Source organism: Pelotomaculum propionicicum (genome assembly GCF_004369225.1).
In the GTDB taxonomy this organism is placed as follows: domain Bacteria; phylum Bacillota; class Desulfotomaculia; order Desulfotomaculales; family Pelotomaculaceae; genus Pelotomaculum_B; species Pelotomaculum_B propionicicum.
Genome location: NZ_QFFZ01000007.1, coordinates 1 through 57,671 on the forward strand (window position 1 = coordinate 1; position 57,671 = coordinate 57,671).

Annotated in this window: 50 protein-coding genes (1 of these 50 running past the window's edge); 21 read left to right on the forward strand and 29 right to left on the reverse strand. The window is 49.6% G+C overall.

All coding sequences use genetic code 11. From position 1 onward, the window contains the following. The first annotated feature begins 190 nt into the window (after positions 1-190). On the forward strand, positions 191-502 hold the full coding sequence (locus Pmgp_RS04750; protein ID WP_134212832.1) for a hypothetical protein: 312 nt from the start codon (positions 191-193) through the stop codon (positions 500-502). Between the two features lie 398 nt (positions 503-900). Further along, positions 901-2,172, forward strand: coding sequence for an L-lactate MFS transporter (locus Pmgp_RS04755; protein ID WP_134212833.1), 1,272 nt, complete (start codon positions 901-903; stop codon positions 2,170-2,172). 85 nt (positions 2,173-2,257) lie between these two features. Here the strand turns inward: Pmgp_RS04755 and Pmgp_RS04760 are convergent, their stop codons facing one another. The 3 genes from Pmgp_RS04760 to Pmgp_RS04770 form a co-directional block, all read right to left on the reverse strand. Continuing rightward, positions 2,258-2,596: a hypothetical protein gene (locus Pmgp_RS04760; RefSeq protein WP_134212834.1), complete on the reverse strand. Its 339-nt coding sequence runs from the start codon at positions 2,594-2,596 to the stop codon at positions 2,258-2,260. 174 nt (positions 2,597-2,770) lie between these two features. After that, a complete protein-coding gene (locus Pmgp_RS04765; RefSeq protein ID WP_134212835.1) occupies positions 2,771-3,577 on the reverse strand; it encodes a CoA-transferase subunit beta in 807 nt (268 codons plus the stop codon). A gap of 13 nt (positions 3,578-3,590) precedes the next feature. Continuing rightward, the gene (locus Pmgp_RS04770) at positions 3,591-4,604 is read right to left on the reverse strand and encodes a CoA transferase subunit A (protein WP_134212836.1); all 1,014 of its coding nucleotides are present in this window, start codon (positions 4,602-4,604) and stop codon (positions 3,591-3,593) included. Positions 4,605-5,301: 697 nt separating this feature from the next. Between Pmgp_RS04770 and Pmgp_RS04775 the strand changes: the two genes are divergently transcribed. Together Pmgp_RS04775 and Pmgp_RS04780 are read left to right on the forward strand one after the other, a co-directional pair. Further along, entirely contained in the window at positions 5,302-6,363 is a 1,062-nt protein-coding gene (locus Pmgp_RS04775; RefSeq protein WP_134212837.1) for a CoA transferase subunit A, read from the forward strand. A gap of 44 nt (positions 6,364-6,407) precedes the next feature. Beyond that, positions 6,408-7,193, forward strand: coding sequence for a CoA-transferase subunit beta (locus Pmgp_RS04780; protein WP_134212838.1), 786 nt, complete (start codon positions 6,408-6,410; stop codon positions 7,191-7,193). A 174-nt stretch (positions 7,194-7,367) separates the two neighbouring features. Here the strand turns inward: Pmgp_RS04780 and Pmgp_RS04785 are convergent, their stop codons facing one another. Both Pmgp_RS04785 and Pmgp_RS04790 read right to left on the reverse strand, forming a co-directional pair. Then, the gene (locus tag Pmgp_RS04785; RefSeq protein WP_134212839.1) at positions 7,368-8,039 is read right to left on the reverse strand and encodes a response regulator; all 672 of its coding nucleotides are present in this window, start codon (positions 8,037-8,039) and stop codon (positions 7,368-7,370) included. Further along, positions 8,029-9,333, reverse strand: coding sequence for a sensor histidine kinase (locus Pmgp_RS04790; protein WP_134212840.1), 1,305 nt, complete (start codon positions 9,331-9,333; stop codon positions 8,029-8,031). Before Pmgp_RS04790 ends, Pmgp_RS04785 begins: the two co-directional genes overlap by 11 nt. A gap of 192 nt (positions 9,334-9,525) precedes the next feature. Here Pmgp_RS04790 and Pmgp_RS04795 point away from each other — a divergent pair, with 192 nt between their 5' ends. Beyond that, positions 9,526-10,044: a gamma carbonic anhydrase family protein gene (locus Pmgp_RS04795; RefSeq protein ID WP_134212841.1), complete on the forward strand. Its 519-nt coding sequence runs from the start codon at positions 9,526-9,528 to the stop codon at positions 10,042-10,044. Positions 10,045-10,049: 5 nt separating this feature from the next. Here the strand turns inward: Pmgp_RS04795 and Pmgp_RS04800 are convergent, their stop codons facing one another. Together Pmgp_RS04800 and Pmgp_RS04805 are read right to left on the reverse strand one after the other, a co-directional pair. Continuing rightward, a complete protein-coding gene (locus tag Pmgp_RS04800) occupies positions 10,050-11,048 on the reverse strand; it encodes an inorganic phosphate transporter (RefSeq protein ID WP_134212842.1) in 999 nt (332 codons plus the stop codon). A 10-nt stretch (positions 11,049-11,058) separates the two neighbouring features. Continuing rightward, a complete protein-coding gene (locus tag Pmgp_RS04805; RefSeq protein ID WP_134212843.1) occupies positions 11,059-11,673 on the reverse strand; it encodes a DUF47 domain-containing protein in 615 nt (204 codons plus the stop codon). Between the two features lie 172 nt (positions 11,674-11,845). Between Pmgp_RS04805 and Pmgp_RS04810 the strand changes: the two genes are divergently transcribed. Next, positions 11,846-12,691 (forward strand): SDH family Clp fold serine proteinase, encoded by an 846-nt coding sequence (locus Pmgp_RS04810; RefSeq protein WP_134212844.1) that lies wholly within the window; start codon positions 11,846-11,848, stop codon positions 12,689-12,691. 67 nt (positions 12,692-12,758) lie between these two features. Beyond that, on the forward strand, positions 12,759-13,808 hold the full coding sequence (locus tag Pmgp_RS04815) for a histone deacetylase family protein (protein ID WP_243119731.1): 1,050 nt from the start codon (positions 12,759-12,761) through the stop codon (positions 13,806-13,808). Between the two features lie 96 nt (positions 13,809-13,904). Here the strand turns inward: Pmgp_RS04815 and Pmgp_RS04820 are convergent, their stop codons facing one another. The 8 genes from Pmgp_RS04820 to Pmgp_RS04855 form a co-directional block, all read right to left on the reverse strand. Further along, positions 13,905-14,090 carry a small, acid-soluble spore protein, alpha/beta type gene (locus Pmgp_RS04820; protein WP_134212846.1) on the reverse strand — a complete coding sequence of 62 codons (186 nt, stop codon included), beginning with the start codon at positions 14,088-14,090 and terminating at the stop codon, positions 13,905-13,907. Positions 14,091-14,189: 99 nt separating this feature from the next. Then, positions 14,190-15,344, reverse strand: coding sequence for an efflux RND transporter periplasmic adaptor subunit (locus tag Pmgp_RS04825; protein WP_134212847.1), 1,155 nt, complete (start codon positions 15,342-15,344; stop codon positions 14,190-14,192). A gap of 13 nt (positions 15,345-15,357) precedes the next feature. Then, positions 15,358-17,745: an FtsX-like permease family protein gene (locus Pmgp_RS04830; RefSeq protein WP_134212848.1), complete on the reverse strand. Its 2,388-nt coding sequence runs from the start codon at positions 17,743-17,745 to the stop codon at positions 15,358-15,360. Further along, positions 17,745-18,455 (reverse strand): ABC transporter ATP-binding protein, encoded by a 711-nt coding sequence (locus Pmgp_RS04835; RefSeq protein ID WP_134212849.1) that lies wholly within the window; start codon positions 18,453-18,455, stop codon positions 17,745-17,747. Before Pmgp_RS04835 ends, Pmgp_RS04830 begins: the two co-directional genes overlap by 1 nt. A 97-nt stretch (positions 18,456-18,552) precedes the next feature. Further along, complete coding sequence (locus Pmgp_RS04840; protein ID WP_134212850.1) at positions 18,553-19,446, reverse strand: YitT family protein; 894 nt, start codon at positions 19,444-19,446, stop codon at positions 18,553-18,555. Between the two features lie 337 nt (positions 19,447-19,783). Further along, positions 19,784-21,775: a glycoside hydrolase family 15 protein gene (locus tag Pmgp_RS04845; RefSeq protein WP_243119736.1), complete on the reverse strand. Its 1,992-nt coding sequence runs from the start codon at positions 21,773-21,775 to the stop codon at positions 19,784-19,786. 186 nt (positions 21,776-21,961) lie between these two features. Then, a complete protein-coding gene (locus Pmgp_RS04850; RefSeq protein ID WP_134212852.1) occupies positions 21,962-22,750 on the reverse strand; it encodes an inositol monophosphatase family protein in 789 nt (262 codons plus the stop codon). 102 nt (positions 22,751-22,852) lie between these two features. Then, positions 22,853-23,884 carry a hypothetical protein gene (locus Pmgp_RS04855; RefSeq protein ID WP_134212853.1) on the reverse strand — a complete coding sequence of 344 codons (1,032 nt, stop codon included), beginning with the start codon at positions 23,882-23,884 and terminating at the stop codon, positions 22,853-22,855. A 125-nt stretch (positions 23,885-24,009) separates the two neighbouring features. On the opposite strand from Pmgp_RS04855, the gene Pmgp_RS04860 reads away from it, so the two are divergent. Continuing rightward, positions 24,010-25,398, forward strand: coding sequence for an ATP-binding protein (locus tag Pmgp_RS04860; protein ID WP_134212854.1), 1,389 nt, complete (start codon positions 24,010-24,012; stop codon positions 25,396-25,398). Positions 25,399-25,743: 345 nt separating this feature from the next. Here Pmgp_RS04860 and Pmgp_RS04865 read toward each other — a convergent pair whose 3' ends face one another. Continuing rightward, the gene (locus Pmgp_RS04865; RefSeq protein ID WP_134212939.1) at positions 25,744-27,117 is read right to left on the reverse strand and encodes a phosphomannomutase/phosphoglucomutase; all 1,374 of its coding nucleotides are present in this window, start codon (positions 27,115-27,117) and stop codon (positions 25,744-25,746) included. A gap of 36 nt (positions 27,118-27,153) precedes the next feature. Further along, complete coding sequence (locus Pmgp_RS04870) at positions 27,154-28,227, reverse strand: mannose-1-phosphate guanylyltransferase (RefSeq protein ID WP_134212855.1); 1,074 nt, start codon at positions 28,225-28,227, stop codon at positions 27,154-27,156. 187 nt (positions 28,228-28,414) lie between these two features. Here Pmgp_RS04870 and Pmgp_RS04875 point away from each other — a divergent pair, with 187 nt between their 5' ends. Together Pmgp_RS04875 and Pmgp_RS04880 are read left to right on the forward strand one after the other, a co-directional pair. Next, positions 28,415-28,723, forward strand: a complete 309-nt coding sequence (locus Pmgp_RS04875; RefSeq protein ID WP_134212856.1) for a hypothetical protein — start codon at positions 28,415-28,417, stop codon at positions 28,721-28,723. A gap of 100 nt (positions 28,724-28,823) precedes the next feature. Then, positions 28,824-29,381, forward strand: a complete 558-nt coding sequence (locus Pmgp_RS04880; RefSeq protein ID WP_134212857.1) for a spore coat protein — start codon at positions 28,824-28,826, stop codon at positions 29,379-29,381. A 123-nt stretch (positions 29,382-29,504) separates the two neighbouring features. Here Pmgp_RS04880 and Pmgp_RS04885 read toward each other — a convergent pair whose 3' ends face one another. From Pmgp_RS04885 to Pmgp_RS04900, 4 genes are read right to left on the reverse strand one after another with little or no spacing between them, the layout of a single operon-like run. After that, a complete protein-coding gene (locus Pmgp_RS04885; protein ID WP_134212858.1) occupies positions 29,505-29,774 on the reverse strand; it encodes a hypothetical protein in 270 nt (89 codons plus the stop codon). After that, positions 29,764-30,063, reverse strand: coding sequence for a hypothetical protein (locus Pmgp_RS04890; protein WP_134212859.1), 300 nt, complete (start codon positions 30,061-30,063; stop codon positions 29,764-29,766). The genes Pmgp_RS04885 and Pmgp_RS04890 overlap by 11 nt, the downstream gene beginning before the upstream one ends. A 17-nt stretch (positions 30,064-30,080) precedes the next feature. Next, positions 30,081-30,275, reverse strand: a complete 195-nt coding sequence (locus tag Pmgp_RS04895) for a hypothetical protein (protein WP_134212860.1) — start codon at positions 30,273-30,275, stop codon at positions 30,081-30,083. A gap of 5 nt (positions 30,276-30,280) precedes the next feature. Then, positions 30,281-32,623, reverse strand: a complete 2,343-nt coding sequence (locus Pmgp_RS04900; protein WP_134212861.1) for a dynamin family protein — start codon at positions 32,621-32,623, stop codon at positions 30,281-30,283. A gap of 359 nt (positions 32,624-32,982) precedes the next feature. Between Pmgp_RS04900 and Pmgp_RS04905 the strand changes: the two genes are divergently transcribed. Then, positions 32,983-33,585, forward strand: a complete 603-nt coding sequence (locus Pmgp_RS04905) for a bactofilin family protein (protein ID WP_134212862.1) — start codon at positions 32,983-32,985, stop codon at positions 33,583-33,585. Here Pmgp_RS04905 and Pmgp_RS04910 read toward each other — a convergent pair. Further along, the gene (locus Pmgp_RS04910) at positions 33,533-34,471 is read right to left on the reverse strand and encodes a LysR family transcriptional regulator (protein WP_192902788.1); all 939 of its coding nucleotides are present in this window, start codon (positions 34,469-34,471) and stop codon (positions 33,533-33,535) included. The two genes, Pmgp_RS04905 and Pmgp_RS04910, sit on opposite strands and share 53 nt — an antisense overlap. A 549-nt stretch (positions 34,472-35,020) precedes the next feature. Here Pmgp_RS04910 and Pmgp_RS04915 point away from each other — a divergent pair. The 6 genes from Pmgp_RS04915 to Pmgp_RS04940 all read left to right on the forward strand — a co-directional run bounded on the left by Pmgp_RS04915 (position 35,021) and on the right by Pmgp_RS04940 (position 42,757). Then, positions 35,021-37,027, forward strand: coding sequence for an alkaline phosphatase family protein (locus Pmgp_RS04915; RefSeq protein ID WP_134212864.1), 2,007 nt, complete (start codon positions 35,021-35,023; stop codon positions 37,025-37,027). A 206-nt stretch (positions 37,028-37,233) separates the two neighbouring features. Further along, a complete protein-coding gene (locus Pmgp_RS04920; RefSeq protein ID WP_134212865.1) occupies positions 37,234-38,586 on the forward strand; it encodes an MFS transporter in 1,353 nt (450 codons plus the stop codon). 269 nt (positions 38,587-38,855) lie between these two features. Further along, on the forward strand, positions 38,856-39,176 hold the full coding sequence (locus tag Pmgp_RS04925; RefSeq protein WP_134212866.1) for a thioredoxin family protein: 321 nt from the start codon (positions 38,856-38,858) through the stop codon (positions 39,174-39,176). 30 nt (positions 39,177-39,206) lie between these two features. Beyond that, a complete protein-coding gene (gene trxB, locus Pmgp_RS04930; RefSeq protein ID WP_134212867.1) occupies positions 39,207-40,409 on the forward strand; it encodes a thioredoxin-disulfide reductase in 1,203 nt (400 codons plus the stop codon). Between the two features lie 524 nt (positions 40,410-40,933). After that, positions 40,934-41,779 (forward strand): helix-turn-helix domain-containing protein, encoded by an 846-nt coding sequence (locus Pmgp_RS04935; RefSeq protein ID WP_134212868.1) that lies wholly within the window; start codon positions 40,934-40,936, stop codon positions 41,777-41,779. Positions 41,780-41,782: 3 nt separating this feature from the next. Then, entirely contained in the window at positions 41,783-42,757 is a 975-nt protein-coding gene (locus Pmgp_RS04940) for an SIR2 family protein (RefSeq protein WP_134212869.1), read from the forward strand. A gap of 82 nt (positions 42,758-42,839) precedes the next feature. On the opposite strand, the gene Pmgp_RS04945 is transcribed toward Pmgp_RS04940, so the two are convergent. From Pmgp_RS04945 to Pmgp_RS04955, 3 genes are all read right to left on the reverse strand, one after another. Next, positions 42,840-43,904: a hypothetical protein gene (locus Pmgp_RS04945; protein WP_134212870.1), complete on the reverse strand. Its 1,065-nt coding sequence runs from the start codon at positions 43,902-43,904 to the stop codon at positions 42,840-42,842. A 248-nt stretch (positions 43,905-44,152) separates the two neighbouring features. Further along, on the reverse strand, positions 44,153-47,803 hold the full coding sequence (locus Pmgp_RS20660) for a DEAD/DEAH box helicase (RefSeq protein WP_134212871.1): 3,651 nt from the start codon (positions 47,801-47,803) through the stop codon (positions 44,153-44,155). Positions 47,804-48,401: 598 nt separating this feature from the next. Beyond that, on the reverse strand, positions 48,402-48,893 hold the full coding sequence (locus tag Pmgp_RS04955; RefSeq protein ID WP_134212872.1) for a cell wall hydrolase: 492 nt from the start codon (positions 48,891-48,893) through the stop codon (positions 48,402-48,404). A 150-nt stretch (positions 48,894-49,043) separates the two neighbouring features. Here Pmgp_RS04955 and Pmgp_RS04960 point away from each other — a divergent pair, with 150 nt between their 5' ends. After that, positions 49,044-50,621 (forward strand): NAD(P)/FAD-dependent oxidoreductase, encoded by a 1,578-nt coding sequence (locus Pmgp_RS04960; protein ID WP_427910013.1) that lies wholly within the window; start codon positions 49,044-49,046, stop codon positions 50,619-50,621. 1 nt (position 50,622) lies between these two features. After that, positions 50,623-51,876, forward strand: a complete 1,254-nt coding sequence (locus tag Pmgp_RS04965; protein ID WP_134212874.1) for a BaiN/RdsA family NAD(P)/FAD-dependent oxidoreductase — start codon at positions 50,623-50,625, stop codon at positions 51,874-51,876. A 53-nt stretch (positions 51,877-51,929) separates the two neighbouring features. Here Pmgp_RS04965 and Pmgp_RS04970 read toward each other — a convergent pair whose 3' ends face one another. The 4 genes from Pmgp_RS04970 to Pmgp_RS04985 form a co-directional block, all read right to left on the reverse strand. Next, positions 51,930-53,075 (reverse strand): SpoIIE family protein phosphatase, encoded by a 1,146-nt coding sequence (locus tag Pmgp_RS04970; RefSeq protein ID WP_134212875.1) that lies wholly within the window; start codon positions 53,073-53,075, stop codon positions 51,930-51,932. A gap of 27 nt (positions 53,076-53,102) precedes the next feature. Next, a complete protein-coding gene (locus Pmgp_RS04975) occupies positions 53,103-54,827 on the reverse strand; it encodes a [Fe-Fe] hydrogenase large subunit C-terminal domain-containing protein (protein WP_134212876.1) in 1,725 nt (574 codons plus the stop codon). A gap of 26 nt (positions 54,828-54,853) precedes the next feature. After that, the gene (locus Pmgp_RS04980) at positions 54,854-55,108 is read right to left on the reverse strand and encodes a (2Fe-2S) ferredoxin domain-containing protein (protein ID WP_134212877.1); all 255 of its coding nucleotides are present in this window, start codon (positions 55,106-55,108) and stop codon (positions 54,854-54,856) included. 113 nt (positions 55,109-55,221) lie between these two features. Then, positions 55,222-55,998 (reverse strand): MBL fold metallo-hydrolase, encoded by a 777-nt coding sequence (locus Pmgp_RS04985; protein WP_192902789.1) that lies wholly within the window; start codon positions 55,996-55,998, stop codon positions 55,222-55,224. 186 nt (positions 55,999-56,184) lie between these two features. Here Pmgp_RS04985 and Pmgp_RS04990 point away from each other — a divergent pair, with 186 nt between their 5' ends. Together Pmgp_RS04990 and Pmgp_RS04995 are read left to right on the forward strand one after the other, a co-directional pair. Further along, entirely contained in the window at positions 56,185-57,096 is a 912-nt protein-coding gene (locus Pmgp_RS04990; RefSeq protein ID WP_192902790.1) for an N-acetylmuramoyl-L-alanine amidase, read from the forward strand. A 12-nt stretch (positions 57,097-57,108) separates the two neighbouring features. Further along, a protein-coding gene (locus tag Pmgp_RS04995) for a coenzyme F420-0:L-glutamate ligase (protein ID WP_134212940.1) crosses the window boundary here: on the forward strand, positions 57,109-57,671 show its 5' portion. 106 nt of this gene lie beyond the right edge of the window; only the first 563 of its 669 coding nucleotides appear in the window; the start codon lies at positions 57,109-57,111; the stop codon falls past the right edge of the window.

The following is a 57,671-nucleotide window of genomic DNA, read 5'->3' on the forward strand; positions in this document are numbered from 1 at the left end:
TACAGTATTCGCGCGCATGACCGGTACCGTTACCGTACTTGCTGTGGAATCTGGTACTTGATTTTATTGGCTTCGGTACCCGTAATTTAAGGGAACCGGTTCCCAAACTACCATCCATCATCCATATAGTTCCTTAACTGGAATTATGGCTGTTCGGTGGTCCTAAATCTATTATACGAGGTGATGAGAGATGAAAAGACCTGAATTCAACGTATTCAGAGAGATGTTTTTAGATTGCCTGTGCCGCGGGACCGAACTTGACCCGGCAGCCGCCGCTGAGAAGAAATGGGCGGATATGGGTGAACAGGCTGACAGGAGGAAAATACTGGAGTCTGTAAATAAGAGGCTGAAGAAGGAGTATGGTGTGGAATTCGATATAAACCATAGACTCCTGTCGGTTGACGGCCCTGTGGAAAGCGCTATTATCCAGACTTTTCACGAGCTCAGCACCATTAACATCATGGAAAGGATCAACGCTAAAATTAAAGCCAGGATGAATTAATTTAATGATTAAAAAGAACAAAAAGATAATTAAAAAAATTTTTTAAAAATATCGTCAATTTTTGCAGGAATTTTTAAACAAGTTGTTGTATAATATTAAGCAAGAGGCCGGTGAAAGACCTATTTGCCGGGTCGTATTAGAGTAACCGCCTCGTATAATGGTTTTTGGGGGTATAGTTAAACCGGCTGGACCGGTATTACCCGCTGGGACTAGTTGTTCCAACGGCGTGTGCTGTGTTCGGTGCGATTTTTCTATAAGTCCTGAAGACCGTTTTTATTTTTAGGCTGGAATGGAGGTGATGAGTAAAAATCCAGCAGGGAATCATTCTTATTTTATGTTCTTAGTACCAGTAAGTGTCATTATTTGGATATTCAATAAAAACGAAAGGACGTGAAATTATGCCTAGATGGGTTCCTCTTGTAGGCGGATTACTGGGCAGCACCACCTGCGGTTTACTGCTATATGCCTTCAGCGTTTTTATCAAGCCTCTCAGGGCACAGTTCGGCTGGACTGCTGCTGAAGTGCAGCTTGCTTACGCTATTGCCGTGTTAGTGTTCGGTCTGATGACCTTCCCGGCCGGCAAACTGAGCGACAGGTTCGGGCCCAGACCGGTTGTCGTCATCGGGGGCGCGATCGTTGGTATCGGTTTCTTCCTGACTTCAACCATTAAGACTCCATTTGAATTATACCTCTATTACGGCCTTATCGCTGGTTTTGGCGGCGGCCTGGTTTACCTGCCGCCGATTGCCACCGCGCCCAAATGGTGGCCCGACCGGAGGGCGCTGGCCACAGGCCTCGCGGTGGTAGGCCTCGGATTAGGTTCATTTATAATGGGCCCGCTGGCCACATCCATGATTAACGCCTTCGGCGGGGCTCTGCCTGTGTTCAGGTATGTCGGCATCGCGATGTTCTTCATGGCTATTATTGCCGGGCTTTGCTTGTCGAACCCCCCGGCTGGTTATAAGCCGGCCGGCTGGAACCCGCCCGCGCCCAAGGAAGGCGCGCCGAAGGTGGGCAGGGACTACACCTTCGGGGAGACAATCAGGACCGTCCAGTTCTGGCTGCTCTACTTCGCTTACTTCTGCGGCTCTTTTGCCGGACTGATGGTTATCGGAGTTATGGCCGCCCACGGCATTAATGAAATGAACAAAGAGGCGGCAGCCGCAGCAGGAGTGGCTGTAAGCGCGCTGCCCAAAGACGTGACGGCTAAGATCGCTATGCAGGCCGCTTATGCAACCAGCAGTCTTAACGCCGCCAACGCTCTTGTCAGGGTATTGATCGGAGCTATTGCCGATAAGACTGGCACAAGGATTTGCTTTATGGTAACCTTTATTCTTCAAGTGGTTGCTATGCTGGTCCTGTTCCCGGTCGGCAAAGCCCTGTTCCTCCTCTGTGTGGTCGCTATCATCATCGGCTGGAACTACGGCGCCATGTTCACCCTGTTCCCGGCCACCTGCCTGCAGTACTTCGGCCCGACGGCGCAGGGCTCCAACTACGGCCTGCTGTTCACCTCCTGGGGTATCGCCGGCTTTGTATCGAACCTGCTGGCCGGCAGAATGTTCGATATGTTTGGCACCTACATGATGTCGTTTACCATTGGCGCCGTATTTGTCGCGGCCGGTGTAATTGCGCTTATTATAACCAAACCGCCGCAAAGGCTGTCAGCCTAAATCTAACGGGCAAACTAAATAACTGTTTAAAAAAGAGCGTCCTGCTGTCGCAGGGCGCTCTTTTACGATAACTGATACTGTCCGGTTATTTGAATATCTTCCCGTAGCAATTGCCGCAGACATAAAAACCTACCGAACTGCGGCAGATGATCAACTCCTCGAATTCTTCGCCGGGACGCCACTGGTAGCATTCCGGGCAGCGCTCCAGTTCGCTGCCGGCCCACCGGCCCCCGCAGGAGAAACAAAGGAAATAGGCGTCCGCGGCTCCACCGTCTTCTTTTATCTTTACCAGCCCCTGGTTTTGACAATTTGGACACTCATAAACCGGTAATTCACAGCCGCATGAATCACAAACGGCTTTCTCATTGCCGCTTACCCGCATCTCCCAACGGCAGCCGGGACACACCAATTCAGTCCTTTGCACCGGACTAACCCCCATCCGCTTAACACTGCATGGATTTACCATGCTCTTAATTCAATAATACACAGGCCCGCCCTTACACGCAACCACCCCGTTGAATTGTTTTTACGGCAAAGAAAACGCGCCTTTTGCCAAGGCGCGGGTGAGTAGGGGGTATATAATTTTTTATCTCTTTTTTTATTCCTTGATTTTCTTTCTGACGAAATACCCTTTAGGATCGATGACTTCCCGGATCAGGCGGATCTCTTCGACTGTGGGCGGTTCAAAAGCGTATACATCATCCGGGATGATCAGTTCAAAACCTGTTGCTTCCTGCACGCTTTTGACAGTCTCGCCGGGGAGAGTGGCAATGAGTTTCATCCGTTTGGTCTCATCGTCAAAGCCCATAATAGCCTTGGTGGTAATGACCCTGTATGGCCCCTGTCCGGCCATGCCGGCGCGCCAGCGGGCGTTGGGGGAACCATCCAGGTAGCCGGGGCTGGTGATGTAGTCAATTTTTTCATTAAAACGCCTGGGCTCGTGCACCATGATGATAATGGTGCGCTCGCAGGAGCAGGCCATGTCGCTGGCGCCGCCGCTGCCTGGCAGGCGGGTTTTGGGTTTTTGATAGCCATCCGGGAATGAACCCATCATAGTGGAGTTGAGGTTGCCATAGGGGTCGATTTCGGCGCCGCCGATGAATCCGAAGTCGCAGAAACCGCGCTGGGTCAGTTCAAAGGCAGAGTTAAGACCAAGCAGGTAGTTAGCCTTGTAGGTAGTTCTGGAACCGCCTACTGAAAGAGGCAGGCCGCGGGACAGTTCCGGCCCCACAGCGCCGGCTTCAAATACCGGGACAATACCGGGGCCGTGGGTCAGCTGGGCCAGGGTGATGGCCACCATGGGCAGGCCGGTGCCGGCAAACACCACTTTATTATCGATCAGGGTCCTCGACCCTGCCACCACGATCATCTCTTGGGGAGTAAAGTCTTCCGAATATTTTGCCACTATATTCCACCTCCTAACTTCCTAATACCGTGTAGGCCGCGTCAAGCCGGATACCGGGCTCAATCTTCTGGACATACTGGATTTGGCTGAGCGGAATCTTGTTGATAAACTCGGTTGTATTTTCCACACCGAAGATGTAGTTGTCATAGTATTCCTGGAGCGGAGCGCGGTCACCCTTGCGGAACTTCTCACAGGCGTTCCTGAACTCGGGGATGTGCTTTTCATCATAATAGTAAAGCCCGCCGCTGTTGCCCGGATAGGCGCCGAAAGGCACTTCAATAACCGCGTCAACAGCGAAGTAGGGTATGCTAATCCTGTTCGGGTAGCGGGTCATGTCGTCATGTTCGATCAGGCGGTCACAGGTAACAATGGTGTGCGCCGAGGCCATGGCTATTTCAGGGCAGGTAAAGAGCGGGCCCTGGATCCGGCAGTTGCCGTAGATGTCAGCTTCCTGCACGTGGACGAGCGCGACGTTCGGGTGAGAGGCCGGCAGAAGCATGATCGGCCTGTTGGTAAACGGGCAGTCCTGCACAACAGCCCGGTTGGTCTTCAACATGTCGCTGCCCATCGGGCTGCGGCAGGGGATGAAAGGCAGGCCCATGGAACCGGCTTTAAACCTGGCGGACATGTTGTAGTTGCTCCAGTCTTCCAATTCAATCAAGGAATTCTCGGTCAGATAGCGTAAAAGCGGGGAGATGCCGAAAGCTTCATGCGCCAGATAGGCAAGTTCCATCCTCTTAATGCTGTTTTTGGCGGGATCAAGGCACATGGCTCCAGCCAGGTATTCAGGGGCGAGACCGGCGGACTGGAAGGAAAGGGTTAAGTCTTTTCTTCCCTGCCTGATGATCTCATGCACAATGGCGATGGGCTGCCTGGCGTTAACAAACCCGGCTATGCCAAGGTTGTCTCCGTCTTTGACATACTTTTGGACCGCCTCTTTAAGGCTTATTCTTTTGTCTCTTTTTGATTTGTCCTTGTTTGCCAGGAATTGCCTGGCTTCATCGGGTGATAGGCCTGTCCAGTACATATTCACTCTCCTTTTCGGTTTCTAAAATCCAAATAAACACTTTTTGGATTCTATCCCGCCGACTAATCGGGATGCCGCCAAAACAAAAATATTCGTCCAAATGGTTATTAATTGTTGGCAAATAAAAAAATAAAAATCGTCTGTCCCACAGTCATTAGTTCATATAAATTATGGACCGGCATTTTTGTTAAGGCTTCTTGAAACCTTTCCTTTCCTGTAGTCTACACTCTCTTTAATTTTTATAAAAATTTAACCCCCTTAAAAATTAATTTTATTTGCATAATAAAGATGATTCTATTGGCTATAAGAACAGTGCTTATTGTACTAAAGGGCTAGTACTATCTAGTGTTTTTTTAGTGAAATTTTGTTGAAAAATTAAGAAAAGTCACAATTTTTCGGATTATTAGAGCGTTTAGTCCCTACTATAAAATAATTATATTAATCAAATAAAAATTATCATATTGTCTTAAAGGACAATGGCAGTATGTCTCATTGAACTAGGCCACCCGTCCATTGTTGGTGTATTTAAAAGCCTGTAAGATTAAAAAGAGCGCGATTCCCCGCTTTTACAATATATTAACCAGGCCCGGGTGTTAAAAATTTTTGCACTGGGGGGTGAAACCGGCTTAATAACGTATTCCCGTTGTTTAATTGATTGCTGTATTGAAATCAGACTTTTTAAGGAGGAGGTAAAAAAATGATAAACACAGTAAGTTCCAACATTAAGAACATCTCCACTCTGGAGTACAAGGAGAAAAAATTTGAATACTGGGGACCGACACCTGACGAGTCAAGGAAATTGATGGTGAACAAGTCCCACGCCCTGAAAGACAAGAGAATGTCTTTGAAGGAAGCTGTGGGCAAACACATCAGGGATGGTATTAACCTGGGTATCGGCGGCTTTGTCAACACCAGGGTCCCAGTTGCCATTATTCATGAAATAATAAGACACGGGGCCAGGGACCTGACCCTGTCCTTCCAGTCGAACTCAATATGTCCCGAATTACTGGCGGGAGCCATGATCCTGGATCCTGACCGTGTATCCATAAAGCGCGTCGAACTGGCCTGGTGGGGTTATGAGATTATCGGCATCGCTCCCATGGTACGCTACCTTGCTACCAACGGGATTATAGAAATGGATGACTACACGAACTATGGGATGTCAGTAAGATTTAAAGCAGCATCGATGGGAATTCCCTTTATACCGGTTAGAGACCACGGCGGTTCAGATATGGAGTTGGTGAACAGGGGTAAAATGATTGAGTGTCCGTTTACCGGCAAGAACGTCTACCTCCTTCCGGCCTGCCATCCTGATGTTGGTATTGTTCACACCACAGCCGCGGATATGTACGGCAACGCGAGAATATTCGGCGCCTACTGCACCTGTCCGGAAATTGCCATGGCTGCCAATGCTACGATCATGACTACAGAAAAAGTGATTCCCACTGAAAGCATTAGGTCTTATCCAAACCTGACCGAAATCCCCTTCCCGGTTGTTGACACGGTAACTGAAGTGCAATACGGCGCCCATCCAGGGGCAAGTTACGGATACTACTGGTTCGACATGGACCACATCAAGATGTTCAGAAGCATCTGTGAAGACTTCCGCAAAACCGGGAACAAGGACGCATTGAAGAAGTACTACGACGAGTATATCTTTGGCTGCGAGAACCATGATGATTTCCTCGAGAAGATTGGATACAAGACTCTTAAGAAATTAAAGGATATGGATGGCGGCCAGCCTATTATCCTGACCTAGCAGCAGCTTTAAATTAATAAATTATTATACGAGGAGGTAAAAAAATGTCTGAATATACGCCATTTGAGATGATAGCCTACACTGGCTCCAGAGTTCTTAAGGACGAGAGAATAGTGTTCGTGGGCACAGGCCTGCCGATTATTGCAGCGATGCATGCTCAGCTGACCCATGCCCCCAACCTCTATATGATTTATGAAGCCGGCTCGCTGGCCCCCATTCTGGAAATGGGCATGCCGCTGTCTGTCGGTGACACCAGGGCCGCCCGTAAAGCCTGCTACCTTAAAGGGCTTTGCGGAGCTTTTGAGCTGACCCAGAGAGGATGCGCGGACTACGCCTTCATCGGCGGCGCGCAGGTAGACATGTACGGCAATATCTGTTCAACCATTGAAGGCCACAATTATGACAAGCCTGGCATCAGGTTCCCGGGAAGCGGCGGCGCAGGAGCCATGGCGGCCAACTGTGAAAAGACCATCGCCATTATGGCGCTGGAAAAAAGAAGGTTTGTCAAGAAACTTGACTTTGTCACCAGCATAGGTTTTGGCGACGGGGCCCCCGACTACAGGGAAAAAGCAGGGGTGCTGGGTTCCGGACCTTACAGAGTAATCACCAACCAGGCGCTTTTTGGGTTTGACGAGGCAACCAAGCGAATGATGCTTTTGGAAGTAAAACCGGGCAGGACGCCGGCGGAGATCCAGGAACTGGTTGACTTTGAACTGATTATCCCGCCGGATGTCAAGGAAATGGCTGAACCTACTGATGAAGACCTGCGCTTGCTCAGGGATGTTATTGATGCTGAGGGATACTTCCTGAAGAGGGTTATCAAGAAATAAGTTTTTTACAAAATATAACATTTCAAATATGGAGGTGTTGTTTATTTAGAGTAAAACAGTCTTTCCAGGACTTTAGAAATTAAAAAGATAACTACCCCCTACTCACCTGGCGCCTTGGCAAAGGGCGCACTTTTTTTGTCGTGGGATATGGACCCAACTTCCCATTTCCCACGTCTAATTGGGTTCCATCATCTTTTCTTGAATGGCTAGCACGGCCGCCTGGGTGCGGTCATTGACATCCAGTTTGATTAAAATACTGCTGACATGAGCTTTTACGGTACGCAGGGTAATGTTCAGCTTGCTGGCTATTTCCTTATTGCTGTGCCCGTTGACAATCAGCTGCAGCACCTCTTTTTCACGAATGGTCAGCAGGGAAGGCTCCTTTTGCGCCTGGTGGTGAGGGGTCCCCTGAACCAGGTTTACCAGCAGCTCATTGGCAATAGCTGTGTCTACAAAATAACGGCCTTCAGCTACACTCTCAACAATTTCTATTAACTGCTCCGGCGGGCTGTCCTTAAGCACATAAGCTGAGCAGCCGTCGCGGATCGCCTGTACCACCTTATCGTGCTGGTTGCTCACAGTTAAAATGATAATCTGGATGCCCGGGTGTCTTGCTTTAATGATGCGGGCTGCCCTGATACCGTCGATTTTGGGCATGTTGACGTCCATCAAAACCATGGTTGGTTTATGTGCCGCTACCGCTTCCAGCGCTTCCTCGCCGTTGGTGGCTTCGCCTACCACGGAAATATCGTGCAGTTCAAAAAGCATCCTTAAGCTGCGGCGTACCAGAGGGTCATCGTCGACTAACAATAACCGGATTTCGCTGTTCAAAAATTCATTCATCATTTACAACACCTCGCCGAGCCTGATTATAAACAGGCAGGGTGACAATGAATTTGGTTCCCCAGCCCGGTTCGCTTTCAACTTTAATTGTACCGCGGTGTGCTTCAATGTTTTTTTTGGCAATGGCCAGCCCCAGCCCTGTACCAGTTTGTTTAGTGGTGAAAAAGGGCTCAAATATTTTTTGCTGAATCTCAAGGGAAATGCCGCTGCCCCAGTCTTCAACCACGGCAAAAACCTGGTCAAATGAGTGGTTAGTGGATACACGTACAGTTCCCCCGTCTTCAGTAGCTGCGATAGAGTTGGAAAGGAGGTTGCCGAAGATCTCCTTAAGTTTCTCACAGTCAGCCAATATGGCGGGGACAGGTTTGTTCAGGGAGGTTTCGATAATAACGCCCTTCCCGTATTGATTTCTGTATTCTGAAACCACATCTTTAAGAAGTTCGTTTAAATCAATCTCTTCAAAGCGGAGGTAGGTGTCACTGGAGAAATGAAGGAGGTCTTCCATGGTCCTGCTGACTCTGTCAACCGCTTCTTTGACAATTTTCAAATCTTCGTTGATGTCCATTTTCCAGGAAGATTTTTTTTCAACAGAATAAAGGGAAAGCCTAATGGAGGTAAGAGGGTTCTTAACTTCATGCGCGATAATGGCGGCAGCCCTGCCCAGGGCGGCCAGCCTTTCAGCCTGCTTTACCTTCTGTTCCAAAACGGTAATTATATGATCTTTTTCTTTAAGGTCCTTTTCGTAGGTCAAGGCGTTTTTGACCGCGATGCCAATCTGGTTGGCAACCAGCTCCAGCATGCGCAGGTCCCTGATACTGAAATCACCCCGGCTTTCCGGGCGGGTGACGTGGATGGTACCGATAAATTCCCCTTCCAAAATTATGGGTGCGCCAATACCGAACAGGATGCCTTCGCGCCGCATCGCTGACTGAAAATAGGGAAGCTTTTTAATATCCTCTACCGGGTGGATATCTGTGGACCGCCAGCCTTTTTTGGTGGCGAGCTGCTTTTTGAAAAGAAAGTGGCTTGAGATATTTTCAGCGAACTGTTTTAAAAGCCTGTCGCTGAATCCAATATTGGAGTGAATGGTCACCTTGCCGGTTGTTTCGTGGTAGAAAAAAATACCGCTTTTGGTATGTGGTATGAGCCTGGGCAAATAAGAGTGGACCGATTGAAGAATCTCGTCCAAATCCAGATGTGAATTGACAATGCTGCTTATATCCAGGAGCATCTCAAGCTCGTCCACGGACAGGTCCTTATTAAATTCCCCTTTGCCGCCGGTCCTCGCGACTGACATTAAAAGCCTCCCTCTCGTTAAAAAATGAATAAATACTATATTAAATATTATTATAGTATGTTCTGCCTAAATTAGCACTTCAGAATTTTTTCATAATTATAAAAACATAGCTTTTTTTAACAATGCTTGATCAAAAAAAAGTTTGGGAAGATAATGGTAGGTAATAAATATGGGAGCAGGGGGAGAACATACATGATTTACCTGTATGAGGGAGTTGAGCCTGTAATAGATCAAACAGCTTTTATAGCGCCGGGCGCCGTGGTAATTGGCAAAGTGCGGGTGGGCCCGCAGGCAAGCATCTGGTACAATACCGTCGTGCGCGGGGATTATGATCAAGTCAGCATAGGCGCCTGTACAAGTATTCAGGACGGGTCCATCCTGCATGAACATGCCGGGTTCCCTCTCTTTGTAGGTGAAAGGGTAACTGTTGGACACCGGGTTGTGCTGCATGGTTGTACCATTGAGGACGACGCTTACATAGGTATGGGTTCGATCATTTTAAACGGCGCGCGCATCGGCGCCGGCGCGGTAATAGGGGCTGGTTCCCTGGTGCTGCAGGGACAGGATATCCCCCCGGGCATGCTGGCTATGGGGGCGCCCGCAAAAGTGGTGAGGGCTATCAAAGAGGAGGAGCTGCCAAGATTCCGGGGAGCAGTGGGCAGGTACCTTAATCTGGCGGAAAAACACCGCGGCATTGTACGGTTAAGTTAATCATTTTAAAAAAAGACAGATACGAGCAAATAAGTCAGGCTGGCGAAGATGGCGGTTATGGGCAGCGTGATCAACCAGGCTACGACCATCTGCTGGGCGGTAGTCCAGCGGACTGAGGAAAGACGCTTGGCCGAACCTACTCCCATGATCGAGGATGAAATAACGTGGGTGGTGCTGACCGGCAGCTTAAACAGTGTGGCCATGATAATAATTAATGCTGACGAGAAGTCGGAGGCAAAGCCGCTGGCAGGCTCCAGCTTGATAATCCTGGTGCCGATAGTCTTGATGATCCTCCACCCGCCAACCGAAGTGCCGAGTGCCATGGCTAAAGCACACAGCGCCTTTACCCAGTCAGGAACATCAAGGGTCGTTTGAAACCCACCGGCCACCAGGGCAAAAGTGATTATGCCCATTGATTTTTGAGCGTCATTGGTGCCGTGGCTGAAGGCCTGCCAGGCGGCGGTAAAGATTTGCATGGTCCGGAAGTTGCGGTTCACTTTGCCCGGGTTGAAATTTCTAAAAATAGCCGCAATAAGGTTCATTATGATATAACCGACAGTAAACGCTACCAGGGGTGAAATGATCAAAGCTTCGAGGATAGTTAAGAAACCCGAGAAATTTACTGCGCGCAAACCTTCGGCAGCAATAACCGCACCGGCTAAAGAACCGATAAGAGCGTGGGAGGAACTGCTGGGAATCCCGAAATACCAGGTAATCAGATTCCAGGCAATAGCTGCGATCAGGGCTGCCGCTACTATGACCACACCGTGTTCCAGTTTGAGCGGGTCGGCAATTTTGCCTCCGATTGTTTTGGCCACACCGGTAAAGGCCAGGGCGCCGAGGAGGTTCATGAAAGCGGATAATAGAATCGCAATTCTGGGCGGCAGGGCTTTGGTAGAAATAGAAGTGGCGATTGTATTAGCCGTATCGTGGAAACCATTAATAAAATCAAATGAAAGGGCCAGTAAAACAATTACGGTTATGATGAACATTGATTCAACCATTTCTCTCCCCTTATGAGTTGCGCATAATGATGCCCTCCAGAATGTCAGCCACATCCTCGCAGGCATCTGATACCTCTTCCATCATATAATAGATTTCTTTTCTTTTGATAATTTCAATCGGGTCGGTGCAGGTTGAGAAAAGGGTTTTCAGGCTGTCCCTGAGCAGGTCGTCGGCCACATTTTCGAGGTCATTAATTTTATGGGTGTGCCGGGGCATTTCCTTTAATTTTTTTTCAACAAGGCAATTAATGGCGTAGGCTATCTCCTGAGTGCACATTTCAATATTTCTGGCAAAAAGCTTCATAAAATCGTCAACTTCGGTAACATTAAAAAGGTCAAAGCTCCAGGCGCAGGCCTCCAGCAGATCCAGGACATCATCAAGTTTTATGGTAAGCCCCAGGATGTCCTCCCTTTCCAGAGGTGTGATAAAAGTGTTGTTCAGGGCGCGTATAATTTCATGAGTGTATTGGTCGCCTATGGATTCTTTGCATTTAATTTGAATGGCAAACTGCTCGGCATCTTCCAGGTTGTTCATTTCCTCCCGGAAAATCTGGGAAGTTACCTTTATATTTTCTACCACCTGCAGAAAATACTCAAAAAAAGTGTCCCTTTTCCTTTGAAACATAATTTCACTCCCAAGCTGTTGGTCTAAGCATATTTCTCTCTGATATCATACCATAACCGGAAGTTGTTAATGTTAAAACCATGTTAAGATTTTTTTAATAATAATTTAATTGCTTTTTGGATCAATTTGCGATACAAAGAAGTCAATGAAAAAATAAAGAAAGGAGCGGCTTATGCAGATAAATTTTTCGGAAATTATTTGGATTGTTTTCTTGCTCATGGCCATATTGCCTGTTTTAAAACAGCAGCGCCTGGAAATTATGCGGCTCAGATTGATGCGAAAAATTGAGTTGAGCCGCAAGTCACGGCTGATCACTCTGATCCACCGGCAAGAACTGCTCAGCCTGCTGGGCATTCCGTTATCCAGATACATCAATATTGAGGATTCCGAGGCTGTTCTCCGCGCCATTAGGCTTACTCCTGATGACATGCCGATCGACCTTTTAATGCACACCCCCGGCGGTCTGGTCCTGGCTTCGGAGCAAATTGCCAGGGCTTTGCAAAGACATAAAGCCAGAGTGACTGTGTTTGTGCCGCATTACGCCATGTCCGGCGGTACCATGATAGCACTGGCGGCTGATGAGATAATTATGGACGACAACGCGGTGTTAGGGCCGGTGGACCCCCAACTTGGTGAATTCCCTGCGGTATCCATTCTGGATGTCCTGCGTCAAAAGGATAAGGACAAGATTGACGACCGCACCTTAATGCTGGCGGAAATGGCCGGAAAGGCGATAAAACAGGTAAGAGAATTTGTGTACTACCTGCTCTCTGACAAAATGGAGGAGGAGAAGGCCAGGGAATTAGCGGAGCTTCTATCCAGCGGGAGCTGGACCCATGATTACCCCATAGACAGTGACCAGCTTAAAAAGATGGGGCTTCCTGTGACCGTAGGCCTGCTCGACGAGATATACGCTTTAATGGACCTCTACCCGCAGCCCGCCCAAAGGCGGCCTTCGGTTCAGTTTATCCCGCTTCCTTACGGTCGAAGGGAAGGTGAGCAGGGGGGAAAAAGGTAAGTCAGGGTTGTATTGATAAGTTTATTGCTTTTTTATAAATAATTACTTGTTTGGGGGAGGAGTTTTTTTGCGTACCGGTCTGGTATACGACACGGTCTACCTCGATCACGAAACTGGAAATCATCCGGAAAAAGCCTCGCGACTGTCACATACATACAATGTGCTTAAAAAAGCAGGAGTATTGGAGAACCTGCTCATGATCAAGCCGCGACCCGCCGGCACGGATGAGGTTGCTTTGGTGCATAACGAAGAGTACATTAACAAGGTGAGGGATTTTTCCAACAGGGGCGGGGGCAGCTTTGGGAGCGATAACAGCGGTTCCAGCGGCACTTACGAAGCCGCCATATATGCGGCAGGAGGTACCCTTACGGCCATAGAGGCGGTCTTAGGCAAACAAGTGGAATCTGTTTTTGCCCTGGTGCGGCCTCCGGGCCATCACGCCACACAAGGGCAGGCTATGGGTTTTTGTTTCTTTAACAACGTAGCCATAGGCGCCCGCTATGCAGTAAAGAGATACGGCCTGCGGCGGGTACTGGTGATAGACTGGGATGAGCACCACGGCAACGGGACAGAGCAGATTTTCTACAGCGATCCCTCTGTTTTATATTTTTCGGTGCACAGGGACTGGAGTTTTCCGGCCACTGGTCTCGCTGACAGGACTGGTCAGGGCAGCGGTGAGGGATACAATATCAACGTCCCTCTTCCCAGAAGGTCCGGTGACGCAGACTACGAATACGTTTTCCGGCAAATTCTCGTGCCCGTGGCTGAAGCCTACCGGCCGGAACTGGTTTTAGTATCCGCCGGGATGGACTGCCATGCCAAAGACCCAATCGGGCAGATGAGCGTGACCTCCGGCGGTTTTCTGAAACTGGCTGAAATGGCCTGTGAAATAGCCTGCGACTGCTGCAATGGCGCCCTGGTGGCGGTGCTGGAAGGCGGTTACAACCTGAATGCGCTGGCGGAGGGTGTGTTTGCGGTTATTCATACACTGAACAGGTGGGAGAAGCAAAAAACCAGAGCCCTGGAATCCAACCTCCCGGTAAAAAATACAGTAAAAGGTGTGGTTAATAATGTTAAAGCTATCCAAAAGAAATACTGGCCGGTTTTACTCGTCTGAGGAATAGGTATGGTCATCAGATTGAAATCGAACCTACACCGTTGATTTTCTTCCTCACAAACTTAGGGATGCCCTTAATGGGCATCCCGTTTTTGGCTACCGCGCCCCTGTCATAGACCGCTCGGCCCGTTCGATGGCAAGCCGGACAAGGTTACCGCAGTCTTTTGAGGAGACGTTGCCGAAGTAACCTCCGTCATTGCGCACCACGTTACCAACACCAAGCTCATCGGCTAACTCGTACTTGAGCCTTTCGGACATTACTCCTCCACGCCTTCTGCTCATTAGCCTACCCCCCTTGTTAAATTGGGACGGCAGCCGTTATTATTGTTTGATTAAAATATTTATCATAACCCTGGAAAAATGTAGGGTTAAATCCCCCGTCTATTTAACCCTGGTCTTTTCAGCCAGGTTAAGGCCGGCGTCCCGGACAACCTGATCTTCAGCCGTCAGCCCGCTGGATATTTCAACATTTTCCTGGTCGCTAATCCCGGTTTTCACCAGTTGGTGCTTAATTCGTTTTTCAATTACCAGCATGACTTCTTTTTGTCCATCCTCTCTGGTCCGCACAGACTCCCTGGGCAGTGTCAGTACGTCCTGACGGCTCATCGTTTCAATGGAGACGCGCACCTCATAACCTGGCTTCAGGTTGACCGGAGCGGGCAGAGTGATAATTACCGGCACCCGCCGCTGAATAACTCCCAGGGCAGAGGTTTTTTCCTCCGCCTGCGGGTAGATTTTTTTCACTTCGCCCACCAGCGCCTGCTGGCCTAATACCGGGGCTGTGACAGTAACTCTTTGGCCTATTTTTATATCTGCCAGGTCATCGCTTAAAATATCGGCTTTAACCTCCAACTGCTCTGACATCGCAACATTGACCAGCAGTGTGCCCTGGTTAACCACCTGTTCCTGTTTTACCGGCAGGGTCAGCACAATACCGTTAACCGGACTCTTAACTGTCAGCTGCCGCTCCTTGGCGCTGAGCTGCTGCAGTGATTGGTTCAGCCCGGCCCTCTGGGCCAGGGCGCTTTCCAGGATGGCGTTCTGTTCGCTTATATTCTGCCGGGCAGTATCAACCTGCAGCTTGGCCTTATCAAAATCAACCTGGCTGATTACCCCGGCTTGAAATAATTGTTGTGAACGGGCCAGGTTGTCCTGAGCGTCCTTTAATTCCAACTGCAGGCGCTCCAGGGCGGCACGGGCGCCGGCAGCGGCAGACGCGGCCTGGGAGATTTGGGAGTTTACATCGCTGATCTGTACCGCCAGGTCCAGGTTTTCCAATACAGCCAGGGTTTGTCCCTGTTCCACAGCCTGGCCGACCTCCACAGGTACTCCCACGACCCGGGCGCTTTGGGTGGCGTGTATGTCGTAGTTCGTGGCGGCCTGCACGTACCCGGTGTCGGTTACTGCCCGGATAATGCCTCCCTGCCGCGCCTGAACCGTCTCAACCTTTGTGCCGTCGTTGGCGTAAGCCCAGACGGTTATCACCAACACAATCGCAACCGCAGTTGCCAGGTAAATTATGGTTTTCCGTTTCAATTTCCATTCCTCCCTAATCCCTGGTCTTTAATACTTCCACCAGATCAAGCGTTTTCACTCCTCTGACCGCCAGGCGGTAGGCTGCCATGATGAAGAAGATCCCGCCCAGAGCCGACAGGGCGTAAGTGAGCGGGTAAATCACCACTTTGAAGGTATAGGTGCTGTATAGATCGGAAGATGACATCATGGCCTGGATGTAGTAGTCAGCGAGCAGGCGGCCGAAAGGCAGGCCCAGGGCAACACCCAAAAGCGTCTGCAGCAAATTTTCTTTAAGCAGGAGGCCGGAGACCTCCTGTACTGTAAAGCCAATTACCCGCAGGGACGCCAGCTCCCTTTTGCGTTCCGCAAAACTGATCACCGAAGCGTTGTAGACGATGGCAAACCCCAGTACTACTGCGAAAGCGACCATTACAAAGATGTAATAATACATGTAGTCCATCTGAGCGGCAAAGCTCTCCATTTCTTTCTTGTGGCTGAGCAGGGAGGATACCCCGGTCATGTCGTTGAGTTTGTTTTCCACCAGGTGGGCCTTGCCCGGGTCAAGCTTGAGCATAGCTCCGGAGATCAACTGGTTTTCCTGCAAGATCAGGTTGGTCTGGGCCAAAGTCAGGTAAGACATGCCGCCTATGAACTGCTGGCTGACGCCCATTATTTTTAAATTGCTGCGTCGTGTCGGGCCAAGGGGAAGAAGGGTTTCCACCTGCACCTCGTCACCCACTCGCACCTGTAGTTTTCTGGCTGTCGAACTGCTGATCAACAGCCCCCTGTCCGGCAGCCGCAGATCACTGCCTGTCTGGCTTTTCAGCCTTTGCATTTGTGTGTTGCCGGGCAGGCCGATCAGGAGTTCCTCCTGGGTACGGCCTGCGAAATGTATTTTCACAGGTATCTCAAATACCGGCTCAGCCCTGGTCACTCCATCCAGGCGGGTGATGTCCAGCAGTTCAGATTCCTTTACCGGTTCGGTGAAGCGGACAAAATAATCATACTTCTGTGAGAAGTATTCATTGATCATGACGTTTACGGTGTCCTGGAAGAAAAACGACACCACCATCATGCCGGTTGCGAAAACCACTCCCAGCAGGGTAACCGCGGAGCGGAAGCGGTTGCGCATGATTATCCGCAGGCACATCTTCCAGGTGGTATCAAGCCTGTGCCACAGCCGGGACCAGCTCTCCAGGAAGATTTTACCCGACCCCCGCGGCGGCCCGGACTGCATGGATTCGGCCGGCTGGATGGCAAGCACCCCGCGGGAAGCTGTTAAGCCGGCAACAGCGCCAACACTGAGGCTCAGTATAAAACCGTACAGCAAGGCCAGGCTGCTGACGCCGCTGATTACCTCGGGCAGGTTAAAGAACTGGGCGTAGACTCTGGAAAGGAATGACGCCAGCAAGATCCCTGTTAAAGAGCCCAGCAAGGCGCCCAGCGCGCCTACCAGCACGGCATAGCTGGAGTAATGCCACATAATCTGAAAATTGTTGTAACCAATGGCTTTCATGGTCCCGATTTGCGAGCGCTGGGCTTTAACCATCCGGCCCAGCATGACAAACTCAATCAGCGCGGCGATGCCCAGGAAGATGGAAGGCAGAAACCGGGCCATGATCCGCAGCTGGTCCATCTCTCCCGACAGGACGGCATCGCTCAGCTGCTGTTTGCGCGGGTAACTGGCCAGGTTGCCGTAAGGTTCCAGGATATTCTTAACTCTTTCAGCTATTTTTTTCTCATCAGATCCGTGAGCAATTTTTATAACCACTTGATTAACCTGCCCGGAGAGGTTTAGAATCTCCTGGGCCTGGTTGTGGGGGACCATGAAGATGCCGAAATTTCCAGGCTCGGGGATCAGGCTGGCCGCATCCTTCATCGGGTAGACAAATTCAGGCGCAGTAGCGGCGCCGACCACGGTTAAAGAGACCTGCCTGCCCTCGGCCACAATAGTCACCTTATCGTTGGGGGACAGCCTGTTGGCGGCGGCATACTGAGGGTCCAGCAGGACTTCCGCTTCGCCTGTCTCAGGGTATTTTTCAAAAAGCCGGCCGCTCAGCAGGTGCAGGCGGTTTACCTCAGTGTTCATGGGCAGGGGGTAACTGGTCAGGCGGGCACTGGCCCTTTCGCCGTTTTCTCTGAGTACAGGCACATCTTTCTGGATCCGCCCGGTAGCCCGGATTACGCCGGGGACCGACTCAATCTGCCTGATTACTCCCTCCGGCGCCTTAATTACCTGGAAATAGTAATCAGCGAAATTGTACTCCCGGTAAAACAAGTCTCTGGACTGGATCATATTGTAGGAAACAGTGCTCATGGATATATAGACAGTGATGCCCAGCATCACAACCGCAGTAACCGCCAGGAACTGGCCGCGGGTGGTTTTGATCGTCCTAAATAACTTTTTGGCCAGGATGCTCATTACCACTCAATCCTTTCCGGCGGCAGCGGAGACGCATTCTCAATGACCTCCACAATCCTGCCGCTGCTCATGCGCAGCACCCGGTGCGCCATGGCGCCAATGACCGCATTGTGGGTAACGATTACGACAGTGCTCCCGTGTTCCAGGTTAACGTGGCGCAGCATGGCGAGGATCAGCCTGCCGGTATGAGAGTCGAGAGAACCGGTGGGCTCGTCGCACAGCAGCAGCCGCGGGTTTTTTACCACAGCCCGGGCGATGGACACACGCTGCTGCTCACCACCGCTCAACTGGGCGGGGAAGTGGTCCATGCGCGTTTCCATACCCACTTCCCGCAGGACTTCAGCCGTGGGCAGGGGGTTGTCCACCAGGTTGGCCGCCAGTTCCACATTCTCCCTGGCGGTTAAGTCCGGAATCAGGTTGTAAAACTGAAAGACAAAGCCCACCGCGCTGCGCCGGTAATGGGTAAGCCGTGACTCACCGGCCCTGCTCATGTTTTCTTGGCCGAAATAAACCTCTCCGGTGGTAGGCAGGTCCATGCCGCCCATAATATTAAGCAGGGTGCTTTTGCCGGAGCCGCTTGGGCCCAGGATAACCAGCAGTTCTCCCGCGAATATGTCCAGGGAGGTTTCCTTCAGAGCTTCAACGGTAACTTCGCCCATGGTGTATGTTTTGGTGATTTTTTTTAAGCTCATTAAAACATTTTCCGGCATATTACCGCACCTTTATATATATTCTGCAAAAAATTTTCTTTTTTCATCATTCAGTTATATTGATTATACATTGGTTTTTCAATTGAAAATAGTGGTTTTACCTGCCTCTGCTGAACCCTTTACCCAGGACCTCACTTGCGTCGGATATGTACATGAAGGCCTCCGGATCGACTTCGGTTACAATCCTTTTTAGCCTGGCCAGCTCAAACCTGTGCACCACACAGTTAACAACATTTTTCTCTTTTTGGGTGAACGCACCGGCGCCGACGAAATAGGTAACACCCCGGTGCAGCTCATTAATAATTCTGCCGCCGATTTGAGAGGATTGATTGGAGACGATGATTACCGACTTGCTGGTGTTCAGCCCGGTGATGACTATATCTATTATTTTTCCTGTTACAAACATGGAGATGATGGTGTAGAGCCCGGTATTGAGGGGGAAAAACAAGAGGGAGATGGTGATCACCAGGAGATTGGAGTAGAAGGTAATCTCCCCGATGCCGAGATTTTTTTTCTTTCTTAAAATAACTGCTACAATGTCGGTGCCGCCGGTGCTGCCCTGGCCTCTGAAGACCAGGCCGAAACCAACGCCGCTGATAGCGCCGCCGTATATAGCCGCCAGGATTAAGTCAATCTGGGGGACAGGCAGGCAGCCCTGTGTCGCAGGCAACTGGGCGCTGAGGGCGATTGTGCCGGCCAGGCTGTAGAACAAAAAACTCCGGTTTATCTCCCTGGCGCCCCACCAGAAAACAGGGATATTTAATAGGATAATACTTAAATAAACCGGGATTTTAAATAAATAAAAGAGGACCAGCGCCAGCCCGGTAATACCGCCCGCCAGCAGGCCGTGCGGGATATAGATGGTGTTGAGGCTGAGCGCGACCAACAGCGTACCCGCCAGGATGAAAAGCAGGTTTATAAATATAGACTTTAGGGCTTCCGCCGGCGGAAAACGACTCCTTAAATTCTGTACAAAATAACCTGCGCTCATTTTAGTCCCCTCACAGTGGTTTATAGAGCAGAGTCGTCCATGGTGTTGAAACCCGCTTGGCTCCTCTGCTCCGCGCCGAGTGAACTTACAGCTTGCTTCGGGCGAAATTGGACCGCCTTCAATTCGCCGTCCTGGCTCAGTTCAGGCTTTCGCGAACATCCTTGTTCGCGAATCCAATTTCGCAACCTCAGCTTCGCTGAGTTCACTTACGACGCTGCGCAATGGAGCAACTGTGTTTCAACACCATGGACTTAGTTTTACCTATTTGTCGACAGTCTGAGGATTATTTAATCCTGTGAATCCTATAAAATCCTGTTAATCATGTCAATTTGTTTTTTTATCTACAGCGGATAATGCTGAGTTTGCCCCGGAGCGCCAAATGGGTAAGCACGAACATGGCGTGCGACCAGTTCAGGGGCAGCACCCAGGCCGGCCCGCCGTGGTTTTTGTCGGCTTGCTCAGGCAGAAGCAGGTGCTGGTTGGCCTGAGCCAGAGACCAGTTGTACAGTTCCTCAGCCCTGCCGCGGCTGCCGCTCATGCAGTGGTAGACGGCCAGCCAGAGGGTTGTGATCAGCCAGGGGTTGCCCCCCCGGTAGCTGTCGCCCTCGTAGCGTTGCAGTCCTCCGACATTGTAATTCCAGAGTTTTTCTTCTATGGCCAGGGCCGTCGCCTGCATCTTTTTGTCCGATGGCCCGAGCACCGCGAAAGGAAAGGCCAGCCCCAGCAAGGCCGCGTCAATTCGCCTGTCTTCGCCGACCCAGTGGCTCTCATAAAGGCCGGTGGGATCCTTGACGGTAAAAGCTTTTTCTCCCCTGCTTAAAGCGTAGTCATAAGCGTCCTGAAAAGTTCTGCGGTTAACCCCGCGGATAAAACTGTTTTGTGCGTCCGACCACTGGTGCTTGATAATAGCTGCCCTGATTGTTTCCGAAGCTTCCTGCCAGCGTTTTTCCTTGTTTTTCTCCTTCCTTAAGGCAGCTGTTTGCGCTGATGCTTTTAACCCGCCGAAAACTGCCGCTGCCGAGTAAGTGCCCTGGGAGAGCTCATCTTCCCAGGGATCGAAGCTGGGGGCGGGCAGCCCGTTTTCTTCAAGGTTGTTGGCCAGGTATTCCGCTCCCGCCTCCAGGGATTCCCAGATGTCAGTCAAAAAGTCAGTATCTCCTGTCAGCTGGTAGTGATGCTGGTAGCCCCATAATACCGAGCCGGCCTGATCTATTTGCTTGCCCCAGAAGGGAGCTACCGCCCCGTCTGTAAAATAGCGCTGCTGCCAGCTCCCGTCCGGGTCCTGGATCGATCTGGCGAAGCTGTAAAATCTGCCGGCCAGGTCATGGAAGCCGGCTTCGTCCAGGGCTGCTGCAATGTACACGGAATCCCGCGGCCAGCAGTAGCCGTAACCGCCGCTGGCCTGGTAATATGGATCAAACTCAGGAGCGGCGATTGAAGCGCCGGTTTCCCGGTCCGAAAGCAATTTCATGGTAAGGAGGGAGCGCCTGAAGGCCGGGTGTTCTGACTTCCCGTTTTGCTCGCCCGGCCTCAGCCAGCCCTGCCAGTATTGTCTGGTTTTTTCAAGCCACTCGCTGCCGGTTTTAGAAGCCGCTTCGGCTAAAAGTGAGCGCACCTGCTTTTCATCATGGCCCGCAGCCAGGTAGAGTGAAAAAGACTTTGTCTCGCCCGGCTGAAGTTCCCCCAAATCCCAGGCCATAGCAGCGGCGCTTTGCAGGATATTGTCACGGGTCCCCCAGAGGAAGCCTTTGGAAGCATCCTGGTAGGGGTCCGAGGGAGTACCTCGCCTGCCGCACTGGTAGCCGGACAGGGGGCAGCCGATCCCGGCCAGGGCCAGGTAAACATTTCTCCGGAAAAAGACCAGGGAGTTGTTGGAAAAGTCCACATAGACCCCGTCATAAAGAGCCGATTCCTCGATGTTAAAGGCGCAGTAAACAAAGAAACTTATCTTTTCGCTCTTTTCCCCTTCGTTTTTAAGAACATAGTACCTGGCCAGGATATCATGATGCGGCAGAATAAAGTCGTTTTGGACCACGTTCAGGTGATGCGTAAGGCTGGACAACGTGGTTTCGACGATATTGGTGTCTTCCAGGTAGCGCTGCCTGGATTCCCAGATGTTTAAGTGAAACCACTTGGTGAAACCCTGCCACTCAGGATAAGCAATCCTGACCCCCGGCCAAAAGTGGCCGAGGTGCTGGCCGTATCCGAGATGCGGCCAGAAAAGCCTGAAGATTTCCCCGTTGGCCCTGTGACAGGCCAGCATTTTTGAATTGCCGGTTACCGCCGCAGGCATTTCAGGAGAGGTTTTTTGGTTGAGAATTTTACCCACCGCCAATTTGCTGGAATATTTCCCTTTATTATATAAGAATTCCGTCAAGATTCAATGAGTTAACATTATTATGCTCTCTTTAACGACCATAAATTTTAAAATATTAAAAAACAAAGCCGCTTACAAGTTATAACAGACTTACAGCGGCTTAATGGTATCTTTAAGTTATGGCTTTGCTTTTAATTTTTATAACAATGCCTGCAGCAGTTCTTCATGGATCAGCCCGTTGGAAGCGGTGATGGACAGGTAGCGCTCCAGCCGGAGTTTCCCGCCCTCGATATCAGTAACTTTACCTCCTGCTTCCCGCACCAGGACAGAACCGGCCGCCACGTCCCAGGGCATCAGCGGATTTTCCCAAAAGCCGGTCAACCTGCCGCAGGCGATGTAGGCCAGTTCAAGCGCGGCGGAGCCAAGCGCCCTCAGGTTTGAGCAGCTGTGGGCCATTTTATGGTAATCTACCCTGCGCAGCAGTCCGCTATAGGATTTGTTTTCAGGATAACCGGTAACCAGCAGGGCCTCGCTGAGTTTTTTTCGTGTCGCGTCGACCCTTATAGGCCCGCCGTTTAAAAAAGACCCACAGCCAAGGGCGGCGCTGAAGCACTCGTCGCGCAAGGGGTCATAAACCACGCCGGCCACAGCTTCCCCGTTATGGATAAGGCCTATTGAAACACTGCAGAAAGGGATGCCGTAAACAAAGTTGGTTGTGCCGTCCAGCGGGTCTATGCACCAGGCGTAACCGCCCTGTGCTATGGCCGCGTTTCCGCTGCTTTCTTCACCGATAATCCCGTGACCGGGAAACTTCTGGCGCAGGATGTTAATAATCAGGGCTTCAGAGGCACGGTCGACCTCAGTCACCAGGTCGGACGGGCAGGACTTGTAGCCCTTCTCAAATTGGCCGCCAAACTTGTCCTTGATTATTTTACCTGCCTGCCTGGCCAGGACGGCTGCGGTTTCAAGATAGACAGCGTATTCCATGTTTGCTCCTTAAAGTCAGCAAGATATATTAAATCTTATCATATTTTTTCCTGAAAGTCCCGTCCGCCTAAGAGAGTAAATCCTGCACCAAATATTCAATTACTATTGCACAAAAAGCCACTTATCCCGGTTTTGCAGCAGGCTGGCGCAGGTGATAATAAAGAAGGCGGCTTCAGCGCAGAACCAGTTGCCTGAGTTGGTGTCGATATAAGCTTCCCGGGCGTAGCGAACCTTTTCATAAGCCTTGCCGAAATCGCCGTGCAAACAGGCGTATAGGCCCAGGATCATCCAGGGGTAGTCAGGCGGCTTGATGGTCAGCCAGTTTGGCTGGTAGCTGTTAAAAAGCTGATAAAGATTGGAGCCTCTAGCCTGGCCCGGTTCAATCAGGCCGTAAATCACGGGGAATATCTGGCAGGCTGCGTCAGGGTAGAATTTTTTCAGGTTCACACCAGGCCTGATCCAGCCAGTTTTACTAGGATGGTAGCAGGAATTCAGCCGGTTCCAGAGCGACCTTTCAATTCCGTTGGCGACAGCCTCTGCCATAGATTTAAAATACGAAGCATCCCGGTCGCCCAGGCTCTCCAGCAGTTCGGCAAAATCCGCCAGGCCTCTGTATGCCTCGCAGTTGTCCATCAGGTATTTGACCCTGTAGCCGGCCAGCGCAAAAGTCAAACCGTCACGGTCCATTAAGTTTATAATGGTCCTGGCTACTCTTTTTAAGTCAGGCAAGTTGGCTTTGACCCAGCCTGTCTGCCCGGCTTTTTTGCAATAATTAAAGGCAAGGGAGAGGAAAGTCCCGGCGTAGGCGTCCTCGGAATCAGGCTTGGCCGTCTTGAAATTCAGGTCACTGTCATAACTGTAATCACGGATGGTGCCGTTCTTTTCCAGGTGGCGCAGGTACCAGTCAAGGTAACGCTCTACCAAAGGGAAGCAGGAAGGCTCCTCCAGCATGGCCAGAGCGGCGAAATTTGAGAAATACGGCATCACGCCGGCCTGGTCCGGGTATCTGGCAATGGCGCCGTCCGCCCTGTGGCCCGGCCGCAGGATTTGGCAGCGTTTAAGCCAGTAGATCTGGGCGACCATATTGCTGCTGAGAGCGTAAATTATTTCACTGGCATTGTTAAGATGTTTCATTTTATAAAACACCCCGAATTTTAGTCTATACCATACTATGGCGCCTGAGCGGCTTTAGTTTCCACTCGGCGCAGGGAAAAGGGTAGTATATGAAGAATATTTTTTCCTGAGGGGATGATCATATTATGTCTGATGCAATAAAACCAGCTCTTAAAGAAACAGACTTCCATAAAGCGCTCCGCTCGGCCAGGGGCCTGGTGCTTTACAGGAATATTATTTCAGACCCGGCCTGCCGTGCTTGGCTTCAGTTTATCGAGTCCGTGGCCGGGAACCAGCCGGCTGATGAAATACTTAATATGTATTGCGAGTTATTCTTTTGTCTGGCGCAGCGGGCTGAGCTGGCAGGGAGCGGTTTTACCGGAGACGCCTGGCAGGATCACCTGCTGGAACTGCTCTTATATGATGACAATGCTTTCAGCCGGGGGGCGTCGCAGTGTTCTCTGGATAAGCTCGGGCCTTCACTGCTGGATGCCGCCAGGGGTGACCTGGCGAGGCTACATGCCTTATACAGGATAGACGGCGCTGCTGCCCGCGAGGCCGTATTACAAAAGCTGGGAGCGAACGGCATCCCGTGCGGCGGTTTGCCCCTTTGGCAAAACCTTGCCGCCACGGATAATTTAAAGGCTAAAAATTGCCCGGGCAGGGGGTTAATTGATTTACTCTCCCGTTCTGGTGACTGGGGCGCGTGCCTGGCGGATTTGTCCCGCTATTACCGGGAGGCGGGAGCGGGGTTGTTTGGGAGGTACCGGGCTTTTCGCTGGTCAGGTGCGGTTGGCCGGGTGGAAGGGATCGATGAGCCGGATCCCGTCCGTTTTGAAGAATTGATCGGCTATCAGGACCAGCGGAAGCAAGTAGTGGACAATACTGAAAAATTCCTGGCCGGTTTCCCGGCCAACAATCTATTGCTTTACGGCGACAGGGGCACAGGCAAGTCTTCAACTGTGAAGGCCTTATTGAACCAATACGGTGAACAGGGACTGCGCCTGGTCGAAGTGCCTAAGAGCAGCCTCGGCGATTTTTCCGAAATCATTACTTTGCTGCGACAAAAGCCACAGAGGTTTATTATCTTTGTGGACGACCTTTCCTTTGAAGAATCGGAAGTCGAATATAAGGAGCTTAAAGCTGTTTTGGAAGGCGGGCTGGCCAGCCGTCCCGCCAATGTCTTAATTTACGCCACCTCAAACAGGCGGCACCTGGTGCGGGAGCGGTTTTCTGACCGCGAGCCGGGGGATGAACTGCACAGCAACGACACAGTCCAGGAAAAATTGTCTCTGGCTGACCGGTTTGGGGTTACCATTTTCTTTACCACCCCGGACCGGGCGCTTTACCTGAGAATAGTGCGGGAAATGGCGGAGCACAAGGGTCTTAAACTTGCAGCGGGTGAACTTGAGCGCAGGGCACTGCTGTGGGCATCCTGGCACAACGGGTGGTCCGGCCGCACCGCGCGGCAGTTTATCGACAACCTCAGCGGGGAATTGCACTTTCAAAGGAACGGGGACACTCCTCTATATTAGGTATTCCTTTTAGGATGAGAAATGTCCCCGTTTGCACGGGTATTCCTTTGTTGACGAGGTATGTCCCCAATACCCAAGCTCTTCGGCGTTGACGCGCCTTTGTTCTTGAAATCGAACCTACATTTGGGGGACGCCAGTCTGAGGCATAAGAAGTTGCAGGTGCGGCTTCAGCCGCACATTTTACAATAGCCTCAAAAAATATCGGTGCTGACGTGCCTTGTTCGATTGAAACAATCTGCATTGCTTCAGCGACGGCAAATCCTAATAACACAAAGTCCATGGTGCCGAAACAAGCTGCTCTATTAGGGAGCTAAGCGGCTTCAACACCATGGACTACTGTAAAGTTTAGTATTCCCATTCAAACTTGTCAACCGCGGGGAACCCGCCCAGGGCTTCCCGCATTATTCTGCAAATCCGTTCAAGACCTTCAGGCGTTTTGGCTTCACAGCGGGCGACCAGGACAGGCTGGGTGTTCGATGCCCGTACCAGACCCCAACCGTCGCCGAACAGCACCCTGACCCCGTCTACATCGATAACATCATAGCCGCGTTTAAAATACTCCACCAAACCTTCCACTACGCTGAATTTTTCACTGTCCGGGCAGCGGACCCTTGTTTCAGCCGTGGAATAGTATTTTGGTATGTCCGCCAGCATTTTGGCGAGCGGCTGATCCGAATTGGACAGTATTCTTAAAACCCTGCCGGCGGCATAAAAAGCGTCATCAAAGCCGAAATATTCATCGGCGAAAAACATGTGTCCGGACATTTCCCCAGTGAAAACAGCGCCGATTTCCTTCATTTTAGCCTTAATCAGCGAGTGCCCCGTTTTGTAGAAGAAAGGCTCGCCGCCGAGCCGTACCACCTCGTCCACCAAGGACTGGGAGCATTTGACTTCGATAATTGCCTTGGCGCCGGGGTGCTTGGCCATGATTTCCCGCCAGTACAAGCACATTAAAATATCTCCCCAGATAACGCCCCCGGACCCGTCCACCACGCCGATCCTGTCGGCGTCCCCATCAAAGGCCAGACCCAGGTCGGCGCCGCTTTCTGTTACTGTTTTTCTCAGTTCAGTGAGGTTTGCCGTCTTGACCGGGTCAGGCTGGTGGTTGGGAAATGAGCCGTCGGATTCGCAATACAGCGGAATAACGTCACAGCCCCAGTTTTTAAAAATCTGCTCCGCCAGCAGCGACCCCGTGCCGTTGCCGCAGTCTATGACCACCTTCAGGCGCCTGGGCCCCAGTTGAATTTTTTCTTTAAGCATGGCCAGGTAAGGGGTAGTAGCCTCACGCTCCTGCAGGGAGCCGCTGCCGGCCGGAAAATCCCCCTTGATCATTAATTCCTTCAGTTTCTGGATCTCGTCACCGTATATTGTCCCCGGGCCAAGCGCAAGTTTGAAGCCGTTTTCATCAGGGGGATTGTGGCTGCCGGTAATCATCACCCCGCCGTCAATACCGTAGTGGGTCCTGGCGTAGTAGAGCACCGGCGTTACCACCAGGCCTAAATCCACCACATCACAGCCGACAGCCAGGAGTCCCCTGGTAATGGCGTCGCGCAGCCGTTCTGAACTCAGGCGGTTGTCCCTGCCGACTAATACCGTTTTAGAGCCTGACATTATGACATAAGTGCCAAAAGCTTTACCCAGCAGTTCAACCGTTTCGTCTGTCAAGTCGAGCCCGGCGACGCCGCGGATATCATACTGCCGGAAAATTTCCGGGTTAATCACTGATTAATCCATCCTCCTTTACTGAGACACCAATTAAAGAACATTATCAAACCCTTTGTCCCTTAAAGCCCCTACAACCTTTTTAATTTCCTGCACCCGGCTTTTGTGGCAGATCAGCAGGCTGTCAGCCTCATTAACCACAATTAAGTTTTCCACCCCGATCAGGGCTACGGGTTTGTCCAGGGATAAAACATAAACGTCTGAAGAGTCCAGCAAAACGCCCTGTCCCTGCAGGACATTACCGTTTTCATCTTTATCGGCATGTCTTTCCAGGGCTGTCCAGGTGCCGACATCATCCCAGCCGAAATCACCGGTCATTACCAGGACATTATCCGCCCGCTCCAGGATGCCGTAATCAACCGATATCAGGGGCAGTTCGCTGTATGCCTCTGCAAGTATTTCCTGGTACCGGCCAGTTTCCAGGCCTGCTTCCAACTTTTTTAAACCGCTGTCCAGTTGAGGAATATACTTTTCAATCATTTTACGGATCAGGCTGATGCGCCAGACAAACATACCGCTGTTCCACAGATAATTTCCCCCGGATAAAAACTTCACAGCCGTATCATAATCGGGCTTTTCTAAAAAACTGATGACCCGGCAGGCCTGGTTGCCGTAAAAAGTATCGAACAAGTCACCGCGGTGGATATAGCCGTAGCCTGTTTCAGGGCTGTGCGGGGTTATACCCAGGGTGACTATAGCGTCAGACTTAACCGCTGCAGCCGCGGCGCTTTTCAATATGTCCTGAAAACGGGGGGTATTGCCTATATAATGATCGGCAGGCAGCACCATCATAACTTCCCCGGGGTTTTTACGGCCCAGGTGCAGGGCGGCCAGCCCTATCGCCGCGGCTGTATCCCGCCCGAAAGGCTCAATGATTATGTTTTCCCGGGGCAGGAGAGGGATCTGTTCGCAAATGATCCCGGTGAATTCAGACCCTGTCACAATATATGTGTTGTCTATGCCGACTAGGCCTTCAACCCTTTCCACGGTCAACTGCAGCATTGTTTTTTCGCCGATTAGTTTCAGAAATTGTTTGGGATTCTTAACCCTGCTGCGCGGCCAGAACCTTTCACCCCTGCCGCCGGCCATAATAACCGCGTATGGCATTATGTAACTCCCCTTTCAGTAAAAACAATTATATCATATTAAGTCTATTTTTGGATCACAGAAATTTCCAAGAGGTTGTCATGCACGGAACCATAAAGGTGCTTTCAAGTTGTATTATAAATAATTGTGGTTTATAATTTGAAGAGAAAACAGGTTTTAAGTATTTGATCCAAGAAGGGGAATTTTAGTGAACAATTCACGCATTCTTTTAATTCTATTTGCGGTTGCTTTTCTGGCAATTCAGGTCATTAGCTACATGGGCGGGATATCCAAGCACCAGGAGAGGACAGTAAAGCTGGAAAAACAGCTGGTGCAATTTGAAACAAAAGGAGCGTATATTGATTTAAAGTCCGACCCGGCGGTAAAACTCCGGGAAGAGAAAGCCAGGTTTAAGGCTGAAACACTTAGCTTTGTGCTAAAAGTGCTGGTCATTTCAGGGGCGACAGCGTTTGTGTACGCCTTAATTAAAAGGGAGCGAAAGCAGAGAGACGGGTAAGAGCGGTGCTGCCGCTCTTTTTTTGTGGGGGCTGGTATATTTTTTCGATCCGTTAACAGAATATATATTGGAACTAGAAAATGAACTGGGGGTAGGATTAATGAAATTAGGCGCACAGGAACTAATTGAAATGCATGAAGTATTAAATGAATCGGTATCCATGATCGAACACTACGCCATGTATCTAAATGTTTGCCAGGATCCCGAACTGCGCCGGATACTCGATCGCCAGCAGCGGCACATGATTGACTCATACAACGCCAAAGTGAATATGTCGCAGAACCAGGGAATGGATATAACCGGGATCCCCCGGCCGGCTATGGGAACCGGCACAGCCGGCATATCCATGGAAGGGCGGCCGGAATACGGCACGCGGGCGGCAGTCAGAACAGACGCCTTGGTTCTAAACGACCGCGCTATCGCCTCAGGCGCCATGATTTTCCATAGGTGCGGAGCAGTTAAATCTACAAATGCCGCCCTGGTGTGCACAGACCCGCAGCTGCGCAACTTCCTTTCAACAGCCGCTAAATCCTGCATAGAGATGGCTTTTGAACTTTCGCAGTATATGAGTTATAAAGGGTGGCGCCCCGCCGGTATGGCGCAGCCGCATCTAATGGCCCAGGCGCAGCAGACTTACCAGACTCAGACCGGGCATTAACACGCAAGCTGTAGGTGCGACTTTAGTCGTCAGTGGAATGGGGACACATCGGCTAATGAACGGGGACACATCTGAAGCCCCACCTGTGTGGGGCTCATGCTTTTTTCCGGCCGTAAGCTTGGCCTATATTCTGAGAAATACCAGGCAGACCAGCGCCAGACCCAGCAAAACCGCCCCTGCCGCGGCAAAGACAGCGATAGACCTGGTTTTCCCGTGTGCCGCGGCCAGTTGAGTGAGATTGTGTTCCAAGGCGGCGGCCTTCTGGCTGATTTCGCTTATCTCCCTGTTAAAGCTGTCCATTTTATCCGCCGAGGGCGCCACCATCTTTTTATGGATGGTTGAGGCCAGCGACTTTACCAGTTCCGATTGCTGCTGCGGCTGCTTAGCTTTCATCGGGAGTCCCCCCGCCGGCCTGGTTGATCGCGTCTCTTAGGGCAGCCAGGATCACCAGCGGCAATTTTTGGACTTCATTTTCAAGTGCATCAAGCCTCTCCAAAAGCTCAGCCAATCTGGCCTGGTTATGTGCTTCCAGTTCATCAAGGAGCCCTGCTATTCTGGTATTCCCCTCCATCACAGGTTTAACCAGCCTTGTCTTTAAGCCCAAAAGGATATCTGTGAGCATTTTCTGGATTACTTCATCACCTGCTTTTTCAGCAACTAAACTCCCGGTTTTTAAATTCATAAAACTACATCCCCTTTCTATATTTTATTGACTGCCTCGCTGAATAATTTGAGCAGCTTTTCGGTCTCTCTGCGGCAGTGAGCTTCCAGAGCGGCCGTGAAGCTATTTTCCATGTCCTGCAGCAGGCTTCTCCTTATTTCGCTGCCGGCGCGGTGGCCCACTTCACCGATAATTCTTTTCAGCCGCTCGTCCAAAATTCGTGCGTTTTCCACTTAAATCAAAACCTCCCGGCGTCAAAAATTGAGTTGCGGATATCTTTCAGTTTTCTCTTGGATGCCCTTAGAATTTCCCACGCTTCCCGCAGGCTTTTTTTAGCCCCGGCGGTCAGCTGCTCTTCCAGGCACAGGCTGTCTATGGCCAGGGCAGCTGCATCCAGGCTGGCATACAGCTGGTTTGCTTTGACCAGGTAAAAGTTCCTGCCGCGGTAGGTTAGAATAGTTTGCTCCAAACTTTTTAACAGGGTACTCATTCCGCTTTCTGCCCCGGTAAGCCCTTGCAAGGCGGAGATCAGAAAAACCCTGGGCTTGTGGTCGCCTGATCTGACTTTATTTTCAGTACCGGCCAGCGCACGGGTCACAAAATTGTATACCGTTTCACGCTGCAGCGCGGTCAGAGTGTCGGCAAAGTTAATTACATAGAAGAGCCCGCCGCTTTTTTTGACATATGCCTCGTCTGTACAGACCTGCCGGGTGCAGAATAAGTCCTGATAGCTGTCCCTGTCCATCTTATTCAGGATATGTTTACCGTTGAGAAAAAACAGGTAAGCGTCTCCCTGCAGGATAGAGCGGGCTGTTTTCTCATAATGGCGCCTGTGAATCCAATCCAGACCAGGTGTATCGACCAGGACCGCCAGTTTCAAAAAATCGGAGGGGTGCTCAATTTCCACTTTTTCGATCATAAAAGCACTGTCGGCTCCCAGGGTGTTCCAGAAGGATTGAAGCAGATCAGGCTTTTCAAGATCAAAACCACGGGAGCCAGGGCTACTAAAAGTCAACCTCACTTTTTGCAGCAGCTTTTTCCTGGCCAGCCGTTTCCAGGGGAGCCGCTTGAAAACCTCCGGGACAGCCCTGTCACCGGCTGCCCGGGCAAAAGCTCCGGCAGCAAAAAGCTCCTTAGCCTCCCTGAGCATGCCTGCTATTTTAAACCTGTCCGCTGGTACAAACTGGCCGTCCACATATGCTTCAAGTTTGGAGATGCCGGAATCACCGGTCATGACTATTCTTGCCAGGGCGGCTGCAGCCCCGGAGTCCAGGACCGCTTCATCCCCGACACGTTCAATGATGCTGATCACACTCTGAAGAGGGGTGTATATGACAGCGCGTTTCCGGCTGCCGCCGGCAACAGTAGTTACCGCGGCAGTGGTTGGCCCGTCTCCGGCCGGCAGGAGATTTTCTTTTAACAGAGCGTTGATAAAAGTTGACTTGCCGGTTGAAAAGCCCCCTGAAACCACTATCGTGAATCTTTCCTGCGCAATCTGGCTGTAGAGCCTTTCCAGCGTGGGCCTGTCCAGATAATCTGTTACAGCGGCATCATCTAAAAGTTGCCTTATTAAGTCTAAAAGAGCCTGGCGGTTGGCCCTGATATCCGCTGTGCGCGGGCGAAAGGACCGGCCGGAGGGATTCATATTTTTTCCACCAAGATTGGAGGAATTCATTGATTCAATCTGCTTAGTCAGTTCCTTTGAGAATACGGGAATGGAATGAATTACTTGACCGGCCGCTAAAACGGCACGGGAAATCTCATAAACACTCCAGATCTCGGACAAAAAAAGTGCTTCGTCTTTTATTCCGGCTGTTTTTTTTATTCTGGCGGGGATTTCCAAGTCGATTTTTTTCAGGTTAGCTGTGGCCTGCCGCAAAGTTTCCCTGATTAACTCCAGTTCCAGGAAAAGGCGCAGGGTTTCAATGTTATCAGCATCCAGGGTGTTTATGGTGTTTAGCCTCACCAGGCTGAAAAATATTTTTCTCAGTGCTGCCGCGGTTGCTGCGAGGGAGGTGCCGTCACTTACCCCAAGGTTGCAGTTCAGCCAGAAAGAGATGTCACCTAAGTTTTTGCTTTGCCAGAGTTTGGCCAGCCTGGACAGGAACAACTGGTTAAAGTCCTCGATCCCCCTCTGGTGGAAAAGGTAGATTATTTTATCGGCCTCCCGCGCGGCTTTTTCAGCCAGTTCGCAGGAATTTTTGTTAAGTGAATCAATGCCCGGGGTGTCCAGCAAAAGGCATTTTTTTAATAGAGGGGAGGGCACCTGAATATTCAATCTGCCTCCGGCAGGCTTTTCCCTCTCTAAATATGAATGCAGGTGAGCCGGCTCAAAAAAAACTGCTTTTTTGGAGGTGCCTGACAGGGACGCCCTGAAAGAAATCCCGTAATCAAAGCAGATCAGGCAGGAAGTGGTGGGGATAATCCCCACCGGGCTGATCTCCATGCCAAGCAAACGGTTTACCAGTGTAGACTTGCCCGAGTTGAAAGAACCAAGGATGGCTACAACGGGCTTGGCCGCCTTGTCGATAAACCCGTTCAGTGTCTCACACTTTTCAATAAGCGCTGATAAATCGTTCATATTAAGCGCCCCCAGCTGGTATGGAAAATGTTACTTAAGAATCTATATATTAGAGAAGAATCTATTTTATGACATTATAAAAGATTATGTAAAATGTTTTATATCAATTTTTAACAAGTCATCCGGTTAAGATAGTAAAGACTAAAATGATAAGTATGAGCTGAACAGTTTAAACTATGAGAGTGATTTCGGAAAGTCGGTTTGCAAAGAACGTTCTGTCATCGCGAGGAGCGAAAGCGACGTGGCGATCTCACAGTATAAAGCGGGGGTAAGAGCCGGAGATTGCTTCGCTTAACGCTCGCAATGACAAACGGTAGGACATTCCGAAATTAATCTATTATTTAAAGGGGGAAAGGCCCGTGTTTAAAACCAGTTATAAGCTGATCGTGCCGGTAATGATTTTCCTTTTTGTGTTTTCCCTGGCCGCGCCTGCCGGAGCATATGAAGTCAAGACCGTGATACCCGAGGGCAAAATACAGGGACCGCTCTTTTTGGCGGGCGAAAGCCTGGAGCTGAACGCAGACGTGGAAGGCGACGTGTTTGCGGCCGGGCAAAACGTCACTATCAACGGGAAAGTAAACGGAGACCTGCTTGCCGCAGGCAGGTCGGTCAGGATTAACGGGGAAATAACTGGTGATATCCGCTGCGCGGGGGCTGATATTGACTATAGAGGTAAAGTGGGGCAGAGTTTCACAGGGTTTGCCAGCGAAGTCAGGCTGTCGGAACGCTCCAGCGTAAACAAGGATCTCCTGCTCTTTGCAGGCAGCGCTGCATTGTCCGGTGTGATCGGACGCCAGGTACTGGGTTCAGGCGGAGCTATAAGTTTGAACGGCCCGATCGGCAGCGATGTCCGGCTCTGGGCGGTAGAAGATCTGAAGGTCGGGCCGTCGGGGAGCATTGATTTTATATTTAATCAGAAATTTGGCAAAAGGAGTCATGAAAATGTTCCTGCGTTACATTGATAAATACTCGCGCCTCATTTGAAAGGTTTGGTTCTTTTGCAGTGAGCATAATGTGGCACCATGTATAATTGCCTTTTAAGGGAATAGCAACAACATCCTTTTCAATATCCAATAAATCCATTGCTATTGGGGATGAAAAGTAACAGGCCTTGTTGCTTTTTAAGTATGAAATACAATGATTAAACTGGGTTGAACTTAGTATTGGATTAAAAGGAATACCATTAAGTTCAAACAGGTCCGAGATAAAACATTTTTTGGTTATTGGTGAGATATGGTATACTACCGGTATATTATTTAAATCTTTTAGGCTGATTTGCTTTTTTCTGGCTATTAGTGATTTTTTATGTGCATACAAATGTATCTTCTCTTCTTTTAATAGATAGATATTACAGTTGGTACTTTTATTTATAACATATTGTATTTGGTTGGATAAAACGGTGCGAATACATATCTCATCGCTGATGTCTTGAGCGCTATCATTTAGATCTTTAGGATATTGTTCTATAAGAGAAAATTTTATATGGGGGTGAGCCTGTGCAATTATCTGAGTAAGTTTTGTAATCAGGGGGCTCAAAGGTATAGGAATGTAAATGCTTAATGTACCGCTAAGGTTTATTTCATGAGATTCCGGTTGAATATTAGTGCGTTGTTTTATGTTATTATAAATTTCAATGATGCGTTTGACATCCTGGTAGATATTCTCACCGGTCGATGTCAAAAAAATCCCGCTTTTTGTTCTTTTAAATAACTGTGTATTTAATTCTGTTTCTAAACTTTTAATCGATTTGCTAATAGCTTGCTGAGAAATATGCAGTTTTTCCCCTGCCATACTCATAGAGTTTGAATTTGAGACTTCAACAAAAATCTCCAACTGTTCCAAGCGCACTTTAACACCCCCAAATTCAACTTGGATCCAGTAAGCGGAAACCGGTAAACAATTAAGACAAGGGTTGAGATACCAAAGCCAAATAAAATGTTTAGGGAAAGAGAGGAACACCATGTTGGTAATTGGTAATGATACAAAACAACCATCAAATATAAAGGAGGGTGTCCACATAAGTATGGTAACACGGTAACTCACCAACTAGCAATCAGAAAATCTTAGCGATAGTACCTACTTTCCGTCAGCACCCACATGTGAAATCTTCACTTCCTTTTATCACACATGCCTGCAGCTTTTGCCATAATATGATTCTGTGGCATGTCCTACCATATCTTCTCCTACTGTCAAGGATATCCGTCCCATGGCATTCTCTTTTGGTAGTACGCACAACTATTAGTTGTTGTTAAACTGCCTATTAGTAGAAATAATACTGTTTCAATACCAAGCATTGTTTATGTTAGCATTAAGAAAACATAAAAGACTTTTAGCCGAGGTGGTGCATGAGGTTTTACAGGGTATTATTTATTAAGAAAGTAAAGGAGATTTTAGACTATGAGAAAGGCTTTAACTGACAAAATTCTGATTTTAGGTGTGGATGGTTTGGACCCCCGGTTAACGGTTAAATATGTTAATAAGGGTTTAATGCCAAACCTAAAAAAACTAATTGATCTTGGTGCACAGCGTGAAGATTTGGTTATGTTAGGCGGTCAGCCAACGGGAACGCCACCGATGTGGACAACATTAGCAACTGGGGCATATCCGGTTACCCACGGAATTACATGTTTCCATAAACAGTCGAAAGAAGATTTAGATGTTATGGAATATGCCTTAGATTCAAGACTTTGTAAGGCCGAGCAATTATGGAATGTTTTTGCTGAAGCCGGCAAAAAGACATTAGTATGGCATTGGCCCGGCAGTTCTTGGCCGCCAAGCTCTCAAAACCCTAATCTGCATGTAGTTGACGGTACCAGCCCTGGCGCTCCGAATATGGCTTCCGCGCAGGTTGAGGGCGAAATTGTGCTCGTGGCCAGTGATAAGACGGAAGCGGTGCATTTTAGGGCTAAAGCCGCTACTGATGCAAATGTGCCATGTGTTATTACAGACTTGAAACCCGGTTCTGACTTTATGCCAATGAGTGAAGAAGTTAAATTACTCTCTCAACGCCACCTGATTCTAAAGGAAACTGACGGCGAAATGGGTCTGTCAGATACACCATTTGATGTGGTATTATCGCCAATTAAAGACGCAAAGGGCTGGGTTGCCGCACCGGCGGATGCCAAAGAATTTACAGTTTTGTTTTCAGGCGGATTGATTCGCCGGCCAAGTTTGATTTTGAAAAATTCCCAGGGAATTTACGATAAAGTTGCAATTTATAAGTCCAAGAAAGAAGACACACCGGTTGTAGTCTTAGATAATGATGTTTTTACCAGAGAAATCATTGATGAATCCATTAAAGATGACATTCATTATATTGTCAATCGTAATATGCGGGTTTTGGAAATTGCTGAAGATGGAACATATCTGAAAATGTGGATTTCCGCCGCTATGAATATTGCTGAAGACAGCGTATGGCATCCCAGATATCTTTATAAACTGGTTACAGAAAATGTGGGCTACCCGACACCGACTTCTATGGTGGGCGGCGCAGACAAAGCGTTAATAAGCAAATGTATGAAAGCCAATTGGGATTCCTCCAAGGATTGGCAGGCGGCTGCGATGAACCTGCTGATTGAAAAAGAAAATTACGATGTTGTTTTCTCACATTTTCATAACATTGACCTCCAGTCGCACATGATTGTTAAACACATGAAGGGAAATGCCAAGCTGTCGGAAGCAGATTATGCTAAATTCGTTGAAGACGTCTATGTGCAGACCGATGAATACATCGCGGAATTTCTACATCTGTTAGATAAAAACTGGACAATATTCGTTATTTCTGACCACGCTGCCGTTTGTCCCGAGCACGGCCCTCATTTCATCGGTGATATGCTGGGTGTTAATGTGCGGGTCATGCAAGAATTGGGCTTTACCGCATTGAAGAAGGATGCCGCCGGCAATGAATTGCCTGAAATTGACTGGGCGAACACCAAGGCTATCGCCAACCGCGCTAACCATATTTACTTAAACATCAAAGGCAGAGATAAATATGGCATCATTGATCCAAAAGACCAATATGAGGTTGAAGAAGAAATCATGACCGCACTTTATGGTTACAAAGACAAAAAGACAGGGCATAGAGTTATAGCTGTGGCATTAAGAAACAAAGATGCTCTTCTGCTGGGTATGGGCGGTCCTGAGAGCGGCGATATCATATATTGGACTGCGGAAGGTTACAATTATGACCATTTCGATTGTCTGTCAACCACCCTGGGCTATGGGGATACTTCAGTTTCACCGATTTTCATTGGTGCGGGCCCGGGCTTAAAAAAAGGCTTCAAAACAGACCGTATCATCCGCCAGGTAGACTTTGCACCGACGATCGCGGTGTTAGGCGGTGTGAGAATGCCCGCACAATGTGAAGGGGCGCCGGTATATCAGATTCTTTCTGAAGAATTCTAAACGTGACCTACATTATTATCAGAGTTACCGGAGAGAAATATACTAATTTCTCTCCGGTAATGAAGAATGATATGAGAAATAAAAGATTTGGAGTATTACTTATATTGCGCCTAATTTAGTATAATATTTCACTAATTAGTATTCCGGGGACAAAAGGACAATCTAGAAGGAATATGAAAGAAAAAAGTATTGGAGGTATGTAACCTATGTCAGGAAATTCCCCAATCCCCGTAGGAAGCAAGGCATTCTTTGATGGCTATAAAATCAGTTTAATTCAAAAAAGATTTCTAATTATTGCAGCCATTGCCTATGTGTTTGATCAAATGGATGTCATCAACTTTGGTTTTGTAGCTCCGGTTCTGATCAAGAACTATGGTTGGACGATGCAACAGGTTGCCAATGTTAATTCATTCAATATGTTTGGTATGTTCCTTGGGGCAATATTTGGCGGGTGGCTTGCTGATAAAATTGGGCGTAAGAAAGGGCTGCTTACATGTATCCTTATATTTTCCCTATCTTCACTGTTAAACGCTTTGTTTTCTCAGTATAACATATTTTTGGTTATGCGCACTCTGACAGGGTTCGGCACAATCGGTATGGTTACCATAGCAATGGCCTATATATCTGAAATGATGCCGTCTGAATTCAGAGGCAAGTACCAGGCTTTAACCATCGCTGTTGGGGTGACAGGTATGCCCATAAGTTCAATATTTGCTAAAATAATGATTCCTCTTTCTTTTGATTCCTGGAGGTATGTCTTTATATTAGGCGCATTAGGGATAGTTTTGGTTATTGTTGGCGCATCATGGCTAAAAGAATCCCCTCGCTGGCTTGTTGCTAAAGGACGCTTTGATGATGCGGCAAAGTTGTTGGATGAAATCGTGCCCGGTGCCAAACTTCCTGAAAATGCTGCTGAACTAGGTAAGAATAAGGATTCCGGTTATTTATCAACATTCAAGATTATGTTTAGCAGGGGCTATATTAAAAGGACTTTTACGTTGTTTATGGTTGTTTTTGGTGCTACCCTGGGTTCATTCTATCTATCGAACTTTTACCCGACAGTGCATACCCAAATGGGATTTGCTCAGGCGGTAGTTCTAAATCTCGCGATATGTCAATTATTATTAAATCCAGTAGGTGATTACTTAGTCGCATTTGTTTCAGACAAAGGAGGAAGAAAAACTCCACTTGTTGCCTTATTTATTATTTATGGTTGTTTATTTATCATACAGGGTATGTTTAAAACTGTGCTTCCGATATCAATTATGCTATTAGTCAAAGGGCTTTTTGTTTCGGCAGCAATGACGCTGACTTGGACCTATCTGGCGGAATCCTTTCCAACGCATGTTAGAACCAGTGCTACCGGCATATTATTCGGTTCAGGCAGATTAATCGCGTCATTCACCTTATTTACAGTACCTATGATCTACCAGGCGTATGGTTACTTTGGTATTAACTTTGTTAATGGCTTGATCTATATCGTTCCTGCCATAATAGTGATATTCTTGGGAGATAAAACAGCTACTGTTCCTTTGGAAAAATTAAATCCTCCCAGGTGAGAGCACGGCAAGTTAAAGATTATAGAACCCGGGAGTAATAACTATACCCTGTACCTATCCTGGCGGGAGATCGGCTGCCGGCCCATTTCTCGCCAGGAGTTGAACTTGTTTTTTAGAAGATATTTGAATCTATTCTTACTTAGCAAATTAGCTAAACATTAACTCCTCCAACAGGCTTTATACACTTTGGGGGAGTCAATTTTTCAATAAAATAACGTGTTATATTTACATTCTGGTATCAAGAAAAATATATAACGGAGGCAACAACAATGGAACTCAAAAACCTGAACGCGGTCACCTTCGAAGAAATAGTATACGACAACTGCGAGAACTGCCTGGTGGTATTCAGCCGGAAAACCTGTCACGTGTGCGCCGAAGTGGTGCCCATGGTAGAAGAGACGGCAGAGAAGTACAAAGATAAATTGGGATTTTACCACGTTGATGTGGAAGAACAGAAAGACTTATACAACAGATTCTCACTTCGAGGAGTGCCGCAGTTGCTGTTCTTTAAAGACGGTGAGTATCAATACAAGCTCGCCGGTAAAGTCGAGGAAGAACAGTTGGAAGAAAAGATTGAAGAATTACTGTAAAAACATATTCATCATTGAGGTGATTAGTTAATGTCAGTATACGATCTGCTAATACTCGGCGGAGGCCCCGCCGGCCTCGCCGCCGGTATCTACGGAGCAAGAGCCAAACTCAAAACAGCCATCCTGGAAAAAGGCGCCGTAGGCGGCATGGCCTTCACCACCAGGGAGATGGTCAACTACCCCGGCTTTAAATCCACCACAGGCCCCGATTTAATGAAAACCATGGCCAGCCACGCCAAAGAATTCGGCGCTGAAATAATCAAAGGTCAAATAACAGAAGTAGAACTGGACGGAGAAATAAAAACAGTCAAAACAAAAAAAGGTGACCAGTACCAGGCCAGAGCGGTGATCCTGGCCCCTGGCTCCCAGCCCCGCCTGCTTAACATACCGGGCGAGAAAAAGCTGAGAGGCAGCGGCGTGTCCTACTGCGCCACCTGCGACGCCGAATTCTACGAAGATTTGACCGTGGTGGTCGTCGGCAACGGAGACGCCGCCATAGAAGAAGCCGTCTACATCACCAAGTACGCCAGCAAGGTTATCGTGATCGTCATCCACGACGAAGGAATCGTGGACTGCAACAAGGCCAGCGCCGAAAAAGCCTTCAATAACCCCAAGATAGAATTCGTCTGGAACTCCGTACTGGCCGAAATCAAAGGCCGGGAAAACGTCGAGGCGGTAGTGGTCAAAAACCTGAAGACCGGAGAGCACACAGAAGTAAAAGCCGAAGGAGTCTTCATCTACGTGGGCATGGTGCCCGAGACAGAATTCTTGCAAGGCAAAGTAGAGTTAGACGAGCGAGGCTACATTCCAACCAACGAGATGATGGAGACCAATGTCGACGGCGTGTGCGCTGCGGGAGACGCCAGGGTAAAATACCTGCGCCAGGTGGTGACCGCGGCCAGTGACGGCGCCGTGGCGGCAGTGACAGTAGAGAGATACCTTGCCGAAGAAGACGACTTCAAAGAGAACGTGTTGAACGCGGACAAGCCTGTGCTGCTGGCCTTCTGGAGCCCGGCGGATGAAGCAAGCATAGACGTGGTAGCCAGGCTGGAGCAGACAGTGGTGGAGAGCGGGAACAAAGTAAAGCTGGTTAAAGTGGACATGTCGAGGAAGAAAAGGATCGCCCGGCGGTACAACGTGACAGGGACACCGGCAGCCCTGCTGCTCAAGGAAGGCAAGATTGTACGCGATATAACCGGAGTCTTTGAAGCGGTTTGGGGTGACGAGCTCTAGTGATTCCAATAATACTTAAGATTTGTGGGGATTGAGAGACAAATGGCATAAAAGATAGAAAAACTATTAAGGTAAATCAAGCTGTTACCATAATTTCATAAGCAAAAAAAATTACTATTTTGTCTTGAATGAAATCCATAGGACATATTTAAAGCCAGGCTCATGTGCCTGGCTTGATTGATCTTCAAACAAAACATGTCGTTTAAGTTATTTTTGAACAGTAAACTTTTATATGGATATCTTCCCCAAGGACAAGAAATATTGGGACAAATATTAGGATATGCCAGAATAATTACAACTTGAGATGCTTATGTTAGAGGTTGCAATCTCTAAATTAAGCCAGGGTCTCTTGGCAATTCAGCAAAATTATAAATGTAAAAAGTTCATTGCAGTAAGATTGCTGTAAAAGGTTTTATTAATACCTGTTAAGCCTTAAAATCAAGGTATAATGTGCTATGTTTATCATCCTTTATTAATGATAAAATAAGCGCAGGACAGTTTTTCCCCTGGAAGGAGGAGCACCGTTGGATGCAACGGGAAAATACTTGTCAACCGCCGAGGTGGGTGAGGCTCTGGGCATCACCCCGGCCGCGGTGCGCCGCCTGGTCCGCGAGGGTCTGCTGGAAGTAAAGGAAAGGAAGCTTTATAAAACTGGGGAAGATTATTATTTTGATCAGGCCGAGGTGCAGGACCTGCTGCCCCAAATGCCCGGGTTTAAAAGAAAGTGGCAGAATGAGGAAGACAGCCGCCTGGGGGCGAGGAAAGCCGCTTTTATGAGGCTGGCGGCGGTGAAAAAGACGCTCCGGCACGGGGATATTAAAAACAATTTCCTGCTTTCCCTGGAGAGTTATCCTGAAAAAACTGCGGCGCTGCTGCGGGCTTCTTATTTCTTATATCATTTAAACCATTTCGCCAAAGGCGGGGAAGAATACCTTTATGATTTAAAAGAAAAAGTGATCAGGAAATTCCTGCTTGATTATACACCGGAAAATGGTCTGGAGGTTTCTTTTATAAAAGGCGGCCCCAGAGTGTACCTTTGCGCCGCCTGCCGGTCAAAAGCCAAAAACATGGGACTGGACTACAGCAAGTATAAAAGTATTTATGATGGCTGCCCGCAGTGCAGGAAAGAAAATGATTATTACAGCCTGTTCGAATTCAAAGTGGAATATGGTGAGCACCGTTTCTGTTTTCACACTCCCTACCATATTGCCAGGAAGTGGTTTGAGGAAGGAAGGGGGCTGCCCGGTAAAACCAGTGAAAGAGGCAAGGAGGAAGCCTTTCCTTTCGGCCGACCTATATCGGAAGCTGAAGCGAGGGCGGTTACCCTGGACGAGGTTACCAGGGAATTGACATCTTTTCTCGGAGGCTGATGTGTGGTGAAAACAGTCTACATTCTCGGCGCCGGAGCTTCCGCCGCGGAAGGGGCGCCGGTGGTGCGCAATTTTCTGCGGGTGGCTTACCGCTATTTTAAAGAAGAACGCAATGAAACCGATCTTGATATTGTATGGGATTTTCTTGAGCATTTTTACGGTCAAAGGACAAAAATCAGTTCAGGCGAGGATTTGGACCGCTACCCGGGCATAGATGAAATATTTAATATCGTTGATTGGTATCTGCTGCACAACCAGGCTTTCTCCAGGCGTTTCTCCAGGCCAAGGCTGTTCCATTTAAAAAATGCGCTGGTAAAACTGATCAGCATGACCCTGGACAGGTCACTGCCGCCGCAGGAGGGGATACATCATTCATTCGTTACGGGAGTGCTGGGTAAAGGAAAAGAGCCGCCTACTTTTATCTCGCTTAATTATGACATAGTCCTGGACAAGGCGCTGCGCGGGGCGGGCTACGCTCTGGAGTACGGCTTTTACGGCAGTCACGGCGACCACCTCGCATCACGTAAAAAAATTCCCCTGTATAAGCTGCACGGCTCGCTCAACTGGTCTTTTTGCCCGCTCTGCGGGGAAATATCGGAGCATGAGGAAAAAGTGGCCCACCTCCTGTTCGGCAGCGGCAATAACATTACCTGCCCCTACTGCGGGGGGGAAAACTCCCAGGCCATTATCATAGCTCCGACCCTTTATAAATCTTATAAGATAAGCAGGCTGCAAAACATTTGGGACGGGGCGGTAGGCGCGATAAGCCACTCCGACCGGCTGGTCATTATCGGCTATTCTCTGGAGGCCGCCGATACCTCTTTTATCGCTACCATTAAAAGGGCGTTGAACGCGCCTGATAAGAACAGGGAAATTGTGGTGGTGAACCCGAATGAGCGGGCCTGCAAACGTTACCTGCAGATTTTTGGGGAGGGATGCGAAATTCACTGCACCGGTTTCACCGGACAGGTGATTTAATCACAAATGAGTATGATTTTAATTCCCACCCGATGAGAAAGTAAAGCCTGATAACCAGGATCCTTTTGCCGGTATCTAGAGTCTACTTCATGACTCCCAGCACGCCGAGCACCACTTCCAGCAGGATCAGGACAATGATCGTCAGTTCAAGGAGCTCGGAGCGCTGGTTGATGATACGGTTGCTGAGCATGGTGTAGCTCTGGGTGATGATGTTGATTTTTCTGTTTATGCTTTCTTCCCAGGCCCTGGTGCGGAAGATGGAGAGGGCGGTCCCGTAGATGCGGGCATAGAATACGTCTTCGGTTACTTTCAGTGAATTATCAATGCGTTCGGTGATTTCAGTAACGTCAGCGATTAATTCGGTCAGCTGGTTCATAATCCGCCGGTAGCGGCCCAGGCGCCTGATGCTGGCGGTTTTTTCCGCTTCTTCGATGGCGTTGTACATTTTCTCCATCTCACCGGTCAGGAGGTTGTCATAGTAGCGCAGCTCCAGCAGTTGGGAGTTGGCGAATTCGAGCAGGTCGGGTATATCGGCGCTCCCGGTGGCATCATAGATCAGGGCTGAGTCCCAGGTAATAATGGCCAGGTCGTCAAGGCCGTAAGAAAAGGAGTTGCGGAGAGTCTCCCGGCGGACCTGTTCACTCACCGGTTCACTTTCGGCCAGGAGCAAAGGCACAGGATCCCAGCTTTGATCCCACCTCTGGAAATAATAAACGGTAAAATCCTCGATAAACCCATTGTAATCCTCTTTAACCAGTGCGCCTGCAAGTGTCCTGCGGGTTAGGTCCAGCATCCCGGCAAAGAAAGATTCAATATTTTCGTCATTGTAAAGGTCGACGGCCAGGTTTCTGATCTCTTCGTAAGCAGCGTTTTCCGGCAGAGGTAAGCGCATAATTATGCCGATTACCCCCAGGTCATAAACCTTGCCTGTAACATTAGTTTTAAAAATTCGCCCGCCGATGGACACGGTGTGCTCACCCAGTTCAAAAGCCACCGGCGGGTTCTTAAACTGGACCGATTTCGGCTTGACCCTGGCAAGCCGCACCCTGGATGTCTGGCGCTCACGGGCCAGGATTGTTTCTACCTGTTCCAGCTTGATTTCCTCGGCCACATCGAACAGGCGGTAAACCCAAATAGAGTTTGCCATAAGAAATAACCTCACCTTATAGGTAATAGGTCGTAAGCCATTTTAGTAGTAGGTCGTAGGTCGTAGGCTGTAGGCCGTAGGTATATCCTGCATTCCTTTCGGGTCTTTTTGCCCCAAGCACATAGCCTTATGACCCTATGCTTATACCCTGAAAATATTTTACTTACGACTTACGGCTTACGGCCTACGACTTGTTACTACAGCATATCGCTTATTGAAAAGGGGAGCAGGGACAGATCCCCTGCCTCTTAAAAGCTTAGCGCTATTTCTTCGCGGTCAAGACGGTTTCTGATAGCCCGTACTTTCTCCGCCAGGTTAGTGTTCCCCGCCGCCGCCCTTTCAATCTGGCGGAGCAGGTCGATCTCCCTTCTGAAGATTGAGAATATGTCGCCAGGCTGCAGTGACGACATCTCCAGCAGTTCGGCGAAGGTCGCCCCGTTATACCAGGCGTAGGCAAGCGGGCCGGGTATGCCGGACCATACACAAAACTTTTCCGGCACACCCATGCTCAGCAGTTCTCTTTTAATCACCTGTGTCTCGTGCGAAGCGGGCAGCTCCAGCTTGGCCGTGAAGGTATTCCGGCCGGGGACAAATTCCACTCCGGCCAGGAAAGCCGCCACTTCCGCCGGTTCAGCGTCTTCGATTAAGCCGGCAAAGGCCAGTTCCGTAACCAGGATTTCCTGCACGTGCAGTTCCAAAGCGAAAATGCCGCGGGGATAGAATTCCCTGCCTTTTACATAGCCCAGTTTTTCAAGCAAATCCCTGACTTCCCGGAATTCCCTGAAAACCGAGTCCGCCTGTTCAGAAACCACCCTGAATTCCTGCCTTAAAAGCCGCAGGTAGTTCCTGGCCTGTCTCAGGCTGTCGGCGGCCAGGCGGCAGCTTTCAGTTTCACGGCAGCGCTTTGGTGTAAAAGAAGACAACTGTTTTTGCAGATTATCTTTTTCTTTTTTTCTGCCCTTCCAGCGGAGGCGCTTCAGCTGCCTGCGGGCTTTGATCCGCTCCAGCGGGCAGGCTAAGGTCAGGTTTTCTGGACACAGGGTCGCTTCAATTTCTAATACGCGGTCGGAGACTATTTTTATTTCCTGCTCCAGGTTGTTCCTTTTCTTTTTAAGCTGGTGCATTTTAAAATTATTATTTAGAAAACATTCGATTTCGTCATCAGTTTTATACCTTAAAAGGCTGAGTACAGTATTGGGTGAAATGGCCAGGCGGCCTGAAACAGGCTCGACCTCTTTCTCTTCAAAAAAGCCGGTCTGTTCAGGAAAGCGGCTGTCGACGCGGATAAATACATGGCCGACCTGGTCAAAGCCCCGCCTGCCGGCCCGGCCTGCGATCTGGAAAAACTCCCTGTTTTGCAGGATGCGAAAGTCATACCCGTCCCATTTTCTGGTAGAGTCAAAGATGGCGCTGGCTGCCGGGAAGTTTACTCCGGCCGCGAATGTCTCAGTGCAGAATACCACCCAGAGCTGCCGGCTGGAGTATAGTTTTTCCACCAGGTATTTTATAGGCGGCAATAGTCCGGCATGGTGGTAAGCGATGCCCTGGAGCAGGAGGCGCCGCAGGCCGCGCCAGCCCGGACCGCTGAAAGTGCCCGGGTGCAGTGCTTCAGCTTCCTTGATTTGACTGCTTACAGCGCTTTTCTCTCTGGCGTTGAGAAAGTCCCAGTCGCGGCCCAGTTCCTGGGCCAGAATTTCAGTACGCCCGCGGCTGAACACAAAAAACAGGGCGGGCAGCTTGTCCTGGATCAGCCCGATTATTTCACTGCAGGATACCTCGGGCAGTTCAACATTTTTGTCATACTCCACCCAGTACCTTTTGCCGCGCTTGAATGCTTCCGCCAAATCCAGTATTTCACCCCGGGCTTCTTTTTCCGGGACGATCCGCCCGCTGGGCAGCAGCCAGCGGACAGCGAGGGGGACACTTCTCCTTTTTTCTAAGATAACTACCACATTCCCGCCGCGCACAGAGCTGATCCAGTCAGCCATTTCATCCACATTGGGCACGGTTGCGGAAAGGCCCAGGATCTTCATGTGGGGCGGCGCGAACAAAATGCTCTCTTCCCAAGTTGTGCCGCGCTCCGCGTCGTCAAGGTAGTGAATTTCATCAAAAACCACGTAGGAGGTCCTGGCCAGCTGGTCGGGCTCGCTTAGACACCAGTTCCTGAATATTTCCGTAGTCATAATCAGCATCGGCGCCCCCGGGTTGATGCTGATGTCCCCGGTTACCAGCCCTACCGACTCTTCTCCGAACAGCTCCCTGAAATCCCTGTACTTTTGGTTGGAAAGCGCTTTTAAGGGAGAAGTGTAGACCATGCCCAGCCCCTGCGCCATCACGTCTTTAGCCAGCATTTCCGCCACCAGGGTTTTCCCGTTACCGGTGGGCGCGGAAACCAGGACTGAAAGCCCTTCCCGCAGGGCGTCCGATGCCTCAATTTGAAAATCATCCAGGACCAGCTTTTGTTCCGGCGGGCTGGTTTCTTTTTTGCGCAGGGGTCTTTTTTTGGTGCGGGGCTCACCATCTGCCGGCAATTCTTTGTGCCTGCGGGCCTGCTCTTCTGGAGCGGCCCAGCGGGATAGGGCAGCCGGCAGCTGGGCGCGCATTTTTTCCACGTCACTTCTTTTAAAAATGAGGTCAGTGACGGTGTCTTCAGCAGCCTGGTTATTGTCGGCGGGGGCAAGGCTGCCCTCTTCTACCAGCCGGCGCACCTGGCTGGAGGTAATACCAAGCAGGGAAGCTGTGTCGTTTACCCCCAGTTTTTCATATTCACCGACCAGCCTGCGCAGCTTGTCCCTGTCCCTTTTCAGTTCTTCAAGATCAGACCGCCATAGGCGTATTCTTTCATCAAGTGTAAAGTGGTCAAGTTCCCCGGAACTGACCAGGTCTTTGACCGTCTCTTCATTCAGTCCGAGCACTCTGGCGGACTCTCTCTCACCCAGGGAATGTTCTTTGAGGAAAACCGGGGCGCTGGCGGTGTGAGGCGGGGCAAAATACCGTCCGGAGATCTCACCCAGCTGGTCGACCAGGACCTCACCGGGGAAGTCCCGGCGCAGGCAATAGTATTTCTTATCCTCAAACTCAGCTGTTAAGGCATAGCAGTCGGCCAGGCTTGGAAACTCTCCCAGGTCCAGGGCCAGTTGTTCCGGTATGAAAAAAGGGTAGGGCAGAGATTCCAGTGTATCGCGCCATAACTTGATCTGTTGGTTCTTAGCCAGCTCTTTCCTGCCCGCTGTTGAATCAGGGGTTGTGATCATACCGCGGGGCAGCCTGACAAACAGTTCCTGGTTGTTTGCCGCGGCAAGTTTAGCAGTGATTTCCTTATGGCTGCGGTAAAGTCGGAGCAGGTCGGCCAGCCGGCGGGGTCTTTCCCTGATGTAGTCAAAAAGAGACTCCCATGCGCCTTCACTATCAGGCAGGGTGAAGCGGCCGTCCGGCAGTTTGCTCAGACTCCGCCAGACTGAGTAAGACAAGTCCTGCAAGCCTGTGGCTGCCACAATTTCAGTCATGGTGCGCGGTTTCCCGTCACTAAGCAGGCCGGTAATAATCTTCAGTTTTTCTTCCTGAGCGCTGTCCGGCAGGCCAACGTCACCATTCCTGGCACGTTTTTTCAGCTCTTTTAAGACTTTGGGCAAAACACCGCGCATTTGATTGCGATCGGTGTGCCAGACGATCACGCCATCCGGCGGGTTTGTCCCGCTCGCGCCGATGAGCCAGCCGTGCCTGGTTTTGGTGCGGCCAAACAATACCTCTTCCTTTTCTATCAGCGAAGAGAGCGCCCCGGCCAGCGCTTCGTAATCAGAATCACAGCAGGAGTATGCCAATTCCAGGGGTACAGGCTCCTGTCCCTTTAAAAAGTGCAGCAGACGGTCTCTGGCCTGCTTTGTTTTAGGATTCGCCAAATTATCAGACACCTCTGGTTAGTACTTGATATCCAATAGTAGTCTAGCACATTCAGTACTTAAATACCAATTCAGTTAAAAAAACAGCAAAAAAGAGCAGATGGCCTCATTTAAGGCCATCTGCTCGCCGGGTATTTTTTTCGGGCATTAGTTTAAATGAAAATAAAGCCGATACCCAAAATAAGGAGTATCAGGATCAAAAAGAGAAGAAAAGCCCAGCTGCCAAAAACCGGGGCGCCCACAGCTTCAGTTTGAACTTCGTCCATTTTCTATACCTCCCAGGTTGTTTTTAAATAGCCGCTTAAACAAAGATAAAGCCGATCCCTAAGATGAGGAGAATCAGGATCAGGAAGAGCAAAAATGCCCAGCTGCCAAAAGCGCCAACACCTTCAGTTTTAACTTCGTCCATTTTCATACCTCCTAAATATTTTTTTCTTAGCAGTTTAAAACCGCCAAAGCCGGGGTTAAAGTACAGAAAAAACTAAAATGTTTTTATTTCACGTCTACCCCATAATATGAGTCAATAAAAAAAATGGTTACTGCCAGCCGGCCATCCCCATATAGATAGAAGTTTTTTTTTAAAAAAATAAAGCCATGTCTATAATAAGAAAACATGGCTGCCGATTCTGATTACCTGCGGCATACCGTCAAGCCACCTGGACTCGGCGGTTGCCGGGTTGTAAAAATATAAGCACCCGTTGGTCGGATCCAGCCCGCTAAGGGCCATTTCCGCGGCCAGGAGCGCTTTGGCGCCTGGCGGGGAGTTGATAGATCCGTCTGCAACAGGTGAAAACTGGTCTTTTTCATAAATAACCTTTATAATTGTTTTGGGAAACCGCGGGTCCTCCATTCGGTTAAAAACCACCGCTCCGACCGCAATCTGACCTGCTAAAGATTCCCCCCTTGCCTCCGCGTGAATTAATTTTGCCAGCAGGATGAATTCTTCACGGGAAAGGGTCAGCCCCCTGGCCGGGGAACTATAATGTGATTTCAGGTGTGTATGCTCAAAGGCTTCCAGAGGAGCGACCGGTGTCGTAAAAAATACCGCGAGGCTTATTAAAAAACCCGCAATTATTTTTTTAATCCTCATATCTTTATTGTTCTCTTTAAAATTAATTTTAGTCACGCAATAATTTCAAAAAATACTATTACTTTTAATCCTGTAAATCCTGTCAATTTGTTTACTGAATAAAAAGAAATCTGGAAGGTGACCACTTTGCTGAGGGTTTCCGGCCTGAAAATGTCTATTGAAGAAGATGAAGCTGGTCTGATCGATAAACTGATCAAAAAAATCAGGGTGAAAAGAGCAGACCTGCTGGGATATAAAATATTTAAAAAATCGGTAGATGCCAGAAAGAACGGTTTGGTTTATTTTATTTACACAGTTGACTTCGCCTTAAAAAATGAGGATGCATTTTTAAAAAGAACCAGAGACAAAGATATTTCGCCTACACCTGCCCTGGAATATAAATATGTCCGGCCAGGCGCGGTCCGGCTGAAAAACAGGCCGGTTATTGTCGGCAGTGGTCCGGCGGGGCTTTTTGCCGGTATTATCATGTCAAGCATGGGATACCGTCCGCTGCTGCTGGAAAGAGGCGCGGATGTGGATGCCCGTGCCCGCGCTGTTCAGAAATTCTGGAAAAAAGGCCAGCTGGACCCGGAGTGCAATGTCCAGTTTGGCGAAGGGGGCGCCGGCACTTTTTCGGACGGCAAGTTGACCACCTTGATCCGGGACCCGCGCTGCCGCAAAGTGCTGGAAGAAATGGTCCTGGCCGGAGCCCCTGAGGAGATTCTGTACATCAACAAACCGCACGTAGGTACGGACAACCTGCGCCTTGTAGTCAAAAACCTGCGCCGGAAAATCTGCAGCCTCGGGGGAGAGGTCAGGTTCAACAGCAAAGTCTCCGATATAATTATCAATGATAATAAGGTTGCAGGCATTGTCATAAACGATACTGAGCTGCTGGACACCGGTGTCCTTTTGCTGGCGCCCGGGCACAGCGCCCGCGATACCTTTGAGCTGCTTTACGCCAGGGGTGTTAGGATGGAGCCCAAACCTTTTTCAGTCGGGGTCAGGGTCGAACACCCGCAAAAGCTAATTGATCAGGCACAGTATAAAAAATATGCCGGTCATGGAAAGCTGGGTTCAGCGGACTATAAACTGGCTTATCATGCTTCCAACGGCAGGTCCGCCTACACTTTCTGCATGTGCCCCGGCGGTGTGGTGGTGCCGGCTGCCTCGGAGGAAGGCGGTGTGGTTACCAATGGGATGAGTTTTTATGCCCGTGCCGCACAGAATGCCAACAGCGCCTTGTTGGTGGGGGTAACCCCGGCGGATTTCGGCAGTGACCACCCATTGGCAGGTGTTGACTTTCAGAGAAATTGGGAAAGAAAAGCTTTTGAACTGGGCGGTGGTGACTTTAAGGCACCGGTCCAGCTACTGGGTGATTTTCTGGCAGACAAGCCTTCAACCTGTATCGGGTCTGTGCTTCCTTCTTACCAGATAGGCGTGCGGCCTGCGGACCTGAAGGGCTGCCTGCCTGAATACGTTGTCGCGGCAATCAGAGAAGCGATTCCTCAGATGGAAGCCAAACTGCGCGGTTTTGCGCTGCCTGACGCGGTAATGACCGGAGTTGAAACCAGGTCCTCCTCACCCGTGCGGATTTTGAGGGATGTGGATTTTGAGGCCTCAGTCGGCGGCCTTTACCCGGCGGGTGAAGGGGCGGGGTATGCGGGCGGTATTATTTCTTCAGCGGTGGACGGGATCAAAGCCGCCGAAGCAATCGCGTCCAAATACACCCCATTTGAGGAGATTTAATATGTCGGAAAGCTCTCCAGTCAAAGTTGTGGTGATAGGCGGGGGCGCCGCCGGCCTGGTTGCCGCCATAGCCGCCAGGTATAAAGGCGCTGATGTGACTATTCTGGAAAAAAATCAAAGGGTAGGCAAAAAAATTCTCGCCACTGGCAACGGCAGGTGCAACCTGACCAATGTCAATCTGGACATATCCTGCTACCATGGTAAGAATCCGGATTTTGCCCGTGCCGCCCTGAGCAGGTTTGACTTTAAAAAGACTATTGATTTTTTTGAGGATCTTGGTATAGCCCACAAAGTTGAAGAAGCGGGAAAGGTTTTTCCTGTTTCCAACCAGGCTTCCAGTGTATTGGATGTCCTGCGTTACGAACTTGAAAAAACCGGGGTCAATGTTTTTTGCGAAGCAACGGTAAAGGATATCCAAAGAAGCAGGCGGGGTTTTGACATTTTGCTGGCGGACGGCAGGAAATTTAAAGCCGGCCGGGTCATCCTTGCCGCCGGCGGCAAGGCCGCGCCCAACCTTGGCTCCAACGGGAGCGGCTACGCGCTGGCACAAAACCTGGGACACAGTATTGTAGAACCTTTCCCGGCCCTGGTGCAGTTGAAGCTGGCCGCAAAATTTCTAAAGCAGGTGCAGGGAGTCAAATTTGAAGGTGAGGCGGCGATCATTTTTGATAATAAAACAGTGCAAAAGGCGGCTGGTGAAATACTGTTTACCGAGTATGGCGCATCCGGCCCTCCGATCCTGTGCCTGAGCCGCAAAGCCGGAGAATATTTACAGAGGGGCGAAGGGGTATGGCTTAAGCTGACTCTGGTTACAGAAATGGAAGCGGCTGATCTAGAGAAGTTTTTAAATGAAAGGTTTCGCCGGGGGCCGCAAAAGGAACTGGATTTCAGTTTCGTTGGTTTTATCAATAAAAAGCTCATTCCAGTGGTGCTTAAGGAAGCAGGCGTGGCGGACCTGAAAAAACCGGCCGGCCAGGTCAGCGCGGGGGAAAGGGCCAGTATTGCGCGTATCCTGCGGGACTGGCGGTTTGCGGTTAAAGGGACGACTTCCTGGCCGGCGGCCCAGGTAACCGCCGGCGGTGTGGATGTTAAGGATATATACGGGCAAACCATGGAGTCCAGGATTGTGCCCGGCCTTTATTTCGCCGGAGAGATTGTCGATATTGACGGCGACTGTGGTGGCTACAACCTGCAGTGGGCCTGGTCATCCGGCTACGTGGCCGGATCAAGCGCGGCAGCCAACAGCCCCGAATAAAAAATTGAAAGGCTGTACCTACAGACCGTCGAGAAATATAGATAAAACGCCTCCTAGTGATATTCTACCGTAACTTTTTTGCCCATTCGCTCCAGAGTTTCAGCGATGTCCCTGACAGTCTGGTGTTTTAAGGCAAAGGCCACCGGGAAATCAGGATCGTGGACAACCGGGTTGATCGCCAGTCCCACAATGAAACTAACTTCGTCAGCCCTGAGCAGCGCTTTGGTAAACCTGCTCGCACCGTCATTTGTGTTTTCCAGTTTTTCAGGGTCGTCTTTAAGGTACTGCAGGGTGTAGTAAAGAGTGACCGCTCCTTCGGTAACCAGGTCAATTCCCCTGATTTCACCGGTAGGGGGCACAAGATCGGACAGCATGTCCATACACACGTGCACATCCCTTTGCAGTACACGGCCTACCAGCTGGCTGGTAGTGCCTCCACATACAACTTTTACCCCCTCAGATCCCATCAGGTTTCTCACAACCAGCGCGTCTTCGTCCCGGTTCCGGGGCGGGCCGATTAAAGCGGTCAGTTTTCTGACCTTCCTGAGCCTGACAATCACGACGCTGGCGTCGTCACCCGGTTCTCCGCAGTAAAATTTATTGCATATCGCAGTGATTTTTTCAGCCCAACTAGTGGGATTGTATTCGCCCGGCGCGTTTGTTCTTATATAATTGCCGATTTGTTCCTCACCCCAGCCGAGGTTCCAGACACCCCCGATCCCCGCGTGAAGGACGCCATCACTTACCAGCACCAGCCAGTGGCCTTCTTTTAGCTCAAAATGGGCTTCCCTGATCACTTTGTCGCCAACCTGCCGTTCCTCCCTTTTAAGATACAGCAGGGTGTTGCCATATCCCCAGTAAGCCGGAGGGCTGTCAAACTCCACCAGATAGGCGCGCCCGTCGTCAAAAATCTGGAGTATGGAAAAGGTGCTGTAGGCAAGGTTTCTCACCTTGCAGACCGGTAAGGTTTCAATCATGGTCTCAATGACATCATCGATCTGGCCGCCCATTTTCAGCATTGTGGCGGCAGTTTTGGCGGTGATCCGGGAAAGGATGTTGGCTTTCACACCGCTGCCAAGCCCGTCGGATAAAACAATGATCAGGGAGTCGGCGGTGCGTAATACTTCTATTGTATCTCCACACAGTTCCTCGCCCTTTTTATTCAGCTGGGAATATCCTATATCGATATAGACTGACATTGTTTTATATAGTCCTTTCCCTGGTTTTTATTCTTTCATGAGCTTGATTAACTGGTTGAGTAGGGTCTTGGTTTCCGCGGTTGTTTCCCCCAATAAACCCGCTATTTCCTGGGCGACAGTCATCTGTTTTTTAATAACCTCCTGGGCGCGGTCTATAGTCTGGGATTTTACATTCAGAAGCTCGTTTTGCTGCTGCACCTCTTTGGTTATGTCTATGAATATACCAACCACCATATTTTCCAGCGGGAAAATGATCTGACGGGTGATAATTCCGTTGTCAAGCTTGCAAAGCTCCGTGATTGAGGCTTTCTTTTCCTTTAAGACCCGCCGGAATTCTTTTGGATCAATTAATTTTTCAAGCTTCTGGCCAATCAGTAATTTGCTCTGGTGCCCGAACATTTTCACTGTAGCGGGATTTATCTCGGTAATCGTCAGTTCTTCATCAGCAATGATAACCGCGTTCGGCATGGCGTTAAGAACCTGGTTGGATATGGATTCAGCCCTTTTTCTCATGTAGGGAATGCACATTTGCGGCTCGGCGTGGCCCTGGAACACAGCCACCGCCTTTTCCCGGCAGGAGCCGAAGCCGCAGGCCCCGCAGTTTAATTCGTCTTCAGGAGTATACTTGCCGCTTTGGGCCAGGATGTTCTTAATTTGTTCTTCGTCCGGCATCGGCATTTTAACTTTTCTTTTTTCAAATTTACGGACCAGGTCCTGGGATGGAAGAGTCGGCCTGGGCACCGCGTCCCGCTTTTTCTTTATATAGTGCTCGCCGCGTCTATAAAAACCAAGTAATTCATGCTTTTTAGAGTACGTATCGTATTTTGTAACTCCGCAAGGACCTCCCAGACACCCGCCGTTGCAGGCCAGCATTTCCACAAATTTAGGCCTTTGTTTTTCATCAAGATTGCAAAAATTTTTAAGGAGATCCATGCAGTTTTGCAGTCCGGTAACGGTTTGTACACAGCCGTCTATGATATTGGTACTAAGGGAAGTCGCCAGCAGCTGACCCCCTTCAGTCGGGAACAGGTTGGCTTTATCCGGGATGTAGCCGTCGTAGTCGGATGGCTGAATTTGGCTCAGATCGATTTCCTCTTGTTCTATCCATTCCCAGATTTCTTTGAACGTCAGGACATAGTCAACCGCACCCTTTACTTTATCAAGCATAATCTCACCTTTTTTGGCGATACAGGGGCCGATAAAAACCACCACGCAGCCGGGAGATTGCTGTTTTAGCAGCCTGCCGTGCGCGATCAACGGTGAAACTAAGGGCGATAAATAAGGAACAAGGTGCGGGTAGTGAAGCTCAATCAGATTGACCACAGCGGGGCAGGCGCTGGAGATTACCGGCACGGGTGTTGTAATATGGTGATGCTCAAGGGAAATCAGCTCAGCTCCCACGGCTGTCAGTTCAACAGAGAAGAATCCAAGCTCCTTTAATAAAGACGGTAATACCTGAGGGTTGGGCAGCGGTAGATGGACCGGGTAAGAAGGAGCGACACTGGCGACAACTCGAATGGATTTATTGGCCAGGAGGTTTTTTATTTCCTCCAGGCTGCTTTTGACCACCTTGGCTTTTTGCGGGCAAATTACAGTACAATGGCCGCACTGGACACATATCTCATCTATGACCTGAGCATGAGTCTGGATATTATTAGGCCCGGAATTTATACAGATTGCTTTGAGAGGACATGAACGTACACACTTGTAACAGTCACGGCATTTTGCTTCATTGGTTTTAATCAGAGGCATTGCTTATCCCCTCTCATCATGGTTTTTTAAGCTTTTGATATTAACGGTAATATTTCTATTTCAAAAAGCTCGTGAACGTCACCCGGGCAAACCCCGGTAAAGAGTTTTTCTCCAACCATGATTGTGACTCCGCCTGTGCATTTTTCATGGCAGAAACTGCCTTTTAGAATTATTTCGGCATCCAGTTTGTATTCGCTGATCAGCTTTTTAATTTCTGCAATAACAGTTTTAGAGCCGCGTAAAAAACATGAACTTCCGACACAAACCTGTACTGTAAGCATAGAACCCCCCCAACACGCTTATTTAAATCAAAATGATTATACCGTTCCTTTTGATCCTGTAAATCCTGTCAATTTGTTTAAATTGAAAAAGACATACAAGGCAACCATTCTTTTTAAGGTTTTATGATCCTGTCCGACCACAGCCCGGGGGTCCTGGCGGGAGCACTGGCAAGCGCCATTTCAGGCGGCAAGTATTGCCTGGCGTTTTGCATGGCCTTTTGCGGCTCATTGTCGTCTTCACTGAGATGAGCCAGCATCACCAGTTTGCATCCGCTGAGATCCATGGTTTGCAGAGCCTGGCCGCACTGCTCGTTGGACAGGTGACCGGTGGGGCCGAGGTTTCGCTTAATGACGTGCCATGGTTTGGCGGAGGTCTTGTACATTTCCGGATCATGGTTGGACTCGATATACAGGTAATCAAGCTGTTTGAAAGACTTAAAGCAGTTTTCCGGGACAAAACCGGTGTCAGTTATGAAGCCAAGCCTTTCCCCGTCACCAGTGATGATATACCCAACGGTTGCAACATCGTGAGATAGTCTGTAAGGAGTAACCACAATGTCCCCTAATTTTTTTTCTGAATTATAATGCAGCGCGTAAAAATCAGGTTGCTCGTAGAAAGTACAGCAGCTGTTTACTTGTTTTAAAACATTCACTGTGGAGCACACGGGAAGGTTCTTTAATTTCAGAAGATGTCTGAGACCGTAAGTATGGTCGCTGTGACAGTGGGTAACCAAAACAGCGTCGATATCGCCAAGGGACAGCCCGATCTGTTCAAGATATGGCTTCAGGTTGCGCTTCCTGATGCCGCAGTCAATTAAAATGCAGGTATTGCGGCTTTGTATAACTACACTGTTGGCGTAGCTGCAGGATGAAAGGCTGCAAAATTTCAAGAGGGTTACCCCGCAGTTTTTTATTAAAGTTAGACAAACTGACTGCTGATTCCTGCTCGTAAATTTTTTCACATGCCTTTATTTTTTCAAAAAAAAAGTCACAAGGCAGGAAAATCCCCAAATTTAAAGAATCTTAAAACGTTTAAAAATATGCTGGTTCCGAGCTTCTATGAGGAGGGAGCCTTTTTGTCTTTAGGGAAAATGCCCATGATCACCAACTTGTGGTCAAAGGTAATTGACGGGGAAAAAGGGGAATGGCTTTCCAGGGTGGTTATAGAGTCCACCAAACCTTACCAGTATGCGGTTGAAGATACTGACGCCGGCATTGCCCTGGTGGGCAGCGGAGTCCTGGTAAACATGCCGGAAGGAAGCATTGAGGTTAACGACGGCCTGATCCGGGGAATTAACGTCAAGCAGGAAAACGCCGGCGGGGCCAGGGTCGAAATGGTGCTGGCGCGTCCGGTAAAATATGACCTGAAATGTGCAGCCGGGTTTCCCTTTCGCCTGGTAGTCAACCTTGACCGCTCTGATATAATAGGTTTGTTTAACGGCAAAAAAATTGTTGTTGACCCCGGCCACGGCGGCAGGGATGCGGGCGGGAAAGGTCCGGTCAGCCTGCTGGAAAAAAACGTGGTGGTCCCTATTGCGGCCAACCTGGAAAAGCAGCTGCGCCGTGCGGGCGCCCAGGTCATGATGACCAGGAGCGGGGACGAGGACGTGTCCATTAATGACAGGATCAGTCTGGCGGTGGAAGGCTGCGCTGACGCTTACATCAGCCTGCACACCCATGTCAGCGCTGACAGCAGCGTTGACGGCGCCGCCACGCTCTACGCTGCTTCAAACAGACAGAGCGCCAGGCTGGCCGGTTACGTACAGGAAGAGATAATCAAAAAGCTCAAGGTAAGGGACAGGGGTACCGCCCGCCAGCCTTTGCTCGACGGCATAGGTGAGAATATTCCGGCAGTGGAGGTGGAGGTAGTCACCATCACTAATATTGTGGAGGAAGTATTCCTGCGCGGCCTGACCATACAAAAAAGAGCAGCTGAAGGAATTGTCAACGGGTTGATCAAATACTTCGCCTCTGAAGGGCGGAATTAAAAGGTGAGCCAAATGATTGAAGGCAGGATTCCAATCAGGACCCACATCATAACTGAAAAAGACGACATAGTTGACGTGGTAAAAAAATATACGGAAAAAGTAGCTGCGCCTGGTGACATCATCGCTGTGGCGGAAAGCGTCGTGGCCATCAGCCAGGGGCGGGCTATTCTGCCTGACGCGGTGAAGCCTGGCTTGCTGGCACATATCCTGTGCCATTTCCCCGGCAAGGAAGGCAGTCTGGCTGCGGCGCCTTCCATCCAAGTCGCCATGGGGGAAGTCGGCACGCCGCGTTTTTTGCTGGGCGTTGCGGCGGCCGGGCTCGGCAGGCTGGTCGGGCGCCGGGGGGATTTTTACCGGGTAGCCGGCAGGCAGCTGGCCCAGATAGATGATTTTGCCGGGACAATGTGGCCTTTTGACCGCCATATCGTACTCGGGCCGAAAGACCCCCAAAATGTCGTGGACAGGATTAAACAAGTTACAGGAGTTGACGCCATTATCACTGATGTCAACGATATCGGCAAAGTGGATATCCTGGCCGCTACCGGCGGGGTGGACGAGGAGGCGCTCGTCCAGTT

Excerpts from the sequence above, each read along its gene's own strand:
- Pmgp_RS04830 (WP_134212848.1), bottom strand. The coding sequence starts at position 17,745 with ATGAGCATCCTGGCCAAAAAGTTATTTAGGACGATCAAAACCACCCGC.
- Pmgp_RS04835 (WP_134212849.1), bottom strand. The coding sequence starts at position 18,455 with ATGCCGGAAAATGTTTTAATGAGCTTAAAAAAAATCACCAAAACATAC.
- Pmgp_RS04790 (WP_134212840.1), bottom strand. The coding sequence starts at position 9,333 with ATGTCAGTCGCGAGGACCGGCGGCAAAGGGGAATTTAATAAGGACCTG.
- Pmgp_RS04785 (WP_134212839.1), bottom strand. The coding sequence starts at position 8,039 with ATGATGAATGAATTTTTGAACAGCGAAATCCGGTTATTGTTAGTCGAC.
- Pmgp_RS04945 (WP_134212870.1), bottom strand. The coding sequence starts at position 43,904 with ATGGCAAACTCTATTTGGGTTTACCGCCTGTTCGATGTGGCCGAGGAA.
- Pmgp_RS04900 (WP_134212861.1), bottom strand. The coding sequence starts at position 32,623 with ATGAACGATTTATCAGCGCTTATTGAAAAGTGTGAGACACTGAACGGG.
- Pmgp_RS04805 (WP_134212843.1), bottom strand. The coding sequence starts at position 11,673 with ATGTTTCAAAGGAAAAGGGACACTTTTTTTGAGTATTTTCTGCAGGTG.
- Pmgp_RS04955 (WP_134212872.1), bottom strand. The coding sequence starts at position 48,893 with ATGAGGATTAAAAAAATAATTGCGGGTTTTTTAATAAGCCTCGCGGTA.
- Pmgp_RS04860 (WP_134212854.1), top strand. The coding sequence starts at position 24,010 with ATGTCTGATGCAATAAAACCAGCTCTTAAAGAAACAGACTTCCATAAA.
- Pmgp_RS04880 (WP_134212857.1), top strand. The coding sequence starts at position 28,824 with ATGAAATTAGGCGCACAGGAACTAATTGAAATGCATGAAGTATTAAAT.
- Pmgp_RS04975 (WP_134212876.1), bottom strand. The coding sequence starts at position 54,827 with ATGCCTCTGATTAAAACCAATGAAGCAAAATGCCGTGACTGTTACAAG.
- Pmgp_RS04920 (WP_134212865.1), top strand. The coding sequence starts at position 37,234 with ATGTCAGGAAATTCCCCAATCCCCGTAGGAAGCAAGGCATTCTTTGAT.
- Pmgp_RS04795 (WP_134212841.1), top strand. The coding sequence starts at position 9,526 with ATGATTTACCTGTATGAGGGAGTTGAGCCTGTAATAGATCAAACAGCT.
- Pmgp_RS04780 (WP_134212838.1), top strand. The coding sequence starts at position 6,408 with ATGTCTGAATATACGCCATTTGAGATGATAGCCTACACTGGCTCCAGA.
- Pmgp_RS04970 (WP_134212875.1), bottom strand. The coding sequence starts at position 53,075 with ATGTCAGTCTATATCGATATAGGATATTCCCAGCTGAATAAAAAGGGC.
- Pmgp_RS04965 (WP_134212874.1), top strand. The coding sequence starts at position 50,623 with ATGTCGGAAAGCTCTCCAGTCAAAGTTGTGGTGATAGGCGGGGGCGCC.
- Pmgp_RS04840 (WP_134212850.1), bottom strand. The coding sequence starts at position 19,446 with ATGAGCGCAGGTTATTTTGTACAGAATTTAAGGAGTCGTTTTCCGCCG.
- Pmgp_RS04855 (WP_134212853.1), bottom strand. The coding sequence starts at position 23,884 with ATGAAACATCTTAACAATGCCAGTGAAATAATTTACGCTCTCAGCAGC.
- Pmgp_RS04885 (WP_134212858.1), bottom strand. The coding sequence starts at position 29,774 with ATGAAAGCTAAGCAGCCGCAGCAGCAATCGGAACTGGTAAAGTCGCTG.
- Pmgp_RS04960 (WP_427910013.1), top strand. The coding sequence starts at position 49,044 with ATGTCTATTGAAGAAGATGAAGCTGGTCTGATCGATAAACTGATCAAA.
- Pmgp_RS04925 (WP_134212866.1), top strand. The coding sequence starts at position 38,856 with ATGGAACTCAAAAACCTGAACGCGGTCACCTTCGAAGAAATAGTATAC.
- Pmgp_RS04775 (WP_134212837.1), top strand. The coding sequence starts at position 5,302 with ATGATAAACACAGTAAGTTCCAACATTAAGAACATCTCCACTCTGGAG.
- Pmgp_RS04755 (WP_134212833.1), top strand. The coding sequence starts at position 901 with ATGCCTAGATGGGTTCCTCTTGTAGGCGGATTACTGGGCAGCACCACC.
- Pmgp_RS04870 (WP_134212855.1), bottom strand. The coding sequence starts at position 28,227 with ATGCCATACGCGGTTATTATGGCCGGCGGCAGGGGTGAAAGGTTCTGG.
- Pmgp_RS04820 (WP_134212846.1), bottom strand. The coding sequence starts at position 14,090 with ATGAGCAGAAGGCGTGGAGGAGTAATGTCCGAAAGGCTCAAGTACGAG.
- trxB (WP_134212867.1), top strand. The coding sequence starts at position 39,207 with ATGTCAGTATACGATCTGCTAATACTCGGCGGAGGCCCCGCCGGCCTC.
- Pmgp_RS04770 (WP_134212836.1), bottom strand. The coding sequence starts at position 4,604 with ATGTACTGGACAGGCCTATCACCCGATGAAGCCAGGCAATTCCTGGCA.
- Pmgp_RS04890 (WP_134212859.1), bottom strand. The coding sequence starts at position 30,063 with ATGAATTTAAAAACCGGGAGTTTAGTTGCTGAAAAAGCAGGTGATGAA.
- Pmgp_RS04810 (WP_134212844.1), top strand. The coding sequence starts at position 11,846 with ATGCAGATAAATTTTTCGGAAATTATTTGGATTGTTTTCTTGCTCATG.
- Pmgp_RS04750 (WP_134212832.1), top strand. The coding sequence starts at position 191 with ATGAAAAGACCTGAATTCAACGTATTCAGAGAGATGTTTTTAGATTGC.
- Pmgp_RS04800 (WP_134212842.1), bottom strand. The coding sequence starts at position 11,048 with ATGGTTGAATCAATGTTCATCATAACCGTAATTGTTTTACTGGCCCTT.
- Pmgp_RS04850 (WP_134212852.1), bottom strand. The coding sequence starts at position 22,750 with ATGGAATACGCTGTCTATCTTGAAACCGCAGCCGTCCTGGCCAGGCAG.
- Pmgp_RS04915 (WP_134212864.1), top strand. The coding sequence starts at position 35,021 with ATGAGAAAGGCTTTAACTGACAAAATTCTGATTTTAGGTGTGGATGGT.
- Pmgp_RS04980 (WP_134212877.1), bottom strand. The coding sequence starts at position 55,108 with ATGCTTACAGTACAGGTTTGTGTCGGAAGTTCATGTTTTTTACGCGGC.